Annotated in this window: 38 protein-coding genes and 2 pseudogenes (1 of these 40 running past the window's edge); 13 read left to right on the forward strand and 27 right to left on the reverse strand. The window is 57.6% G+C overall.

Annotation, left to right across the window (positions count from 1 at the left end):
- The coding region (locus tag Q1A34_RS19935) for an EAL domain-containing protein (RefSeq protein WP_300038736.1) at positions 1-556 on the forward strand (556 nt) is incomplete at its 5' end.
- A 574-nt stretch (positions 557-1130) separates the two neighbouring features.
- Here the strand turns inward: Q1A34_RS19935 and Q1A34_RS19940 are convergent.
- Both Q1A34_RS19940 and Q1A34_RS19945 read right to left on the reverse strand, forming a co-directional pair.
- Positions 1131-2144 (reverse strand): cytochrome d ubiquinol oxidase subunit II, encoded by a 1014-nt coding sequence (locus Q1A34_RS19940; RefSeq protein ID WP_300038906.1) that lies wholly within the window; start codon positions 2142-2144, stop codon positions 1131-1133.
- 18 nt (positions 2145-2162) lie between these two features.
- Entirely contained in the window at positions 2163-3548 is a 1386-nt protein-coding gene (locus Q1A34_RS19945; RefSeq protein WP_300038739.1) for a cytochrome ubiquinol oxidase subunit I, read from the reverse strand.
- Between the two features lie 390 nt (positions 3549-3938).
- On the opposite strand from Q1A34_RS19945, the pseudogene Q1A34_RS19950 reads away from it, so the two are divergent.
- From Q1A34_RS19950 to Q1A34_RS19960, 3 genes and pseudogenes are all read left to right on the forward strand, one after another.
- Positions 3939-4997, forward strand: a pseudogene (locus Q1A34_RS19950) (IS110 family transposase).
- 607 nt (positions 4998-5604) lie between these two features.
- Positions 5605-12741: an SdrD B-like domain-containing protein gene (locus Q1A34_RS19955; RefSeq protein WP_300038742.1), complete on the forward strand. Its 7137-nt coding sequence runs from the start codon at positions 5605-5607 to the stop codon at positions 12739-12741.
- An 11-nt stretch (positions 12742-12752) separates the two neighbouring features.
- Positions 12753-16370: a hypothetical protein gene (locus Q1A34_RS19960; RefSeq protein ID WP_300038744.1), complete on the forward strand. Its 3618-nt coding sequence runs from the start codon at positions 12753-12755 to the stop codon at positions 16368-16370.
- 341 nt (positions 16371-16711) lie between these two features.
- Here the strand turns inward: Q1A34_RS19960 and Q1A34_RS19965 are convergent, their stop codons facing one another.
- Positions 16712-18652 carry an EAL domain-containing protein gene (locus Q1A34_RS19965; protein ID WP_300038747.1) on the reverse strand — a complete coding sequence of 647 codons (1941 nt, stop codon included), beginning with the start codon at positions 18650-18652 and terminating at the stop codon, positions 16712-16714.
- 184 nt (positions 18653-18836) lie between these two features.
- On the opposite strand from Q1A34_RS19965, the pseudogene Q1A34_RS19970 reads away from it, so the two are divergent.
- Together Q1A34_RS19970 and Q1A34_RS22070 are read left to right on the forward strand one after the other, a co-directional pair.
- Positions 18837-19214: pseudogene (locus Q1A34_RS19970) on the forward strand (IS5 family transposase); the annotation flags it as partial.
- Positions 19154-19381 (forward strand): MlrC C-terminal domain-containing protein, encoded by a 228-nt coding sequence (locus tag Q1A34_RS22070; RefSeq protein WP_366942869.1) that lies wholly within the window; start codon positions 19154-19156, stop codon positions 19379-19381. The pseudogene Q1A34_RS19970 and the gene Q1A34_RS22070, both read left to right, overlap by 61 nt.
- Positions 19382-19426: 45 nt before the next feature.
- Here the strand turns inward: Q1A34_RS22070 and Q1A34_RS19975 are convergent, their stop codons facing one another.
- The 7 genes from Q1A34_RS19975 to Q1A34_RS20005 all read right to left on the reverse strand — a co-directional run bounded on the left by Q1A34_RS19975 (position 19427) and on the right by Q1A34_RS20005 (position 27053).
- Entirely contained in the window at positions 19427-19930 is a 504-nt protein-coding gene (locus Q1A34_RS19975; RefSeq protein ID WP_300038749.1) for a hypothetical protein, read from the reverse strand.
- Positions 19931-20768: 838 nt separating this feature from the next.
- Positions 20769-21164 carry a hypothetical protein gene (locus Q1A34_RS19980; RefSeq protein ID WP_300038751.1) on the reverse strand — a complete coding sequence of 132 codons (396 nt, stop codon included), beginning with the start codon at positions 21162-21164 and terminating at the stop codon, positions 20769-20771.
- 435 nt (positions 21165-21599) lie between these two features.
- Positions 21600-22910 (reverse strand): HlyD family type I secretion periplasmic adaptor subunit, encoded by a 1311-nt coding sequence (locus tag Q1A34_RS19985; protein WP_300038754.1) that lies wholly within the window; start codon positions 22908-22910, stop codon positions 21600-21602.
- Complete coding sequence (locus Q1A34_RS19990; RefSeq protein WP_300038757.1) at positions 22907-24640, reverse strand: type I secretion system permease/ATPase; 1734 nt, start codon at positions 24638-24640, stop codon at positions 22907-22909. The genes Q1A34_RS19985 and Q1A34_RS19990 overlap by 4 nt, the downstream gene beginning before the upstream one ends.
- Positions 24641-24737: 97 nt before the next feature.
- Positions 24738-24896, reverse strand: coding sequence for a hypothetical protein (locus Q1A34_RS19995; RefSeq protein WP_300038760.1), 159 nt, complete (start codon positions 24894-24896; stop codon positions 24738-24740).
- 766 nt (positions 24897-25662) lie between these two features.
- A complete protein-coding gene (locus tag Q1A34_RS20000; protein ID WP_300038763.1) occupies positions 25663-26499 on the reverse strand; it encodes a sterol desaturase family protein in 837 nt (278 codons plus the stop codon).
- Positions 26499-27053 carry a TetR/AcrR family transcriptional regulator gene (locus Q1A34_RS20005; protein WP_300038766.1) on the reverse strand — a complete coding sequence of 185 codons (555 nt, stop codon included), beginning with the start codon at positions 27051-27053 and terminating at the stop codon, positions 26499-26501. Before Q1A34_RS20005 ends, Q1A34_RS20000 begins: the two co-directional genes overlap by 1 nt.
- 547 nt (positions 27054-27600) lie before the next feature.
- Here Q1A34_RS20005 and Q1A34_RS20010 point away from each other — a divergent pair.
- Positions 27601-27840, forward strand: a complete 240-nt coding sequence (locus tag Q1A34_RS20010) for a hypothetical protein (RefSeq protein ID WP_300038769.1) — start codon at positions 27601-27603, stop codon at positions 27838-27840.
- 94 nt (positions 27841-27934) lie between these two features.
- Here the strand turns inward: Q1A34_RS20010 and Q1A34_RS20015 are convergent, their stop codons facing one another.
- The 6 genes from Q1A34_RS20015 to Q1A34_RS20040 all read right to left on the reverse strand — a co-directional run bounded on the left by Q1A34_RS20015 (position 27935) and on the right by Q1A34_RS20040 (position 33965).
- Positions 27935-28933: an ABC transporter ATP-binding protein gene (locus Q1A34_RS20015; protein ID WP_300038772.1), complete on the reverse strand. Its 999-nt coding sequence runs from the start codon at positions 28931-28933 to the stop codon at positions 27935-27937.
- Positions 28930-29961 (reverse strand): Gfo/Idh/MocA family oxidoreductase, encoded by a 1032-nt coding sequence (locus tag Q1A34_RS20020; protein WP_300038777.1) that lies wholly within the window; start codon positions 29959-29961, stop codon positions 28930-28932. Before Q1A34_RS20020 ends, Q1A34_RS20015 begins: the two co-directional genes overlap by 4 nt.
- Positions 29958-30797: a carbohydrate ABC transporter permease gene (locus Q1A34_RS20025; RefSeq protein WP_300038780.1), complete on the reverse strand. Its 840-nt coding sequence runs from the start codon at positions 30795-30797 to the stop codon at positions 29958-29960. The genes Q1A34_RS20020 and Q1A34_RS20025 overlap by 4 nt, the downstream gene beginning before the upstream one ends.
- Positions 30798-30807: 10 nt before the next feature.
- On the reverse strand, positions 30808-31722 hold the full coding sequence (locus tag Q1A34_RS20030) for a carbohydrate ABC transporter permease (protein ID WP_300038783.1): 915 nt from the start codon (positions 31720-31722) through the stop codon (positions 30808-30810).
- 63 nt (positions 31723-31785) lie between these two features.
- Positions 31786-33039: an ABC transporter substrate-binding protein gene (locus tag Q1A34_RS20035; RefSeq protein ID WP_300038786.1), complete on the reverse strand. Its 1254-nt coding sequence runs from the start codon at positions 33037-33039 to the stop codon at positions 31786-31788.
- 38 nt (positions 33040-33077) lie between these two features.
- Positions 33078-33965, reverse strand: coding sequence for an N-acetylmuramic acid 6-phosphate etherase (locus Q1A34_RS20040; protein WP_300038789.1), 888 nt, complete (start codon positions 33963-33965; stop codon positions 33078-33080).
- A gap of 168 nt (positions 33966-34133) precedes the next feature.
- Between Q1A34_RS20040 and Q1A34_RS20045 the strand changes: the two genes are divergently transcribed.
- Genes Q1A34_RS20045 through nagA form a run of 4 tightly spaced genes read left to right on the forward strand, consistent with a single transcriptional unit; the run spans position 34134 to position 37965 of the window.
- Positions 34134-35015 (forward strand): BadF/BadG/BcrA/BcrD ATPase family protein, encoded by an 882-nt coding sequence (locus Q1A34_RS20045; RefSeq protein WP_300038791.1) that lies wholly within the window; start codon positions 34134-34136, stop codon positions 35013-35015.
- The gene (locus Q1A34_RS20050; protein ID WP_300038794.1) at positions 35002-35757 is read left to right on the forward strand and encodes a GntR family transcriptional regulator; all 756 of its coding nucleotides are present in this window, start codon (positions 35002-35004) and stop codon (positions 35755-35757) included. Before Q1A34_RS20045 ends, Q1A34_RS20050 begins: the two co-directional genes overlap by 14 nt.
- Before the next feature lie 13 nt (positions 35758-35770).
- Positions 35771-36799 carry an SIS domain-containing protein gene (locus Q1A34_RS20055; protein ID WP_300038797.1) on the forward strand — a complete coding sequence of 343 codons (1029 nt, stop codon included), beginning with the start codon at positions 35771-35773 and terminating at the stop codon, positions 36797-36799.
- Positions 36796-37965: an N-acetylglucosamine-6-phosphate deacetylase gene (gene nagA / locus Q1A34_RS20060; RefSeq protein WP_300038800.1), complete on the forward strand. Its 1170-nt coding sequence runs from the start codon at positions 36796-36798 to the stop codon at positions 37963-37965. Before Q1A34_RS20055 ends, nagA begins: the two co-directional genes overlap by 4 nt.
- 419 nt (positions 37966-38384) lie before the next feature.
- Here nagA and Q1A34_RS20065 read toward each other — a convergent pair whose 3' ends face one another.
- From Q1A34_RS20065 to Q1A34_RS20100, 8 genes are all read right to left on the reverse strand, one after another.
- Positions 38385-43355 (reverse strand): hypothetical protein, encoded by a 4971-nt coding sequence (locus tag Q1A34_RS20065; RefSeq protein WP_300038803.1) that lies wholly within the window; start codon positions 43353-43355, stop codon positions 38385-38387.
- 216 nt (positions 43356-43571) lie between these two features.
- The gene (locus tag Q1A34_RS20070) at positions 43572-44957 is read right to left on the reverse strand and encodes an FGGY-family carbohydrate kinase (protein ID WP_300038806.1); all 1386 of its coding nucleotides are present in this window, start codon (positions 44955-44957) and stop codon (positions 43572-43574) included.
- Positions 44954-45268, reverse strand: a complete 315-nt coding sequence (gene rhaM / locus Q1A34_RS20075) for an L-rhamnose mutarotase (RefSeq protein WP_300038909.1) — start codon at positions 45266-45268, stop codon at positions 44954-44956. Before rhaM ends, Q1A34_RS20070 begins: the two co-directional genes overlap by 4 nt.
- The gene (locus tag Q1A34_RS20080) at positions 45268-46254 is read right to left on the reverse strand and encodes an ABC transporter permease (protein ID WP_300038809.1); all 987 of its coding nucleotides are present in this window, start codon (positions 46252-46254) and stop codon (positions 45268-45270) included. Before Q1A34_RS20080 ends, rhaM begins: the two co-directional genes overlap by 1 nt.
- On the reverse strand, positions 46251-47234 hold the full coding sequence (locus tag Q1A34_RS20085) for an ABC transporter permease (protein WP_300038812.1): 984 nt from the start codon (positions 47232-47234) through the stop codon (positions 46251-46253). The genes Q1A34_RS20080 and Q1A34_RS20085 overlap by 4 nt, the downstream gene beginning before the upstream one ends.
- Before the next feature lie 10 nt (positions 47235-47244).
- On the reverse strand, positions 47245-48753 hold the full coding sequence (locus tag Q1A34_RS20090) for a sugar ABC transporter ATP-binding protein (RefSeq protein WP_300038815.1): 1509 nt from the start codon (positions 48751-48753) through the stop codon (positions 47245-47247).
- Positions 48754-48848: 95 nt separating this feature from the next.
- Complete coding sequence (rhaS, locus tag Q1A34_RS20095; RefSeq protein ID WP_300038818.1) at positions 48849-49850, reverse strand: rhamnose ABC transporter substrate-binding protein; 1002 nt, start codon at positions 49848-49850, stop codon at positions 48849-48851.
- Between the two features lie 40 nt (positions 49851-49890).
- A complete protein-coding gene (locus tag Q1A34_RS20100) occupies positions 49891-50691 on the reverse strand; it encodes a DeoR/GlpR family DNA-binding transcription regulator (protein WP_300038821.1) in 801 nt (266 codons plus the stop codon).
- A 186-nt stretch (positions 50692-50877) separates the two neighbouring features.
- Between Q1A34_RS20100 and Q1A34_RS20105 the strand changes: the two genes are divergently transcribed.
- Together Q1A34_RS20105 and Q1A34_RS20110 are read left to right on the forward strand one after the other, a co-directional pair.
- Positions 50878-52980, forward strand: a complete 2103-nt coding sequence (locus Q1A34_RS20105) for a bifunctional rhamnulose-1-phosphate aldolase/short-chain dehydrogenase (RefSeq protein WP_300038824.1) — start codon at positions 50878-50880, stop codon at positions 52978-52980.
- 8 nt (positions 52981-52988) lie between these two features.
- Positions 52989-54227 carry an L-rhamnose isomerase gene (locus Q1A34_RS20110; RefSeq protein ID WP_300038826.1) on the forward strand — a complete coding sequence of 413 codons (1239 nt, stop codon included), beginning with the start codon at positions 52989-52991 and terminating at the stop codon, positions 54225-54227.
- Positions 54228-54341: 114 nt separating this feature from the next.
- Here the strand turns inward: Q1A34_RS20110 and Q1A34_RS20115 are convergent, their stop codons facing one another.
- The 3 genes in view from Q1A34_RS20115 to Q1A34_RS20125 are tightly spaced (at most 39 nt apart) and all read right to left on the reverse strand, a layout consistent with a single transcriptional unit that may run on beyond the window.
- Entirely contained in the window at positions 54342-55280 is a 939-nt protein-coding gene (locus Q1A34_RS20115; protein ID WP_300038829.1) for an acetamidase/formamidase family protein, read from the reverse strand.
- Positions 55281-55319: 39 nt separating this feature from the next.
- The gene (locus tag Q1A34_RS20120) at positions 55320-56969 is read right to left on the reverse strand and encodes an NAD(P)/FAD-dependent oxidoreductase (RefSeq protein WP_300038832.1); all 1650 of its coding nucleotides are present in this window, start codon (positions 56967-56969) and stop codon (positions 55320-55322) included.
- On the reverse strand, positions 56966-57671 hold the 3' portion of the coding sequence (locus Q1A34_RS20125; RefSeq protein ID WP_300038835.1) for a carbon-nitrogen hydrolase family protein. The gene runs 80 nt beyond the window's last position; 706 of the gene's 786 nt are visible here — the last part of the coding sequence; its start codon lies beyond the right edge, outside the window; its stop codon occupies positions 56966-56968. Before Q1A34_RS20125 ends, Q1A34_RS20120 begins: the two co-directional genes overlap by 4 nt.

Genomic DNA, 57671 nt, shown 5'->3' on the forward strand with positions numbered 1-57671 from the left:
AAGCCGGAAGTCCAATGACAGCATCATGACTTTTGCAGAAACGCTGCGCATTGCCATTACCGAACCGATCGATTTCAGTGGGTTACAATGTCAGATCGGGGCGACAATCGGCCTCGCGACATGGTCGCCAATCGATCCGGTAGGTGTGGAGCAGGCGTTGATGGATGCCGACACTGCTTTGATCGCCGGCAAGTCCATGGGACGCAATCAGACTGTCCTTTTCCAGGAAGATATGCGCGGATTGGCAGTGAAAAACGCAAGGATTGCTGCTCAGATAAAAGTTGGGCTCTCCGAAGAAGCGTTTGAGCCCTTCTACCAGCCTCAGATCGCAACTCCGCGAACACGGCTCATCGACCTTGAAGCGCTGGCTCGATGGAAGCAGCCGGATGGGACCTATGCGCCAGCGTCGTCGTTCATTGACGTGGCAAATGAAACAGGGCTGATCACTGAAATTGATCATGTGGCCTGCTGCTTCAATCGCATTATTGCCGCAGGTCGTAGACCCGTTACTTTCACCCGAAGCTCTGCCTTCTTGGACGAGGCTTTGGCACCATAAATCACTCAACGGCGCTCCGGAACTCGTTAAGCAGGATCAAACTTCGAGTTCTAGAGAAGCTATATTTGCGCTGAAAAAGCTGGGTTTGGTTACTCAAAGTTTGGTTTGTGTCAACGCGGCGACATCTGTTGAAGACAGAGAGCTATTGCTCTCCACCACTCGGTATTATGGAGATGACCTAACTTCCGACCACCTGGGATGGGATATCGGTTTATTGGTAGGCCTGGATTTAGTTGGATTGACTGAAATTGGTCGTTGGCTCATGAAGAAAATCGAATTCTAAAGGTTCTGGTTTGGTATTTTGACCATACGCTAGCTTAGAGTTTTGAAAACGAAGCCGACATTGGCGCGGCCGCAGCGAAAGCTCACTAAGTCCCGCGATGTGTGAGTTCACGGCCACTTGAAATTTGCAGTCGCAGCGAACGGCCGGTCCGACGGGCTGCAGCGCGGCGCAGCGCGCTCGCGCCACAATGTTAGGGCGCTTTGGGCCGGAAGCGCTGCCGTCCGCTGGGCTGATCCGTCGGATTGTGGTCAGCGCGCTCCAGATCAGGGAGCCGCTTCCCCACGCCACGCGCTAATCGTAGCGCAATTCTGTCGCCTTGCCGCGGAAGATGTAGTAGCTCAGCGCCGTATAGCCGAGGATCGTCGGCAAAACAAAGAGTGTTCCCACAAGGATGATGATCAGGCTTTCAGGGGCAGAGGCGGATTCGTAGATCGTCAGCTGTTCCGGCACCACATAAGGGTAGAAGCTGTATGCCATGCCGCTGAATGCCAAAGTGAACAACGCTATCACCGCCGCAAAGGGCCGCCAGGTTCCCCTCGCATCCGGGCTCGGTTTCAGCTGATTTAGGCTTCGCCAAAGCGTTACAAGCAGCATCGCGGACAGGATGGGCAGCGGTGCCAGGTACAGCATCGCAGGGAAGCTGAACCACTTTTCGAAGATGCGCGCGCTAACAAAGGGCGTTGCGAGCGAGATCGCTGCGATCCCAATCAGGACGCCCCAGATACCACCGCTGGCCCAACGGATCGCCTTGGCTTGGAGCGCTCCATCTGTCTTTCCGATCACCCAGGTGGCACCAATACAGCTGTAACCCACCGTCAGGAAGATCGCCGACAAAAGCGCGAATGCTACATGAGGCAGCGTCCAGGTCAGGCCCATTACATACATCCCCAACATGAAGCCCTGTGACAGAGACGCCATCAGCGAGCCCACAAAGAAGGCGCCGTTCCAGAACCGCTTTTGCGTGATAGGGGCCTTTGCGCGGAACTCAAAAGAGACACCTCGCAGGATCAACCCGAACAGCATCACCGTCACTGGCAGGTAGAGCGCAGTCAGGATCACCCCATGCGCTGCGGGGAAGGCTACCAGAAGGATGCCGATCGCCAGCACCAGCCAAGTCTCATTGGCGTCCCAGAACGGGCCGATTGAGGCAACAAGCCTGTCTTTCTCGGCCTCATCAGCAAGCGGCATCAAAAGGCCAACGCCAAGGTCGAACCCATCAAGCACCACATAGATCAGGATCGATAGACCCATCAACAAAGCGAAGGTATAGGGCAGCCAGATGGTTGGCTCTCCGAACAGATGCATCATCGTATAGTACTCATATTACTCTCGGGGGATCGCGGTCACGTTGGCCTCACCGCCACGCGGGAAGCTGCGGATGGACAGGGGCTCGCCCCGGCAGTTTTTCCACGCAAGATAAGTGATGGTGCCCATATAGGCGACGATCAGGGCTGCGTAGATCGCGAGATAAGCAATCAGCGTGGATAGAACCAAAGGCGCGGGCACATCGGCCACTGCCTGTTCCGTCGTCATCACGCCCTGTACCAACCAGGGCTGTCGTCCGATCTCGGTCGTGTACCAACCGGCCAACGTGGCAATCCAGCCAGAGAAAGCCATCACGGCAAAGCCCACAAGCAGCACCTTTGGCATATCGCTGGCTCCGCGGCGGCGCAGCATATAGGCCCCGGCCCAGCTGAGCGCCAACATGGCCAAGCCGGTTCCCACCATGATGCGGAACGACCAGAAGACAGCAGCGACAGGCGGATGCAGCGGCGTGCCGTCCAGTGCCACAAAGTCGTTAAGCCCTTTGACCTCTCCGTCCCATGAATGGGTCAAAATCAGTGAGGCCAGGCCGGGTATGGCGACCTCATACTTGTTCTCCCGCGCCTCCTCATTGGGCAGCGCGAAGAGCACAAGCGGCACGTTGGTGCTGGTCTCCCAATTGCCCTCCATCGCGGCGACCTTGGCGGGTTGGTGTTCTTTGGTGTTCAGCCCGTGCAGGTCTCCCATGAAAATCTGCAGCGGGATCAGCAGTGCGCCCAGCATAACCCCCGTACGCAGGGTCGATTTCACGCTTTCCGCTTTGTCGCCCCAAAGCAGACGCAGTGCCGAGATCCCCGCCACCAGGAAGGCCACGGTCAGACCCGATGCCAGCAGCATATGCACCAATCGGTAGGGCATCGACGGGTTGAAGATGATCGCCCACCAATCCGTGGCAAAGGCCACGCCATCCCGCATCTCGAACCCGGCAGGCGTGTGCATCCAGGAGTTCAAGACCAGGATCCAGAAGGCGGACATGGTGGTTCCAAAGGCAACCAGGAACGTCGCGGTGGTGTGCAGCCAGCCAGGCACCTTGCGCGCCCCGAACAGCATGATCCCAAGGAACACCGCTTCCAGAAAGAAGGCCGTCATCACCTCATAGGCCAGCAGCGGCCCCGCGATGTTGCCCACAGTTTCCATAAAGCCCGGCCAGTTGGTGCCGAACTGAAAGGACATGGTGATGCCAGAGACCACTCCCATCGCAAAAGAGAGGGCAAAGACCTTCACCCAAAACAGGTAGGCGTCCATCCATTTCTGCGCGCCGGTCGCGGTATAACGCAGCTTGAAGAACAACAGCATCCACCCGAGCGCAATGGTTATTGTCGGGAAGAGGATGTGGAACGAGATATTTGCACCGAACTGGATGCGTGACAGGATGAGTGTGTCCATAGGTATTTCCTTTCGACTTTCATATAGGACACCGGCTTGCCGCTGGTATGCGACAGAATGGACGTGCGACGGTGTGGCAAAGAAGTTTACGAAGTATGCTCCAAGGCGAGGCTTTCTGGCATAGGGCCAGCCCGAGGCGCGGTCCATTTCGACATAGGCGCTGCGTTCTTCACTAATGCCGCCGTGAGTACTGTCGCAGCGAAGTGGTGCATTTTTCTGAAGTTCAGTCGTCCGCCCAAGCTGAGATGGAGCAACCAAAGCGAACGGCAGCAATGTTGATTGCTGTTCCAGGATTCCAATACCGCACTGAATGTCAGCTAAGGGATGTACCGGCTGCTTCACCCAGCAGGTTAGGCTTGGCCTATTTCACCTGCAGATAGGTGAAGTAGCATAGCGAATAGCAAAATCGATGGACTGAAGTCGGTTGGCATCGATATCGGATAAGACACATTCCATACAGTTGCATTCACCCCTGATGGGCAGTTGGTGATGCGCAAACAGATCCAGCGTTTGGCGTTAGTGGCCACGTTTGAGAAGCTACCGAGATGCGTAGTTGGCATGGAGGCCTGTCTGAACGCTCATTTTGTGAGCCTGACGCTTCGTAAGTTGGGCTTCGAGCCCCGGATCATGCCGACAGTCTACGTGAAGCCGTTCATTAAAGGTCAGAAGTACGACCACGACGATGCGGAGGCGCTAGCTGAAGCGGCTCTGCGCCCCAATCTGCCGGTTGTCCCTGAGAAGAGCCAGGAACAACTCGACTTGCAGGCGCTGCATCGCGCTCGGTCACGGCTGGTGTCGCGACGCACAGCGACGATACAACCAGAACTGCGCCTTTCCGATCGAACAAAAGATCACGGTCCGCAAAGGTTTACGGGCTTTGAAGAACTCATTCGAGAAGATCCCGGAAGAGCGCAAGGACGAGATATCACCTGGCATGCGGTCGATCCTGATTGGTCTTTATGGCAATTCGCACTGGATGATGATCGGATCGAAACGGTCTCAAAGGAGATCGAACAGATCAGTCGCACCGAAGAAAATTGCGTGAACGTCATGACGATCCCTGGCATTGGCCCGATGATCTCAAACGCAATGAAAGCCGCAATTGGAACAGGCAAGGCCTTCGGTCGAGGGCGTGACTCTGCCGCCTGAGTTGGTTTGGTGCCACGACAATACAGCTTCGGGGGGCGAACGGTCCTCGGACGCATCACAAAGCGGGGCAGCCGTTATCTAAGAATGTTATTCGTTCAAGCTGCGAAGGTCATTCTGATGCGCACCAACAGGTGGCCAGATTTCAGTTTCGGCGATTGGCTGACCAAAGCGGCAGAACGTATGAACCGCAACAAACTGGCCGTCGCGTTGGCTGACAAACTGGCAAGAATGGCTTGGAGCATCTTGAGACACAAAACGGCGTTTGACGCGCCCAGAGACGAGGTTGCAATCGGGGTATAAGACCCGAAGACAGTCCAAAGGAGTTCGCGACTGACAGAAAGCATGGAACGGAACGACTACGCCCGCAGAGTCGGACGGCCCATCCGGTCACCCTAGACCCTGCCGCTAATCAGACCACGGCGCGTGCGTAACCCCAGCAAGGCCACGACCCGCGTGTCGATCAGTAGGCCGTATATGTACAAGCGACTTCCGAGAACATGCGAGAATTCATTTGCGAACAGCAGCCGGTAAATACAAATGGGCCGAAAGCCGCGCGGCGGTTTGTGAGCAGTTTTACATCATGCCATAAACCCGCTCTTTCAACCCGAACTCTGGCTGTGGACAGAAGTACACTTAAAACAGTTGCTGACGCTGGATTGCCGGTGCTGTTCATGTAGTCAAAATAAATATGCAGTTTGAACGCAACCATCCCCAGAATGGCTGTTGCTGATTGAATTTCTGCGCATGGGAAGTTCGATGAAATCGAGGATTTTGTGACAAAAAAATCACTGCGCTGGCTGGCAAATTCGATTTAGCAGAAAAAAAGTTAACCGGTGTTCACAGGTTTGAGACTTAGAGGATCAATTTTGCTAGCTGTCCTGGAAACACAGCTTCCGAAGAGATAGCAATGTCAACAGGCCTTACCGAGTATACCTCCCTGCGGAGGGAGTTCTTTTCGTACCTTACCAGTCTGGTTGTCTTGGCCTTTCTGGCGTTCAGCTCCGCTGCCCAGGCACAAAATGTCGACTGGCTGCTGAACCTTGACGACACGGGGTTTGATCCCACGGCCGCTGGCAGCACCGCGCAATACAACCTGACGGTCACAAACAACGGGTTTGGTCCTGCGGATGCGCCAGCCACAACGCTGGACATCGAAGTGCCGCTCACAACACGGCTGCTCAGCGCAACTGGCGGCATCTCAGGCTGTGCGCCTCTGCCCGCCAGCGGTGGCAGCACTGTAACCTGTAACGTGCCGGCAATACCCGCAAACGGTGGTACCGTAGGACTTTTGCTGGATCTGGAAGTATCCCAGCAGGGTTCCGTTGTTTTAAATGCAAGTGTTCCGGACGCCGGTGACAGCGATCCGGCAAACAATTCAGTTTCCGAAACGACCACCGTCACTCAGGGCGCTGATACACGGATTGATGTGCAGGGGCCGACAACAGCTGCATCCGGCAGCACGGTCACTTACAATCTTGTGGTGGCAAACGATGGACCAGATTCTGTGTCCGACATAATCGTTGATTTCCCTATCCCGACAGGTCTGGCCAACGTATCGCCGCCACCCGGGTGCACACTAGGGGGAAGCACATATTCCTGCACCATTCCCGGGCCCGTTGCGCCCGGTGCTACGGCGCAGCTGAGCTTTGATGGACAGATCAGCGCTGCGGCATCGTCCACTGTCACTCCGGTCGCAAGTATCACCGGGGCTTCGATCCCCGATCCTGACACGGCCAATGGTACTGACAGCCTGGACACCACAATTTCAAGTGGCAGCGATCTGGTAATGAACAAAAGCCGAAGCCCGGCCGGAACGCTCCTGGTCGGCGATACTGCCGTCTTTACCCTCGCACCAACTTATACCGGCGATAACCCGTCCGGGCTGACCGTCATCGACACTGTGCCATCGAACTATTCAATCGACAGCGTCGTGCCCGCCAGTGGGTGGAACTGTACGATCAACGGTCAGCAAGTGACCTGTTCGCTCGTTGGCGGCTCCGGGCCGGGCGCTGACGTAGCTTTACCGACGATTGCGATCAATACGACTGTCGTTTCTGTGGGCAACCCGGTGAACACGGCAGGGATCACTGCAACCGGACCTTCGGATCCTGACCCGTCGAACAATGCTGACAACGATGGTGGAGCGACAATTCAGGAGCCGACAGTTGATCTTGCTGCGATCAAGACAGGACCGACACCGTCGCTCGTGGTTGTAGGGAACCCCTATGATTTTGAAATCAGTGCACGCAATGAGGGTACAGCCGACTTTTTCGGAACAATTGTACTGACCGACAATCTGCCGGCTGGTCTGCAGCTGACCGGTTTTTCACTGAGCGGCTGGACCTGCGCGCCTGCGCCGGTTGTAAGCGGCCCTGCAACGATCACCTGTGACCGTGTATATACGGCAGGCAGTCCGCTTGCCGCAGGCGCCACAACGCCCGCCGTTACGCTTGAGACGGTTGTCACACAGACCGGTTCGATCTCAAATTCGATGACCGTGAGTTCGCCCGACGCGAACATCGCTGACCTGAACCCGGGCAACGACACGACAAGCACATCGGTGTCCGCAAGTACGCCGGGCGCGTCCGCCGATATCGCGGTTGTCAAGACATCCAGCGCCACGCCTGTTGCGGGGCAAACCCAGACTTTCACCTTTGTGATCAGCAATGCAGGCCCGCAAACGGCCACAAACGTCACCTTTACCGATACGCTGACGAACCTCGTTAACAATGTGTCCGGTGGTAATGGCAACGGCCTCGTCAGTGTTTCGGCACCCGGCGCATCCTGTGTATCGCCATCAGCTGGTGGACGCAGCATTGCACTGACCTGCTCGGGCCTGACCGTGCCGGTCTGCGCCGGCGCAGGGTGTCCCACATTTGTGGTAGAAGTCACCCCGGGTGGAGATGGTGGCGCAAGGACCAATACGGCTGAGGTCATCTCGGAGGACATCGCCGATCCCGACCTGACTGACAACGAGAGCAGCGTCGGCTTCACAGTAGATCCGCGCACCGACATGACCATCACCAAAGTCGCATCGCCCTCACCAGTGGGGGCAGGCCAGAACCTGACTTACGTGCTGACGGCTCAGAACGAGAACAACGGCCTGAGTGCTGCGGATGATGTCGAAGTGACAGATACGCTGCCGCCTGACGTCACCTTTATTTCCGCGTCGCCATCCGCGGGCGCGTGCTCGACAACTCCGACACCTGACACGACAACGCTTGCAGGCAGCAACAACCTGATCGAATGCCAGCTCGGGACGATTGCCAATGGCGCGCAGCGCACCGTCACCGTCATCGTGCGGCCAAACCTCGCGACGCGGGGCAGTTCGATTGACAATGACGCCAGCGTCAGCACCAGCACAACCGAAACAGATACCGGCAACAATGACGCGGTTGCGACGGTCCCAGTGAACGACCCCAATCTTGATCTGCTGGTGAACAAATCAGAAAGCGTGGACCCCGTCGCGGTGGGAGATGACACTGTTTATACTGTGCTTGTCCGCAACCTCGGACCCTCAGCTGCAGAGAATGTGGTAGTCACTGATCTGTTGCCAGCTACGGGTCTCAACTATCAGTCACACACGATCAGCGCGGGCGGCACCTGTCCGACGGCGCCCTCGCCCGGCGATCTGAATGGTACGCTGATATGTAACTTTGCAATTCTGCCTGCGGGCGACACGGGGACGATCACCCTCACCGCGCGCGGTGTGTCCAAAGGCACTGTGGGCAACCAGGTGTCGGTGACATCAGACGAGGTTGCCGGCGGATTTGATAACAACACAGCCAACAACACTCAGACCGAAAATACGACAGTGCGCACGCGCGCGGACGTAGAAGTGACCAGCAAGGTGGCGACACCGGCTACGGTCAATCTGCTGGATGACTTTGTTTTTGTGATCACGGTTCGCAACAATGCGGGCGCGGGTCTGGCCGAGGCCGACGATGTAATTGTGCGGGACAGCCTGCCGTCAAACATGCGCCTGACCGGTGCGCCGACCATTCTGGTCACCGCGGGCACATCGACCCTCAGCAGCTGCACCGGAGCGGCGGGCGGGAGTTCTTTCGAATGTAATCTCGGGACCTTCAGCAGTGGTGCTGAAGCGCAGATTACTGTGCCGGTCGAAGTCACATCCGTCGCATCTCTGCCAGAGGCGGTCAGCAACTCGGCGACCATCGAAACATCCTCGCTTGACGCCACTCCGGGCAACAATACAAACAGTGGCTCCGTAACGGTCAGCTCGTCGTCATTGTCCGGGAATGTCTTCCGGGACTTCGATTCAAACGCTGCGATCAACGGGATCGACAGTGGCGTCGGAGGCGTTCCGCTGACACTGACCGGGACCGACTTTGACGGCAACACTGTCACCCGTTCTGTGACCACAGCCGCCGACGGCAGCTATTCCTTTGATTTCCTGCCTGCCGGCACCTACGCGATCACCCGGGGTGCAACGGGAGAAGACTTTCTGACCGATGGCACCAGCAGCGCGGGTTCTGCCGGGGGAACCACGGCTTCACCGACACAGACAACTGGTATCAGCCTGCTCGCAGGAACCGCAGCGACAGGGTACCTGTTTCCGGTGATCCCGCAGGCACGGATCGGTATCGCCAAAGCGGTGCAGTCCGGGCCCACCGCAAATGCTGATGGTTCCTTCAGCGTGACCTTCCGGTTGCTGGTCGACAATCTCAGCCTTGAGGCGCTTAATAACATCGTCGTGACGGATCCCCTCGCAGGAGCCGCACCCCGTTTCGGGACCTTTTCGGCACTGGGATCACCTGCCACCGATCCACTTGCGCGCGGGAATTACACCATTCTGGCGGCGCCCTCCGGCACATGTAGCGGGCTTCAGGCGGGGTTCAACGGCAGTGGTGCGCAGACCGTCGCGACCGGGTTTGCCCTGGCAGCAGGCAGCACCTGTACCATCGACATCAGCCTGCGGGTTCAGCCCACTGTGCCTCAGCCGCCGGTCCTTGCGTCTGGTGGCAGCTATGAAAACCAGGCCGCAGTCACGGGCGAAGGCGCGACGTCAGGACAGACTTCGGCGACCAACCCACTTTTGAGCGACAGTTCGGACAATGGCACCAGCGCAGATGCGAATGGCAATGGTGACGCAACCGAGGCGGGCGAAAATGACCCGACCCCGGTTGCCCCTGTTTTTGCGCCCGGCATTGCGCTGATCAAAACGGCAGATACCAGCGCGCTGTCGAGCCCGCCGGTCGCCGGAGAGACGATCACCTATAACTTTGAGGTTACAAACACCGGCGATGTCACGCTTTCCAACATTACAATCGCAGATCCGTTGCCGGGTATTGTGTTGTCTGGCGGGCCGATACCGTCCCTGCTGCCGGGCGCGAATGATACCGGTACGTTCACCGCAACCTATGTTCTGACCCAGGATGATCTCGACAGGACCGAAGTGGAAAATCAGGCAACTGCGTCCGGCACCGATCCGTTCGATCAGGTGGTGTCGGACCCGTCCGGGACAAACAACGGAAATGACACGCCGCTGGTAACACCTCTGGCCTCTGATCCTGCGCTGGCCCTTGTCAAAATTGACGACGACAGCGGCATCGGCACACCAACGATGATCGGCGATGTGATCCTTTACAGCTTTGAGATAACAAACACCGGCAATGTAACGCTGAACAATATCACGCTCACAGATACCCTTCCGGGTGTTGCTCTTTCTGGCGGCCCGATCCCCAGCCTGGCGCCGGGTCTGACAGATACAACAACCTTCACCGGCAGCTACAGCGTTGTGCAGGCCGATCTGGACAACGGGCGCGTTGAAAACAGCGCTGTTGCAACAGGTACGCCGACCGCGGGGCCACCGCCCGGAACCGATATCTCCGGCACCACTGTTTCCAACGACACACCTACGGTGACGCTGATCAACCAGTCAGCGGCGATTACCCTCGTCAAGTCGGTGGATGACAGCGCATTCCTCACCACCGCCGCCGTGCCGGGTGACACTTTGACTTATAGCTTTGAGGTGACAAACACCGGTCTGGAAACACTGAACAATATCACAATCTCGGATCCGCTGCCGGGGCTGTCGATCACGCCTGGCCCCATTGTCAGCCTTGCACCCGGTGCGGTGGACAACACCACATTCGTTGGAACCTATACGATTACGCCGGCGGATATCACGGCTGGTCAGATCGACAATACAGCGACAGTCGTGGGGAACTACATTGATGGTTTCGGCGCGCCGCAGACAACAACGGATGACGACAACGCAACTGCGGTGCTTGTTCCTGTTGATGCTGTTTCAGAGGTCTTTCCTGCATTTACCGGCGACGGCGGAACAACAACGTCGATCCTGGCCTCTGACACTGTCCGCAACCAGCCGGCAACCCTTACGAACGTAAATCTCTCGGTCGTATCCGAGGACCCCGGGGTAACGCTGGATCCGGCCACAGGGCTGATCACTCTGGCGCCAGGCAATCCAGCGGGCACATATGATGTCACATACGAGATCTGTGACGCACTGAACCCACCGATCTGTGACACGGCGGTTGAGACCGTAGTCCAGGGGGTGCTTCCAGCGATCGAAACGACAAAAACACAGACCGTTCTGGACAACGGCGATGGCGTCACGGGTGTCGGGGATACCGTCAGCTATACAATTCTTGTGGAAAACACCGGCAACACCGACCTGGAAAACGTGGCGTTGGTGGACACGCTCAGCACCCTCACAGGGCGCACCGTGCCGCTTGGCACCGGTCCGACCTTTGACACTGCAAGCCTTGGTTCTGTTGAGGGGGACCTGCTCATTGGCGAGGTGGCCACCTATACGGCGACCTATTTGCTGACTGTGGCAGATGTGACCGATGGCGGCATGAGCAACACGGTAACAGCATCGGGGCTCACAGTGATCCCAACCGGTGTGCCTGGCGCACCGTCAACGATCGACGATGTCTCTGACGACGGGATAGACACCGATGGGAATACCACCGACGATCCGACACAGCTGTCGATTGCGCCGTCGCTAGCGGCGACTGGCCTGACACTGGAAAAGACCACCCCGCTGGGTGTCGTAACCCGGGGCGCTGTAGTGCCGTACACAATCACCATCCGGAACGAGAACCCGGTTGTGGGTGGTTCGTTCAACATTGTGGATGTGCTGCCACCGGGTTTGTTGTTTCTGCCGGACAGTGCCACCCTGAATGGAGCGCCCTTCACCGCCACAGTCACTGGCCGGACTGTTACCTGGATTGGCGTTCCGGTCCCCCCCTTTACAACTGTTAACCTGACGCTGCGTGGCCGCGTCACAGATGGCGCGGGGCCGGGCGAGTTGGTCAACACTGCGTCTGTGCGCAACCGTACGACCGGTGCGCTTATTCCGCCCTTTGCAACAGCCACGATCCGCATCATGCCAGAAGCTGTTTTTGACTGCGGCGACGTCATCGGCAAGGTTTTTGACGACCGCAACCGCGATGGGTACCAGAATCCGGCGGGTTCAACACCTCCGAGCAGCGATACGCTGACAGACGCGGGTCGCCTGGAGGGAGAGCCCGGGTTGCCGGACATCCGTCTGGTGGGTGTCGATGGAACGACGATCATCACGGACCAGTACGGTCGGTATCATGTGCCCTGCGCCATGTTGCCCGAGGATCGAGGCTCGAACTTTATTCTGAAACTGGACACACGGACCCTGCCGACCGGCTTCCGAATGACCACTGAAAACCCGCGCGTTGTCCGTCTGACCCCTGGCAAACTGACCGAGATGAACTTTGGGGCCGCACTCACGCGGCTGGTTCGCGTAGATCTGAACATGGCCGGTTTCGAGGTGACGGATAACGGACGCCTGGCGCTGTCGGCACCGCTGGCAAATGGCCTTGACGGTATGTTGCGGCAAATCGCGGATACACCTGTTCATCTGCGCATCGCTTTCCACCTGCCACAGTCGGCTGACCCTGTGCAGGAACGCGCAGCGCGAAACAGGATGCGGCTCGTTGAACGACATATTCGTAAAGCCTGGCGCGACATCGGGCAGGTCAAACTCACCATCGAGCGGACGCTTGTCCGTCGCAGCCAGTGAGGGGGCGTATCATGACCAGATCTCCCCTTTTGCTTTCGGTTTCGCGCGCGGCACTTTTCAGCGCCGGTATGTTGGGTATGACCATTGTGTCTGCGGCACCGGTTCATGCTCAGGACGCGCAGGACGATGACTGCTATGACGCGGTCGTTCCCCAGCCCGAAGACTGCTACCGCGCCAACGCTGGCCTCGTGGTCGCGATGCCCACAGGCGAGAATACCGAAAAGATCGACACCTCGCCCGGTGGCAGCTTTGAAGAACAGGGCTTCTCGATCTCGATTGACAACGAAACGATTGCTGGCGCGCCCGCACCCGTCGACCCGCGTCGCCCTGCGGATATCGCCAACGCGCGCAGAAACGTTGATCTGCGGTTTGACGGGCTGAACGAACAGCGCCTGCTGAATGTCAGCACCTCAGACCTGCGTGCGGCATACCGCGCCGGAGAAAAGGTTCGTTTCCGCGCCTCTGCCAACTATCCCGCCTATATCGAAAGGGCCGAAATCCGGATTGTTGATCTCAGCCAGCGCACCAGGCCGACGATTGCAAAACTGCCCGTCGCGTCAAACGGTACCGTTGGCTGGACCATGCCGCAGGATGGTTCGTCGCAGCTTGCCTATGTGTTGCGGGTCTATGACGCGGCTGGTCGCTTTGACGAGACGCAGCCGCTTGAGCTGACCCGCACCACAGCAACCTTTGAGACGCATGAGACCGTGCGCGGTGATATCGTCGCGCCGGGTGAAGGCGATGACCGGACGCGCCTGCGCAACATCCCGACCGGTGGCGGGCGGGTGACTGCGTCTGGACAGGTTGCACCCGGGGCCCGGGTGATCATCCGGGGCGAAGAAGTGCCCGTGGACCCGTCAGGCCGGTTTGTCACAACGCGCATTCTGCCCGCTGGCTTCTACGAGGTGCCGATTGAGATCATCGAGAACGGCCGCAGCGAAACGATCGTCCGCAATGTCGAAATCCCCGAACACGACTTTTTCGGGGTTGGCCTTATCGATCTGACCTTTGGCAAAAGGCTGAATGATGACCTTGCCGAAGGGGACCCGGACGACAACGACGACACTTATGCGGATGGCCGCATAGCAGGCTTCGTAAAAGGGACCACCGTCACCGGGTACCGCTATACGGCCTCGGTAGACACCGGAAACGGCCCGCTGAACGAGGCATTTGACCGCCTGGACGAAAAAGATCCGCGACGTGTTATTTCGCGTCTGGATCCTGATGATGTCTATCCCACTTACGGAGACGACAGTTCCTCCTATGATGATGCTCCCACTTCCGGCCGTTTTTACCTGCGCGTCGAACGTGACCGCACACGGTTTACGTTTGGTGATTTCAAAGCAGGGATCACTGGTACGGATCTGCTGTCATCGACGAGGACGTTGTACGGTGCAGAAATCCGTCATGAATCAATGGAAGTTACAGAGGACGGACATGCCCGCAGCAGCTTGAATGTGTATGCTGCGTCGCCAGAAACCCTGCCGCAAAGAGACATTCTGCGTGGTACAGGCGGATCGGTCTACTTTCTCAGCAGACAGGACATAAACGGCGGATCTGAAACCATTACAGTTCAGGTCACGGACCCGGTGACAGGCAGAACAGTCAGCTCCAGCACCCTGACCGAAGGGGTGGATTACGAGATTGACTATATCCAGGGCGTGGTGATCCTGGCCGAACCGCTGTCTTCCTCGGCGTCTGATGGCTCTCTCGTTTCCAGCGGCTCTTCGGGAGAATTCGATGTCGATCTGGTCGCACAGTATGAATACACACCCGTTGCAGGAACGCTGGATGGCGCGTCGACCGGTGGCCGTGTCGAATACTGGGCCACGGATGATCTGCGGGTTGGCGTCACCAGTATGCGCGAAAACACTGGTACCGCTGACCAAAAGATGGATGGTGTTGATCTGCGGTATCAACTCGGTGCGCAGAGCTACGTTGAGGCTGAGATCGCGCGGACCGAAGGCCCCGGATTCGGGCGAACGCTGTCGACCGATGGCGGACTGTCGAACACAACCGTTGGAACAGGCAGCGGGCAAAAAGCGCGCGCCTACAGCATTGACGCCTATCTCGACACGACAGAGATCGGACTTGGTGTGCCGGGAAGCATCGACTTTTACTACGAGCGCAAACAAGCAGGCTTTTCGACGTTGTCGGAGGACATCAACAGCGATCAGACCTTGTGGGGTATATCAACGGATGTCGACCTCAGCGACGCACTCAGCCTTGGCGTTGACTTAGAAGATTTCGAAAGCGACACGGGGGATGCGCGTACCGAGGCCGAAGTCAGACTGTCCTATCGCCTTGATGAAAAATGGTCGGTAGATGCGGCCCTGGCGCACCTGGACAGAAACGCGGTTTCAAGTTCCGCAGACACGGGGCGCCGGACCGATGTGGCACTGCGACTGAACTATGAGCCTGACGAAGATCAGCTCTATTTTGTGTATGGTCAGGGTACTATCGGCCGTTCCGGTCAGATTGCCAGGAACGACCGCCTCGGCGCGGGGCTCGAGCTTCAACTGAGTGAAAAACTGTCTCTTGGCACCGAAGTTTCCGGTGGTGACGGCGGTTTTGGCGCAAAAGCGCGACTGGGCTACAGCCCGACCGCCGACAACGAAATCTACCTGGGATACACCCTTGATCCAACGCGCACCGGCTTCCGGTCAGACACTTTGCTGGGGTCCGCAGAAGAAGAGTTTACAGTCGGTGCCCGGTACAGGGTTTCTGAGACTACGAAAATCTATGGCGAAAACAACTGGGATCTCTTTGGTAATCGGCGTTCACTGACACGGGCCTATGGTGTGAACTACACACCTGATGCGCGCTGGACATTTTCCGGCGCAGTTGAGAGCGGCAGAGTGCGGGATGCGATCACGGGCGATTTTGACCGGGATGCTGTTTCGTTCGGTGCGGCCTATGCATTTGAAGACAAACAGGACGCGCGCCTGCGTCTGGAGTACCGTACGGACGACGGCGTTGGGGTGGAGCAGGACCGCGACACCTGGGCGCTGTCCGGAGGGTATTCACACAAAGTGAACCGTGATTGGCGACTCCTGTTCAACATGGATGCACTGATCTCGAACTCTGACCAGTCTTCTTTCCGGGACGGCGAATACGTTGAGGCCAGCGTAGGTTATGCGTACCGGCCCGTTGATAAAGAGCGGCTGAACATGCTCTTCCGGTACACGTTTCTCAACGATCTGCCAGGTGAGGATCAGGTCACGGCAAGTGGCTCGACGGAAGGCCCCTCTCAACGCAGTCATGTGCTGTCGGTTGACGCTATCTATGACATCAGCCCGCGCCTGAGCGTGGGCGGGAAATATGGCTACCGAATGTCCGAGATCGCAGATCGCGGCACAGATACATTTGTCGACAATACTGCTCATCTTGCGATCTTGCGGTTTGACTGGCATGTCGTCCACAAGTGGGATGCACTCGCCGAAGCACGGATGCTCGCATCCGAAGACACGGACGTTGACGAAAATGGCTTTCTGCTGGGGATCTACCGCCACGTGGGCAACAACGCTAAAATCGGTGTTGGCTATGAATGGGGGCGCGTCTCTGATGATCTGACGGATCTCGACTATGACAGCAGCGGAATCTTTGTGAACCTGATCGCCAAGTTCTGAAACAGGTACAGTCAAGGTTCGCCACTTTGACACGACTTTCTCTATGTTCGTGAGGACACACCGAATTTGCTGTTTATGGGCGGTAAGCATGTCGATGGAACGGGCTTTTACTACCCTGACAACCGCCCGACTGTCGGTCTCCAACAACCTGTAATCCGCGTCGACTGTTCAGCAGAGTTCTGAATGTCGGCCTTCTTGGAGGAAGGTCGACTTCGTTCTTTAACGCGTTTTTTCGCGACAGGGAAAAGGTTTGGTCTGGATCCGGCGGCGACAACCTTTCTGTCGCAGGCTCCTCCGTCAGAATCTTCAGACGGCCGCGTTATTCCGTACAGGATGAAACTCTATACTACTTTCAAACAGTAGCGGTGTTCCTCTTTGATCCATTCGCACAGATCATCCGCGCTCATGGGATGAGCCCAAAAAAAGCCCTGTCCGATTTCGACTCCAATGGACCTCATTATCTGCATATGGCTTGCTGTTTCTATTCCCTCTGCAAACAGTCTGGCATTCAGACCTTTTGCCATAGCCGCGGTTGCATGCAGCACCTTGCTCATATTTGAACTTTCGGCCTCCGAAGTAAGCAAACGGTCAATCTTTATTGCGGAAACATTCAAATATCCCACGCGTGCAAGAGAAGAAAAACCGACGCCAAAATCATCAATTGCTACACCGAAACCAGCCTGAGACAGTTTGCGGATCGTCTCTAACGAAGGGTCATCCTCCTTCAGCAGAATGTTCTCCAGAACTTCGACAGTAACCTGTTGAGAGCCGATGTCATGCGCAGCAGCAACCTTGCTGAGAACTTCGCAGAATTCAGGGTCTCGCAACGCCATACCGCTCGCGTTGACGGAAAGCGTTCCGAGGTCAATACCATTGGACCGGCAGCGTTTGAATTCCTGAAAAGCGTTCAGAATGATCTGGCCATCCAGAGCATCGATCAACTTTACTTCTTCGGCCATTTCGATGAAGTCGGCCGGCCCAACGATCCCTTTGCCCGGGTGTTTCCAACGCGCGAGGGCTTCGACCCCCGCGACTCTGCCGGTGTTGAGATCAATCTGAGGCTGGAAGAATGCGCGGAATTCCAACCCACGTATTGCCGTCCTGAGTTCATGTTTTATGCGGTGTTCTCGCTCAATCTGACGGCGCATTTCGGGTTCGAAAAGCGTGACTATGCCCTTTCCGCCCTGCTTGGATTTGTACAGTGCGATATCGGCATTTCCCAGTGCAGCTTCGATTTCACCATTTGTCTGAGACAGCAGCGCGAAACCGATACTGACCCCAACCGAGCAATCCTGGGACTTTCTTTCGTCTGTAGTCACGGCAATGGGTTGTTCCACTGCATCGATCAATTGCTGTCCAATTCGCAGGGCAAAAGCACCTGGTCTGGTACTGTCAGTATGCAAGCTGACCAGAAACTCGTCGCCCCCCACCCTCGACACGTGAACCTCGCTAATTCCGCCCATTTCGTTAAGTTCGTCCCGCAGGGTCGAAGCGACACTCTGGAGCACAAGATCGCCGGCAGGGTGTCCCATGGTGTCGTTAATCTGTTTGAACCCATCGAGATCGAGGCCAAGTACGATTATGTTCTCAAGTTCGTCAGGATAGCGGTCAATTAGGCTTTTGGTCCGTTCGACAAACTCTGCACGGTTGATCAATCCGGTCAGCTGATCGTGCCACGCCTGATGACGCAACCTGTTTATCATACCGGTCATCGTGCGATGAGCCGGATAAAAAATCAAAAGCACTTCCAGAGCAATAATCACTAATGTAGCTGCAACGACTGCGATTTGAATATGCTCCAAAGTAGAAGCTCGTTTGTTTGCTGCGGCTTCAAATAAAGCTACTGCTGTATTCAGCTCACTAAGCAAATTTACAAGTGCGATTTCTTCGAGTTTTGCAGCTGCACTTAGAGCCAACGCAGAGCCAGGTTCAAAAGAGCGTAGTTCATTTGCCAGTTTTGTGAATTCCAGAGATCGCTGGTCGAGGTTCGCACCCGTGGTACTGAAATAGTGCGAATGGACTGCAGTGCCCGGGACTACTGCATTGCTCGTGATCCAGTCATGACTACTGGTAAAAATTTCAACACTTTCGGAAAGCAAGGCTTCATACCGGGCATCTGAGTCATCGTTATATTTGTGAGCCAGCAACAAAATCCTCTGCGAAAGCATGCGCTGGCGTCCGCTGACGTTTAAAACCTCCTCATCCAAAGCGCCTTGTTTTCCGGTAATGATATGCAGGCCGTGACCACCCATCACAAAAAGGACAAGCAGGGCGAGCCCCAAAACGTACCGGATTGCAAGCTTCGCAGGATCGATTCGATGGTGTCTTCGCATGGTGCCTCGGCTGTGCACAAGGGAGTGGAGGACGATTGTTAAAAGGGGCTGGTTAAGAGTTAATAATTTTCTCCGTGTCTGATTGCCGGGCAATTAAATAAAAAGCCTCAAAGCAGCCGCGTGTATACCGGCGCTTCATGTCCGCACGGACGCTCCTGGTCGGCCTTTGCGAATGTTTCTGACCGCCGGTCAGCGCAGCGATTACATCGGTGCGAGGGCTTTGCTGAGCGACTTGCCTGAGGCCAAACACATGCTCGCGGATCGTGGCTATGATGCGGATTGGTATTGCGAAGCCCTTGCATACAATGGGATCACGCCATGCGTCCCGTCGCGCAAAAGCCGCAAAGTCCCAATCCGGCACGACGAAACCCGTTGCAAAAAGCGACACAAAATCGAGAACGGCTTTACCCGCCTCAAGGACTGGCGGCGTGTGGCCACACGCTACGACAGATGCCCGAAAGTCTTCCTCTCAGCCTGTGCATTGGCCGCCGTCGTCATGTTCTGGTTGTGAAATCGACTAACCACTTCCACGGGGCCTTTGCTCCGGTAGCATCCGAAATACTCTACGCAGCTGTCGACGGCCCCTACCCCAACAAACCAATCAAAAATAACTACAAGACGTTGAAGAGAGATATCTGGCCCATCGTCGAGAACCCCCACAGCACGGAGGCCGCATGAACGATTTTTGAAAAGGCCGGGCAACCAATCTGACCGAGCCCTTTTCTAGCAATCTACCAAGGCGTTGTTTTTGAAGTCTTGACCCACAGCGCGGTCAGCTTCGAAAGCCAAATGGGACGCAAAACACCTAAGCGGCGGATAACCAGCATCTCTAAGAGAATAAAAGATGAACCTGATTGAATGCCCTGAGGAAAACGTGGCCCACGCACTATAGCTTACCGCCGTTTCATCCAGTTTTTCCAATCCAGAAAAAATCTGCGGAAATTCATTTGCACCAGGGGCGTCGGAGGCTGCATCCCAGTTGTCGAGCATGTATACGATTAAATCCGTTTCTTCTGAACTCTGCGGTCGCTTTGAGGAAACAATCCTTGGGTTTTTCTCCTCAATTAGCGAATAAAACGCTTCTGATTGCGCTTCAGTCATACCTGAGATAACAAACACTCTGGTGCTGGTATCTGCAGCTCCCATTGCGTGGCCCTTTTGAACAAAAACGAACAAGAAAATCAGTAGCCACTGCCTCATAAAAAGTCCTATTCCTCCATCCACCATCAGACTGCGTACCTGTGACCGGTGACCTCGCTCTGCAAGAACAGCCTGCAAACCACCACCCTCAGCATACTTTCGCACGGTTGTACCGAACGCAACTCGATGGCTAGCAAACGGTGAATGACAGCCCGGCCCGACTGTCTCTTCTGAGGCCTGAACGTGCATTTCGGCGCAACACCGCCAAAGTCGCAGCTTAGCGCGCGCATATCAAAACTCACCACAAAAAATCCCCAAATACCCCGCGCCGCGCGCACCGAGATCAACGAGCCCGCCGGTAGGTACATCCAACAAATTTCCCCTATGGCGAGAGGGTAATCAGGCCTCAACCTGACGCAAGAACAGAGTTAAAAAGGCGTAGTTAAAGTTAAATCATGGTTAGCGCGCGGCCGGTACGTGCCCCCATCATCCAGCGAAAAGATATCCTGAACCAGGCAATCCACACCCGAAATAATCGATCTGAATACTCAGGCACCATCGCTGAATTTACCCGATCATATCGTTTTTATTATTTAATAATTCAGGAGAATTGGCCGCGAGATCAACAAGTCCCAAAAAACGCACCCACAGGAAAAAAATTCTCTGAATGAGGGGAGACGGGTCTGGGCTTCCGATGACCTGTCAGCTTTTGACTCCTCGCCCCATTACCTGTTGCCTTCATCCTGCGAGGGCAGTGGCGGACAGTTTCTGACCGGCCATGGCCATATATAAATACTGCACAGATTTTGAGCCCGGGATTGTGCCCAAAACGGATGAAAGCGTCCTGATCAGCAAGACGCTTTCATGCAAAAAGGTTCTTACTGGCACAGGCCGTGTGGCGGTATTTTTGTGTTTTGTGCGGGGATCAGTCAGACTTTCCGCACCAGCTCCAAAATTTCCTGGTTGCCGGCAAACCATCGGATGTTTTCTCTTCGGTCAGACGCCACTGCGAAGCCGAACCGCTTCCATTCACACCCAGACACGGTCCCGTCGCCAGTTCAATCAAGCCCCGTTCAAGAAGTTCGTTAAACCACGCCCCGACGGTGTTTCTGTGAGCATTGAGCAGAACTGCCGCCTGCCTGTGGCTCAGAACGATTTCGCCATTGTTCCTGCCATTGTAGCGACGTTTGATTTCGACAGAGAGAGCACGCGGGCCGGACTTCATGGATTTCCAGGCCTCGGAGCACATGAGCCATTCGTGCAACTGAACGAAACGACCCCCGCTCTTCTTATTACGTTCGTACTTCCTCAGTCCGGGCATCCGTCAGGTCTCCCGTCTGTCAGAAACCCAATTGCGAATTCACCTTGGGCGGGAAGAACCCATACGCTGCGCCTGCAAACAAAAGAGCGGAAATGCAGGGAGGCTGTTAAGAACCGCAACAATCGAATGTCCGGACACAGCCGTCCGGAACCGCACAGTTTGCCGACCAAGATCTGTTGCAGCGTTTGCTTCTCCGTTTGCTCTGAACCCGCTTCGCCCGGATGTTGCATCCTGCACCAACGGCAGCCACATGCAGAGCTCCGACATCCGACACGGTCAGGCCTCCATCCGGTCGGAACAGCAGAGCACCCACCCGCCAGTTAAATGGCTATGGCAGGAATGCCCGCTCTTAGGTGATCAGCGCAGATCGCAGCTGGTATTGCCCGCCTGCCAGAACCGCTCTGTTGCAGCACAAAAAGTCCAGGACTTTACGCCTCACCCTTCGCGGAAAGCGCGCGCAAAGTAATCCGTCAGAGGTTTGGCCAGATAGCTGAGGGGAGACCGGTCGGCGGTGCGGATAAAGGCTTCCACCGGCATACCCGGCAGCAGCGTCTGGCCGTTCAGTTTGTCCAGATCAGCGGCGACGGGCACAAGTTCCGCCTCGTAATAGGACAGCCCCGTGCTCTGATCCGTGACCACATCCGCAGACAACCCTGTGACCTGTCCCCCGATCTCTGGCGTCAGCCGCTGATCCAGCGCCGCGAACCGCAGTGTCGCCTCCTGCCCGATGTGCACCTGATCAATGTGAATGGGGTCTATCCTTGCTGAAATCACCAGCGGTTGATCCTGCGGGACGACGTACATCACCGGCTCGGCCGGTGAAACGACAGACTGCAGCGCAAAGACCGTCGAGCCGTAGATGATGCCGCTCACGGGTGTTTTCAGCTCCATGCGGGACAGGGTATCAACTGTGCTCAGGCGGCGCTGGATCAGCTCCACCTCCTGGACCCGCAGGTCCCGCAGCTGCGCAATCGCTTCTTCGCGCAGTCCGGTCGTCAGCCCGAGGCGTTCTATGTTCAGAGCGGCGATCTGTCCGCGCAGCTGTGCAATGCTCGCAGTGACGCTGCCGATCTCCCCCAGCAGGCGCGCCTGTTCGCGTTGCAGAGACGAGACGCGCGACGCCTGGGTCAGACCCTTTTCCAGAAGCGAGCGGCTGTCGGTCAGCTCCGTGTCGATCAGTTCACGCTGTGTCTCAAGTGCGGCCAGCTGTGCTGAGGCACCCTCGATCTGGTTCTCTGCCTGAGCGATCTGCTCGCCGATCTGACCCGCATTCTGTTCCAGTGATACATTTCGTGCCCGGAACAGCCGCTCCTGGCCATCCAGAAGCTCCTGCACCTCAGGTGCGTCTGCAGCGAGGCTGGCCAGGTCCCCTGTGATTGTCAGATCCGACAGCCCGTCCCGTTCCGCGACAAGGCGCGCCATCCTGGCCTGAACCTCAAAAAGCTGCCCTTCGACAACCGCAAGCTCAGAGCGCAGCTGGGTATCGTCAAACCGCAACACCACATCACCGGCACGCACCGCATCACCGTTGCGCACCAGCAACTCGCCGACAACCCCGCCCTGCGGGTGCTGCAGCACCTGTCTGTTGCTCTGCACCTCAATCATGCCCGAGGCGATCACGGCGCCCGAGATACGGGCCTGAACGCTCCATGCACCGATCACCCCGACCAGGATCACCAGCGCCAGGACACCGATGGTCAGCGGACCGCGGGCGCGCAGGGCACGGGCTTTTGCATCTGAGCTCATCCGGACTTCTCCCTGGTGATCTTTTGCCGGATATCCTCCACATTGCCGACCATGGATTTCAGCACCTCGTCGCGGGACCCATCTGCTCTCACACGCCCCCCCTGGAGCACCAGCAGCCTGTCACATTCCGAGATCGCCGTAGGTCTGTGTGTGGTAATCACCACGGCCTTACCTTCGGCTTTGAAAGCCTTCACGGCCCTGTTCAGCGCTTCTGAACCCTCGCTGTCGAGGGCAGAGTTGGGTTCATCCAGGATCAGCAGAACCGGATCTCCGTAGAATGCACGCGCGAGTGCGATGCGCTGACGCTGGCCGCCGGAGAGATACCCGTCAACGCCATGCACTACGGTTTTGTAGCCTTTGGGCAGGGACAGGATCATCTCATGCGCATTGGCCCGTCTGGCGGCCTCCACAACCTTTTCATCATCTGGCGCGACCGACATCCGGGCAATGTTTTCAGCGACAGTTCCCGTGAACAGCACAACATCCTGCGGCAGATAGCCGATATAAGACCCCAGCGTGTCCGGATCATACTGGTCAATCGTCGCCCCGCCGATCCGGACCTCGCCCACGGCCACCGGGGTCAGTCCCAGCAGCGTTTTGGCCAGGGTGGTTTTGCCCGATCCGCTCTTTCCGATAACGCCCAGCGCCTCGCCCTCGCCCAGATAAAAGGACACGCCATGCAGAACAGGCGGTTTGGCAGGGGCCGATGCGACTGTAACACCGGCAAAGGAAATATTGGCATGCGGTCTGGGCAAAGCGATTGTTTCGGGCTCTGCCGGTGTTTTGCTCAGCAGCTCTCCCAGCGCGCTCCAGGCCGCACGGGCCTGCAGAACCATGCTCCACTGCCCCAGCGCCTGCTGGACCGGCGACAGCGCACGCCCTAGCATGATCGAGCCTGCAATCATTGCCCCCGCGGTGACCTCCGCCTGCAAAACAAGATAGGCTCCAAGTGCCAGCATGGCACTTTGCAGAAAAAGTGTTGCGGACTTGCTGATCGCGGTGAAAAACCCGGACCGGTCGCTGGCACCCAGAGAGGTCAGCATGGCCTCATCGCGCATGCCGCCCCAGCGGGTCGAAACAGAAGAGCGCATGCCCTGGGCGCGTATCAGTTCTGCGGCGCGCCGCGCCTGATCCGCAAAGTTCTGAGCCTCAGATGAGGCGCCCTGGGCCTGAAGCGTCCGCGCTCGGGTCAGCCAGTTGTTCAGCAGCGTGACCGTGACCAGCAACGCAGCACCGCCCGTGGCGAGCCAGCCCAGCCAGGGGTGGAAGACAAAGATGGCCGCCAGAAACAACGGCGTCCAGGGGATATCAAACAGGGCAATTGCCACCGGAGACGTGAAAAGAGTTCTCAGGGTTTCAAGATCCCGCAACCCTCTGGCAGGTGCTGCACGTTCCTGCGGCGAGACAGCACGCTTCAGAACAGCGTCGAAAACGCGTTGATCCAGAGCCGCCTGAAACCGCCCGCCGAAACGCGCAAGCACGCGGCCCCGCGCATAATCGAGCAACATCATCAGACCATAAAGTGCCGCGACCAGCAGAAAGAGTGCCGCGAGCGTTTCCTCAGACCGAGACCCAAGAACCCGGTCGTACACCTGCAGCATAAAGAGCGGCCCCGTCAGCATCAGCAGATTGACGAAAACGCTGAACACAAACACCGCCCCAAGCAGTGTCATACCAGCGTTACGGGCGCGCCTGAGTTCGGGCAGGCCTTCGGATTTCGTCTCAGCCATCAGACAGTGTTCCCAACAGGGCCCGCTGCACCGGGTGCGTGCGGATGGGTAAAAAAAATGTGCTCACAAAGGTCTTTCATAAAACAGAATGGCTCAATCAGTTAAAGGCGTGCACGTCGTCCGGCGCGCCCTGGTTTGCCTGTACGACGGTGAAGGTGTCGGATGCAAACCCCACGCCCGTGCCCGGGCGTCGGCTTATGTCCACAGCTTTCGCACGATCGGCAACAGTGACGTTACCATCTCTGGTTGTGAACAAAAAGGTGTCAGTGCCGCGTCGGTGACAAAGATCGTCTGCTCCGGTTCCATCAATCAACAGTTCTTTATCTTCGTTGCGCGCAACCTATCGTTCCCGGTATGCCCATACAAGTTACCCCACAGCTGTAGCTGCCGGTAAGCGTGTCGTTGCCAGGACCAGGGAAGATCACATCGTCATCTTCCATGCCGTCGGTCCCGTCGCGAACGCGAGACTGCAGATCGCACACCGAAAGCTCCGGCCATTCAGCTTGCGGTCCCCGACCGTCCCGGCGCCGGTGATTTCAGTATCTGTGCGTCCAGCCCGTCAAAGCTCACGACATCCGGTAACCTGATGGCCGCGACGTCGTACCCGCAACCGCGCGCCTGCGCCAGACGGGCAAGCAGGCGGACATTTGTACCATGTATCCGGCTGGCGCCTGGATTGAGCGGTGTGCCAGGACTGTGATCTGACCTGATGCGCGCACCGATACGGGTGCACATCCCAGAGGGTCAGCACATTCCCTGCCGCGCCAGGGCGTCGGCAGCGGCAAGACCGTTCATACCAGCGCCCATAATCCCGACCCTGGCAGCCATTGCCTCTGCGGCGATCAAACCGTTTTCACAGGCGGCATGGAGCGTACTGTTGCAGGACGGATGCCTTGCCTCTCCTGCAAACAACAACCGTTTGCCGACAGGGTGCCCCGACGCCACATGATCGTGTCGCAATGATCCTTTGGCCAGGCAGGAACGGGAGCCACGGCTGCCCGGATCGCGGCGCCGGTTTGTCGTTATTTCTCAGGCGACCCGCCTGGCGGCCGCAAGAGAATGGCCAGGGCTTCACCGACGCTTTTCGACCGGCCGATGTCCCGCACAAGGTCCGGCCACTCCGAGAACCACACCCTGATCGGGTTCTGGCTGTTGAAGTCCCGCTTCAGCCCGTAGCGCGGCGTTTCTTCCTCGACCTGAAACGTCCCCCAGATCCGGTCCCAGATGATCAGGATGCCGCCATAGTTTCTGTCCAGGTATTTGTCATCACAGCCATGGTGGACCCGGTGGTGAGACGGCGTGTTCAGAATCTGCTCCAGCGGCCCCAGCTTTCCGATCAGTTCCGTGTGCAGCCAGGTCTGATAGGCCAGCACCACAATCACCCCAAAGACAATGGCTTCGGGCGCAAAGCCCATGAGCGCCAGCGGGATATGAGCGATGAGTGACCATATGCCTTCCAGCGGGCCAAACCGGACGCCCGTTACAATATTCATGTCGCGCGACGAATGATGCACGGCGTGCTGGGTCCAGAGCAGGCGTACCTCATGCGCAATCCGGTGTTCCCAGTAATATATGATGTCGGCGAGCAGAACGACCAGGATCAGCGACCACCAGGTGACCGGGATTGCCCAGGGCATCCCCAGAGCAATGACCCAGTAGATCCCGTATGCGCCTGTCAGGATGAATGTCTCGACCAGCAGGTAAGGTATCTGGGTCGAGGCGCTGGTGAGCATTTCCGCGAATGTCTTTGCTTTGAAATCGCCCCTGAAGATCACTTCGACAATTTCGATCAGCAGGATCGCAACACCGATCAGAAAGAACGCCTCGTCGATCTGTACGGCCATATTCTCCACGTTCATCAGGTTTGCCCTTTCAATCCCTGTGACAGCGTCCGCCAGGCCAGCTCTGCCGCCTGCTTTGGTGTCGCCTCTCCTGACCGGACGAGAGACCAGGCGGCATAGACAAGATTTTCGTAGGCCTGGACGATCCAGTCGGTCGGCACGCCTGCGTCAAAGGCACCTTCCTTTTTTGCCGCCTCAACATCGCGGCGCAGGTCATCAAGGCTTGCTTTATAAGCGGCTGCAATCTCCGGATCGGCTTCCAGCCCTTCGTTGGCCAGAAACCACTGGCGGTTGGCCAGCGGCACAATCGCGAACAGGGAAAGACGAAAACCCTCCTCATAGCTGTGTGCGCCGGCTGTCGCCGTTTCGACGGCCGCATCCAGTTCATCCATGGCAATCCTGGCAAGGGCACGCATCAACTCGGGGCGGCCCGGGAAATGCCTGTGGAGCGTCGCCCGGCCGACACCGGCACGCTGTGCCACATCGCCAAGCGAGGCCGCCTGGTTTTCCGAAAAAACGTCGAACGCGGCTTCGATGACAGCGTCCCGGGTTGTGGGTCGGATTTTACTCATGAGACATAGATGTCTCATTTGGTACACACATTCAAGTGGCCGCTCGAAACTTTCTGAGCACCGCTGGCAGAAACATGACGGGAGAGTGGAACCGCACTGGCCCAGCGTATAATTACCACGCCGCACAGCCCTTGAGCTTTGCAGCTGCGGTGAATGGGTTCAGCCGGGCAACCCACAGCAACGCCTTGTTTCAGACGGCTGCACTGCCGAGGTCTTGTTGAACCAGCTCCCTGTTCCGGACAGCCTCGCTGAATGAACGCTGCGCAGGGTCCTGAACCTGCAAGAAGCAGGCCTTGGCGGCACCCTCAAAAGTCTGGCAATCCCAGTCTCCTTATAGAATGCATTCGTTTGGCCGGGTCGAAACGTCCCGCCTCGCGCCCTTAACCCTTCCTCAACAAACCCGCCCGTGCGCTCTGTTAACCGCGCCCGGACCGACGCGGGCACCGACGAAATACCGACGTTTTACCGACGTGATACCGACGTCGCTTTTCCCTGTGTCCCCGGGCCTTTACCCGCATTTGTGCGATTCGGCGCACAGAGCGCGCTTATGCGTTGCGCGCGCGATGCGTTAAGGGCATGTCAGGGGGATGCTCAGCTGCCAGAAATGTATCACGCGGGCAATCTCGCGGACGTGCACAGGCACGGGCTTCTGGCCAGAGTGATCCGTGCGCACCAACCGCTCGACTTTATTGAAATTGACGCGATCCGGGCGATCCGTGATCAGAGCAAAGAGGCCGCGACCCACACCCGTCATCCGATGCCGACACAATGCGCTACCCCGGACTGAGGCATCGGTTTCACTGCCCTGCTGACCGCCGATACAGTGTCACCACCGATGCGCTGGATCGTTGCAGTCCCAACGGATGCAGGCGCCTTTTCTTTCAGCCGCTTATCCGTCCGCCATCAGCATCAAAGTAGAAACAACGGTCCGGCGCCACACCCAGACTGACCGTTTCACCCTGAGAGATCGCATTCTGTCCGAACAGCCGGGCGGTCACCCGCGTATCCTGCACGCGCGCGATGACATTCGTGTCGCCGCCCAGATGTTCAACGTGCTGCACGACAGCGGACAAAGCCCCTGTCTTTTCCAGCCGCAGGTCTTCGGGGCGCACCCCCAGGATGCGCGGGTCGCCCTCGGCGACATAGCTGGCGGGCATGAAATTCATCGCAGGCGAGCCCAGGAAACCTGCCACGAACTGATTGACCGGATTGTTATAAAGCTCCATAGGGCTGCCGATCTGTTCCACCCGCCCGTCCCGCAGAACGACGATCTTGTCGGCCAGCGTCATGGCTTCGGTCTGGTCGTGGGTCACATAGATCATCGAGGCGGCCAGCGTGTCATGCAGATTGGCGATCTCCAGGCGCGTGTTCATCCGAAGCGCTGCGTCAAGGTTCGAGAGCGGCTCGTCAAAGAGAAAGAGCTTCGGCTCCCGAACGATGGCCCGGCCAATGGCCACGCGCTGGCGCTGCCCGCCTGACAGCTCGGAGGGGTATCGGTCAAGGTAGTCCTGAAGGTTCAGCATCGTGCTGGCCTTCATGACACGCTCCTCGATCACCGCCTTGCTCTGTTTTTCCTGTTTCAGAGCCAGTGACATATTTTTGCGCACGTTCAGGTGCGGGTAAAGCGCATAGGACTGGAACACCATAGCGATCCCGCGCTTTGAAGGGGGCGTGGTGTTGACCACCTCACCGCCGATACAGACCTCGCCTGAAGTGGCGTCCTCCAGCCCTGCGATGACCCGCAGCAGCGTGGACTTGCCACAGCCCGACGGCCCGACAAAGACGACAAATTCGCCGTCCTCAACTTCGATATTGATGTCTTTGAGCACGTGAACATCGCCAAAGGACTTGTTCACATTGGTCAGGGTCAAAGCAGTCATTGGATTGGCTCCTTGAGAGATACGGGACGACCCGTGCGGATGCTTTCGTCAGCGGCAAGACAAATCGCCAGAGACTGCACAGCGTCGTTCATGTGGCGGGTCAGGTCGATGTTTTCCCCGATGGCGCGGAGCATATAGGCCTGCTCGGCATCGCACAGTTCCTGGTGACCGGGTTCGTCAGGCATTTCAATGGTTTCGTCGCCACCCGGGCGATGTACAAGGATGCCGCCGACCTTTGTGTGGCCGTCAATATCTGCTGATGCGCCCTTGTTGCCATCGGTGATCGAGACCGAGCCGTTGGGCGATATGATGTCTTTCACAAAAAACGCGGTCTCGGACATCATCGGGCCCCACCCTGCCTCGTACCAGCCGATGGACCCATCCTCGAAAACAACCTGAAACTGGCCGTAATTGTACATGTCATCCGCAATCTCATCCGACAGGCGCAGCCCCATCCCATGCACGCGCACAGGATCGGCGTCGGTGATCTGGCACATCACGTCGACGTAATGCACACCGCAATCGACAATCGGGCTGGTGGTCCGCATCAGCGCCTTGTGGGTTTCCCACTCGGCACCGGACGATTGCTGGTTGAGGTTCAGGCGGAATACATAGGGCCCGCCGAGGCCGCGCGCCTCGTCGATCAGGCGCATCCAGGAAGGGTGATGGCGCAGGATGTAACCGACAACCAGTTTGCGGTTCAGCCTTTGGGCCGTCTCCACCACGCGGCGGGCATCCGCGACGGTGGTAGCAAGTGGCTTTTCCACAAAGACATGCGCGCCCGCTTCCATCGCAGCACAGGCAAAATCCGCATGGCTGTCGGAATAGGTTGCGATGACAACCAGATCCGGTGCAGCTTTCATGCCCTCTTCGAAACTTGAAAAGCGCGGGTAGCCGGCCAGGGCACCAGGCAGGTCAACCTCTGACCGGTTCACCAGCCCGACGATTTCCGAGGACGGATGGTGGTGATGGGCCAGAGCATGGGAGAGCCCCATATTGCCGAGACCTGCAATCAGAACACTGGTCATTTGACGGCTCCGGATGTGAGGCCACGGATCAGTTGCCGCGAAAAGATCACATAGAGCACCAGCACCGGCAGGATCGCCATGGAGAGTGCCGAGAGCACCGCGTTCCAGTCGGTGACGAACTGACCGATAAAGACCTGAGACCCCAGCGTGAGCGTCTTGGACTCCTCGGCCGGGGCCAGGATCAGCGGGAACCACAGGTCGTTCCAGATCGGGATCATATTGAACACCGCAACGGTCGCCATGGCAGGCCGCACCAGCGGCAGAACAAGCTGAAAAAAGATCGCATATTCGCTGAGACCGTCGACACGGGCGGCGTTTTTGAGATCATCAGACACCTGCCGCATAAATTCGCTGAGAATAAAGACCGCGAGCGGCAAGCCCTGTGCCGTGTAAACCAGGATCAGCGCCCAGAGCGTGTTCACCAGACCACCCGCCACCATCATTTCCAGAATGGCCACCGTGCCGATACGGATCGGGATCATAATGCCAAGCGCCAGATAGAGCCCCATCAGGGTGTTCCCTTTGAAACGGTATTCCGCCAGCGCAAAGGCCGCCATGGCCCCGAAAAGCAGCACAAAGAACAAGGAAGCGACCGTCACGATCATCGAGTTCTGGAAGTAGAGGAAGAAATCGCCCTGCTTCATCACGGTCTGATAACCGATCAGTGAAAAACTCTCGGCATCGGGCAACGCCAGCGGTTCGCGAAAGATCGCCTTGCGGGTCTTGAAGCTGTTAATCAGGATCACAAAGACCGGGAAAAGCGCTATCAGCGTATAGAGGATCAGAGCGCCATGCATGGCCCAGGTATTGAACGGGTTTGTGCGGGCATTGTTCATCTCATCATCCTCACATCTGATACCGGCGCATCCGGGTCTGGATGCCAAAGAGGTAAACACAGACACCGATCAGGATGATCGCGAACATGCCGCTGGCAATCGCCGATCCCATGTGCGGATCGCCCAGCTGCAACTGAAATCCGAAAAAGGTGCGGTACATGAAGGTGCCAAGGATATCGGTCGAGAAATCCGGGCCGGCAAGCGCGCCCTGGGAGGCATAGATCAGGTCAAAGGCGTTGAAATTGCCCACAAATGTCAGGATTGAGATGATCCCGACAGAGGGCAGGATCAGCGGCAGTTTGATCTTCCAGAAAGCCGAGATGCCGGTAATGCCATCCACTTCGCCCGCCTCAATGATTTCCTCGGGGATCGACAAAAGGGCGGCATAGATCAGCATCATCGGGATGCCGACAAACTGCCAGACAGAGATCAGCGCCAGCGTTGTCAGCGCGTATTCTTCCCTGCCCAGCCAGGGCGCAAAGAGCGATTTGAGACCGACGAAATCCAGCATCGAGGGCGCGATGCCCCATATCGGCGACAGGATCAGTTTCCACGCGAACCCCACGATCACAAAGGACAGGATCGTCGGGATAAAAATGGCCGAGCGATAGAGTGCTGCAAAGCGCAGCCGCGGGTGGCTCAGGATGGCGGCGAGTGCCACGCCGATCGGGTTCTGCACCAGCATGTGCACGATGAAAAACCAGAAATTGTTTCCAAGTGCATTCCAGAACTGCTCAGACCAGATCGGATCAAAGAACAGCGTGCGGAAATTGTCGAGACCGACATAGATCCGTTCCTGATCCACTTTGCTGTAAAGCGCCAGTCGCAGCGTGTTGAACAGCGGAAAGATCATGATGGCGGTGTAGACCAGCACGGCGGGTGCCAGGAACACAGCGATGTGCCAGCGTGTACGAGCGCGTTGCATTTGGGAATCTCCTGAAAAGTCCGGGCGGAAAAGGCCGCCCGGACAAGGCAGTAACGGGAGGGGTTACTGCTGTGGTTCGTACCAGCTTGCGAGGCCCTGTTGCAGGTCAGCGCCCAGTTCCTCGGGCGAAGATGTGCCCTTGATGGCCGCAACGGATGCGCCCCAGGTCTCGTTTTCGAGGTTGGGTGTTCCGCGCGACAGGATCTGGTAGGTGGAGCGGATTGTGCTTTCGCACTCACCCCGCCAGCCAACGATTTCTTTGGCCAGAGGATCGGACAGTTCTACCGGTTCTTTGGACAGCGGAAAGAAGCCGGGCAGAGCATTGCCGAAGATCGATGCAAACTCGGGGCTGCCGACCCATGCAAGGAAGGTCCTGGCCGCCTCCGGATTGTCGGTCGCGGCATTCATGCCGATGCCGATGTCCGTGTGGTCAGAAATGTAGCAGGTGTCACCTGCATTCTGCACCGGCGGTTTGAAGGCACCCATTTCGAAATCGGCCTGGGCGTTGAAGCCCGAAATTTCCCAGGAGCCTGCCGGATAGATCGCGGCGCGACCGAGCGTGAACAGGTTCTGGCTGTCAGGGTAGGTCTGCGCTTCATAGCCGTCGCCCAGATATGCGCCCCACTTCGCCAGCGTCGCATAGGGTGCGGTCCAGGCTTCATCTGTCAGTTTCTGCTCGCCCGCGATCAGCGCACGGCGTCCTTCTTCGCCCTTCCAGTAGTTCGGGCCGATGTTGTTGTACCCCATCGTGGCCGCTTCCCACTGGTCATTGGTGCCCATGGCCATGGGGATGTAGTTGCCGTCTTCTTTGAAGGCTTCGAGCACAGCAAAGAATTCGTCCTCGGTGTTTGGCACCTCGACACCGACTTCGGCAAAGGCGTCTTTATTATAAATAAAGCCGTGAATAACCGAAGCCATCGGCACACAGAATGTGGCGCCGCCGTCATCTGTCTGCCAGGCCGATTTGGCAACATCCGAGAAGTTGCCCATCGCGTCCATGTCGTCGAGGTCCGCAAGGTGCCCGGCCTCGAACAGCGCCAGCGAGGCGTCAAACGGACGGCAGGTGATGATGTCACCGGCAGAGCCCGCATCCAGTTTGGAGTTCAGAACCGCGTTGTATTCAGCCGGTGCCGATGGAGTGAAGTTGATCTTGATGCCCGGATTCTCGGCCTCAAATGCCGGAATGATCTTGTCCTGCCAAAGCACCAGATCGTCGTTGCGCCAGCTTTCAATTGTCAGCGTGACGTCCTGCGCCATGGCGCTTGTGGCGGTGAGCGCAGTGCTCAGCAGAGCCAGTTTCAGCGTGTTGCGGGTCATTTTTTGTATCCTCCCAGATTGCAACGAAATTGTTGTTTTTAAGCCGTGCGCTCCAAAGCGGGGCGCAGATGTCCTTGTGTTTGCGTAAGCCGTTCACGGGCGGCTTCACGTGCCAGTCCGCTGGCCGCCATCAGAACCGCCGTTTTGACGTCGCCATCGGCCGCATCGAGCGCTTGTTGCGCGGCAGCTTCCGGCACGCGCGCGATCCGCGCGACAATCCCGCAGGCACGCGCGCGCAGTTTCATATTGTCGGCATGTACATTGACCATCATGCCGTCATGCACGTGGCCGAGGTGCACGGCCATCAGCGTGGACAGCATGTTGAGCGCTATTTTCTGCGCTGTGCCCGCCCCCATCCGGGTCGATCCGGACAGAACCTCGGGCGGCGTTTCCAGCAGAACGGCGTGATCCGCCAGGTTCAGCAACTCAGAGCCCGCATTGTTCGCGATCCCGATCACTGTCGCGCCCTTCGACCTGGCGATTTGCGCTGCGGTCACGGTGTAAGCCGTCGATCCGCTGGCAGACACCGCGATCACACTGTCCTTTTCAGTCAGCTCCGACAAAGCAGCCTCAAGTCCGTTTGTGTCATCCTCTGTACCGCCCGGCATCTCAACGCCCGACGGCAGGCCACCTGCCATGTGAATGCGCAGCTGTGCGGCAGGGATTGAAAAGGTTCCACCCAGCTCCTGCGCGTCGGCCGCAGCCATAAGCCCGGAGGAGCCGGCGGCGGCGTAATGCAGACACCCGCCCGCAGCTATTGTGCGCGCCATCGTTTCGGCGCCGGCGCAGATTGCGTGAATTGCGTGCGGAACAGTTGCCGCGGCAGAGATCTGCCCCGCCGCAAGAAGGGATGCAATCTCGGCTGGAGGACGTCTGTCCAGCCCGGCAGCACCTTCATTCAGCAGTTCGGTCGTTTTCGCTGGCACACGATTCTCCCTCAGGTTCAGATCAACATACCTTTTAAATACCATTTGTCTACCATTTATTTTTTCGCCCCAGTTTCGCCACAATTCATGCAGTTTTCCGGTGTAATTCAGATATTTGGTATTAATTAGGGCTTTGAATTATGTCAAAGGTATTATAAGGGTATCTACATGACAGATTCGATTAAGACCCCGGTCCTTGCCATCGATGGCGGCGGAACACGTTGCCGCTTTGCACTCAAGAGTGCGGACCGGTGTGTCGTCGCCGAAGCAGGCCCGGCCAACGCATCAACGGATTTCAGCAATGCTGTTCGGTGTCTTCGGAATGGAATCGACACGCTGGCACGGATGGCGGATACGACGGCTGACGCACTCTATGGCCTGCCGGCCTTTGTCGGACTTGCGGGAGTGACCGGCGCAGATGTGGCTGACCGGCTGGCCGCCGCCCTGCCCCTGCGCAACGCGCGCTTTGCCGATGACCGGCTCGCTGCGCTGCGGGGCGCTTTGGGACGCGGTGACGGATTTCTTGCGCATTGCGGGACAGGATCGTTCTTTGCGGCGCAGATCAATGGCGCGGAACGCTTTGCCGGGGGCTGGGGCGCGACCCTGGGCGATGAAGCCTCGGCTCAATGGGTCGGACGCAATGCGCTGACACAGCTTTTGCGGCAGGTTGACGGATTTGCGCCGGCATCTCCATTGTTGACCGATTTGTTGGACCAGTTCCGCGATACTGAAAGCGTGGTTGAATTCGCCCGGAGTGCGGGACCGTCCGCCTTTGGCGCTCTTGCACCCGGCGTTACGTCCCATGCCACTAACGGCGATACGGTTGCTCAGGCGATCTTGCAAGCGGGCGCAGACCACATCGCGTCTGATCTCAGACAGATGGGATGGAAGCCGGGCATGACCGTTTGCCTGGCTGGCGGGATCGGTCCGCATTATGCGCCCTGTCTGCCGGATGAAATGAACACGGACCTCATCAAACCGCAGGGGGAGCCGCTGGATGGTGCAATTGCCCTGGCGCAGGAGAAGGACATGACACATGGACATTGCTGAGTTCCTGCGCCCCGAAGGATGGCTGAGCCGGTCCGCCGGTCCGCGGTACGTACAGTTGCGCAGGCGGCTTGAGGCAGGGATAGAGGACGGCATCCTGACGCCAAACTCCTCACTGCCCCCGGAACGCGAGATTGCCGAAATCACTGATCTGTCCCGCGTCACCGTGCGCAAGGCCATTCAGGAACTGGTGCGCGAAGGAACTGTGGAGCAACGCCAGGGATCAGGCTCCTTTGTGCGCGAACCGGTCGCGCGTGTGGAACAATCGCTGTCGCAACTGACCTCTTTCACCGAGGACATGCAGCAACGCGGCCTGCAGACCACGTCAAAATGGCTTGAACGGGGTATTTTTATGCCCTCTCCGGATGAAGTGCTGACCCTGGATCTTGCCCCGGGTGACCAGGTGTCGCGCATTTACCGTCTGCGTGAGGCCGGTGGGCGGCCAATGGCGCTGGAACGTGCCGCCCTGCCGCTTGATATCCTGCCGAACCCGACTGCGGTAACGACTTCGCTCTATGAATTGCTCGCGCAGTCGGGTGTGCGCCCGGTCCGTGCCGTTCAGAAAATTTCCGCCATCAATCTGGAAGCGACAGAAGCGGACCTGCTGAACGTCGCCGAAGGCACAGCGGGCCTGCGCATCCAGCGCACCTCTTATCTGCAAAACGGGCGCGTCGCCGAACTGACCCGATCCATTTATCGCGGCGATGCCTACGATTTCGTGGCCGAACTGCGCCTCTCTCATTGAAAAGGCAGCTCAGATGACCTCTGACACCACCCTCATGCGCCAGGAAATCCTGGAGATCCCCGATGCCGTCGACCGTCTTCTGTCCCACGGGGGCGATGACATCCGCGCAGCGGCCACGGCTGCCCGCCAGTTGGATCCGGACTTTCTGCTGTCGGTCGCGCGCGGCTCGTCCGATCACGCCTGCACCTACCTGAAATATGCCAGCGAACTGGTACTGCGGCGTCCTATGGCTTCGGTCGGGCCGTCCGTGAAATCCATCTACGATGTCGACCTGCATGCAAAGGGCGCGCTGTGCCTGTCCGTCTCGCAATCGGGGATGAGCCCCGACATTGTCCGCATGACGAAATCCGTTACCGAAGGCGGCGGCATGACCGTGGCAATCACAAATGATCCGGCCTCTGATCTCGCGCATGTGGCCTCGAACACGCTGGCAATCCACGCGGGCCCCGAACTCAGCGTTGCCGCGACAAAAACCTTTGTCACCTCGCTTGTGGCCGGGCTGTGGCTCATCGCCGAGATCAGGCAGGATGCCGGTCTGATCGCCGCAATCCAGGCCCTGCCCGCCCATCTGGCAACCGCCACCGCCTGCGACTGGTCTGAGGCCGCTGCGGCAATGGACGGACGCTCTCTGTTCACGCTGGGCCGTGGCCCCTCCTGGGCCATTGCAAATGAAGCAGCGCTCAAGTTCAAGGAAACATGTCTGATCCACGCCGAAAGCTATTCTTCGGCCGAAGTGCTGCACGGTCCGGTCTCCATCGTCGAGCAGGGGTTTCCGGTTATTGCCTTTGCGGCTGGTGACGCCGCCGAAAGCAACCTGGCCGAGGTCGCAGACGCGCTGACCGACAAAGGAGCGAAGGTTTTTGCGACGTCGACAAAAACCAATAAAGCAACTTCGCTGCCCCATACGCGAACCGATCACTGGCTCACCGACCCGATTGCGGCCATTGTGTCGTTCTATGGCATGGTTGAAACGGTGGCCTGTGCCCGGGGTATCAACCCTGACACGCCGCGCCACCTCAGGAAAGTGACCGAAACCGTATGACACCTGCGACGATCACATTCACAGGCGGACGCATTTTTGACGGTAAACACCTGAACGACGCGACAGCCGCGCGGTTTCGGGATGATGTGTTTGTGGGAATGGTGCCGGACGCAGAGATTGCCGCAGATGACAGGGTCATTGATCTGGACGGCGACATCCTGTCACCCGGTTATGTCGACCTTCAGGTCAACGGCGGCGGCGGAGTCATGTTCAACGATGACCCATGCATTGAGACTCTGGCGCAGATCGCCAGCGCGCACCGGTCGCTTGGTTCAACCGCGATCCTGCCCACACTGATCACGGATCGCCCGGAAAAAACCTCTGCCGCTATTGAGACTGTGCGGTCAGCCCTTCGCAAGCGTGTTCCGGGCATCGCGGGGCTGCATCTCGAAGGGCCGCATCTGTCGCTGGCCCGCAAAGGTGCGCATGACCCGGCCCTGATCCGGCCCATGAATGACGCAGATCTTGATCAGTTGCTTGCCGCCCGTGCCGGCATTCCCGCTCTGAAGGTCACGATTGCACCCGAGAGTGTTACCCCCGCTCAGGTCAGGAAACTGACCCAGGCGGGCATCATCATTTCGCTCGGCCATTCGGATGCGGATTTCAACACATGCTGCGCCTACGCGAATGCCGGCGCGACCTGCGTGACACATCTGTTCAACGCGATGAGCCAGATGGGCAACCGTGAGCCGGGTCTTGTCGGCGCGGCACTGGAACTGGGTGCGCTCTCTGCCGGGCTGATCGCGGATGGCATTCACGTGCACCAGGCAACAATGCGTGCCGCCTGGAAAAGCAAAACCGGACCGGGCAAAATCTTTCTTGTCAGCGATGCGATGGCCGTGGCGGGAACGGAGCATACGCGTTTTTCCCTCAATGACAGGGAGATTTCCCGCACCGATGGCCGGCTGACCCTGGCAGACGGTACACTCGCCGGAGCAGATCTGGACATGACCAACGCGCTGCGCGTACTTGTCACCAGCATGGGCGTCGATCCCGAGGCAGCGCTGCGGGCCGCCACATCCGTTCCAGCGGCCATAATTGGCCTGCAGTGCGGGTTGGTACCCGGAGAAACCACCCTTGCCGACATCAACCGGATATCCGGCGCCCTGACGGGGTTGCGACCGCTTGATACCATGTCAGACCCGCTGCAATCGACCTCCCCGTAGCGGGGCGTGACTGCCCGACCCCCAAGAAGGTGCGGCATGGATCGCACAGACCGCATGTATACACTTGCTACCTCATACAAATGCGACATTCAAAGAACATGTCAAAGTTCACTCCCGCGCATTTTTACCACCAGGGAGAGGTAATGAGACAGAATCCCGGAACCAGTCAGAACAAAGAAGAGTGTGTCGTCAAAACATCCATGAAGCGACACACACAAGCAGTTTATGACTAAGGAGAAGGTCCGGATCGTGCTGATCGACCTGAAGGTCGAAAACATCATCTCGAACGCCACAAACCGATTGTGATCTTTCGGTGCAGCTACGTGACTCTCTGCCACCATCAGCACACAGGAAATCGACCTGCGCAATGCAGGGTAATGCTTGTCTGAGTCGCCACGCGCAATGGTATTTTGAGGGGTTCAGCCCTCCGTGAATGGTTTGCAGTGCAGGACATCTGCACGGCGCGAAAAGGCGTTGCGCAACAGCAGGCCATCAGCGCTGTATGGCAGACGTGCTTCTTCCCCCCGCCCGATGGCTGAAACCCGGCTGAACGGGCCGATAACACTGAGCATCTCCGCTTCAATGCTGTCGGCGCGCTCCTGGGCGAAACGTGCATTTACATGCCGCGGGCCGGTACTGTCGGCGTAGCCGACGACGACCAGCTGATCGCTGTTGCCTGTATTTTTGTCTCTGAGCCCGTCAAACCTGTCTGCGACCAGGTCGCTGACCTTTGCCAATACGGCATCCGGCGTCAGATCATCAGGAAGAAACAGAGACTTTTCATTCAGATCAGGAAGCCCTGCGATACCCTCGATGAAATCAGAGCAACCCGACAGCTGGCTGCGTGCAAGGCCGGTTCCAAAACCACTGTCATACTGAGGCTGAGCATCCCAGACGTAGTCAGCACAAACGATATCGCCTGGTCTGCGCGCGCCCTGGTCGAAAAAGAAACTCGCCACCGGTGCGCACTGAGGCAGCCCCCGACGGACAAGACCGCTGTCCGGTGACTGTTCCGGATCAAACTGCTGTACGGGAATTTCAGGCATCTCCAGACCGTCCAGTGCCTCCTGAACCCGCGCGACAAATTCATCGAGGCCAGGATTTGTCTGTAACGTAACAGGAACGGAAACCTCGTCTGGCAGTTCTAGGTCAACTGTCGCCGTCACACTCAGCGGGCCGGTTTCATCCAGGCGTTGCTGCAAGTCGCCCGCATCAGGTACCAGCGTCACCGTGAGGTCATCGATACTGCCTTCCTCACCAAGCGCGGCGACGGCATCACTGATCCGCGTTGTATCGAAAGCCAGATTGGCCGTCAGCGTGTTTTCTTCTTTCTGAAGTTCCGTCTGAAGTGTTCCAATGGCTTGCCGTAAAGCGATGAAGTCAGGATCATCGGGCTGCAATCCGACCGGCACATTGAGTTTGCCCGCCCCTGCTGTGACCTGTGAAAGCATAAATTCAGAAAGATCAGAGCCATCCGGTGCCAGCACACCTTGCAACAGCACATCGACGGGCACACGGCCATTCTCATCCGCAATCTGTGCGAGCAGATAGGCCAGTGCGTTGGACCCGTCCGGTGTTTTGACCTGTGATAGTACCACATCCAGCGGAACGCCAGACGCCGGGCCGACAATCCCCTTTCTGACGTGTTCCTCCGCAGAAACATCCCCTGGTGCAAGGACCTTAGTTACTTCTACATCCACAGGAATGCTGCCATCCGGTCCGGCAATCTGTTGCAGGACGTATTCCTCCAACGATTGGCCATCCGTTGCGTTGCGGCCTTTGACAACGTTCCCGACTTCGACATCGACCTTCAAGGCTCCACCTTCCACGCCATTTATTGTGGACAGAATACGACTGAGCTTTGCGTCCAGCTCTTTTCTTGCATTCTGCGCATTGAGAGCAAGTTCCGTCGCCAGACGGCTCACCTCTGCCCGCTGGCACCAGGCCATCAGCGCCTGCAGGTAAGCCAGTTCCATCTGGGATGCGCTGACCCTTTTCTTTTTCTCCTGTCCGATCCCTTCCGACTCAGCTGTCCAGTACGCGGTGTCTTTTGGCGTTGTGCATTCCTCAATGCCAAACAGCCCCACATCGCCGGGCACCGCTGTTTCAGACACAAGAAGCGGATAGCTGCTGCCGAGGCTCGCAACACGGGCAGGATCTGCCAGACGGGCTGTCTGTACCCCGTTCTGCCCGTTGATCCCGCCGATCAGATGACGCAGCACGGCATGCCGTGCTTCCAGATCGGCTGATCCCGCCTCGTCAGGTTTCAGCGATTTGACCGGACCAAGCCCGCCCAGAAAGGTGATCACGGCAACAGTGACGGCAGAACTGCGCACAAACCCGCGACGGCGCTGTGCCACAAGGCCTTCAACACGCGCTTCTGCCCGGTTGAGCGCTTCTTCCGCCTTTTTGAAATCTGGCAGCCGCGCGAGCATCTGTTGAAAAGCTCTCGCAGTCTGGTTTGGATTTGCGATCTTTCCACCAAACACATGGCGGAGTTGCGCGTTATAGGTATCCGCACTTTCGCGCACCCACTTCAGGCGCCCCAGCGCTACCCGTTCACCCGTTTCTTCTTTGAGTTCCGTTACCGTAGCGTAAATGTTTGTGATTGCCTGAGCCAGAAGACCAGCCCCGATTGCAGGCAATGCCCAGACGGTCGAGGACATGACGCCCTTGAAGGTGACATGCTCGGTCGTCGAGGCCCCTGGGATTCCGGAAAAATCGAGCCAGTTTTCAAACAGGCAAACCCCCGCGACAATGGACAGAGCGATCACATCCACAAAGGTGGTCCACCTGTTGAAAAAGAACAAACCGGCGTATCTGCGCCCGAGTGAACGGAAAACAGATTGCCTGACTTCGACGGCCTGATTTGCGATCCGGCCGATGCCATACGCGGCGTACATTCGCAAAAGACACGCTGCAAAGAACAGAACAGCCATCAGGCTGAATTCATTCGTTGTCAGCGTGAAGGCGTCCGTCTTTACAAAAGTAGCCACAATACAGAAGAGCAAAAAGACACAGCCCAGCGTGATGGACGATGTTCGGAAAAACCGGGTGATTGCCTGATAGACATCCGGCGGTGCCGGGCGAACCAGCTTCTTGCCGAGCCTGAAATCTTCTTTTGTGAACTCTCTCTGTGACGCCGCATCTGCGGGCGAAAGACCCAAGAGCCTCAGCAGACTGTGCCATGCGTTGGCAGTTGCGCCATAGAGGCCATCTCTGTCCTTATTGCCCTTACCACCTTCACCCTCCGCCCCGGACTGTCCACCAGCAAGAATAAGATGCGGCAGGCTTCGGTCCAGCACCCGGCCAAACCTGGACGACAGCGCAACCAGAGCTTTGTCAGCCTCAAAAAACGCGTTCTTGACGGTCACGAGGCCCGCCTCTGACCCTTCATCCACCATGGCGGTACTCAGCGAACCGGTGGTCAGCATTTCCCTGCTTTGCGACACGATTCCTGCTTTGGACCCAGGGCCATCACGCCGGATCGCAACAGGCCACAGCACGGCGCTGTGCAAATCATATGCTTCCTCCCCCGGGGTTGCTTTGTCGCTCTGATCAGCCCGCGCAACCAGATCGGCACCAGGACCACCATCGCCCACAGCATCGCGATCAACTGCGAACTTCATGATATGTGCGACGCTGAGCGCCAGCGCATCTGCCACATCCCTGGAAAGAAGATCACTGCTGGCCAGCCCATCAGGGACAGAAATACAGATCGAAATGAACCCACTTTGATCAATACTCGCTGCCAGTCCGAATTTGGCACGATCAAACAGCGCGCCGGCCTCTGCCGCTCTTTCAGCATCGCTCATCCTGCTGGCAAGGCGCTCCAGCCAGCCTGCAATAATATCGAACCCTGGCAGTTCCAGAATGTCGCGGTAGAGGACCGTCTGAAGAGCTTTCAGACGACCGAATGTTTCGGCGTCATCTTCTTTGACATCGACGCTCTTGCCGCTGACTTCTGCGGCGAACCGGATCAGCTCGCCTTCGAGCTGATGGGTGTTCCCAACGGAAAAATCCAGCGTTTGTGCATCAGGTTCTTCTTCCGTTTCCGTGCCGAAGTCCCGGGGCGGATTGACGGCACGGTGTGGGAGCGGTGTCCAGTCCAGGTACCGGTACTCGGGTGTCAGGGGGCCCTCATGCCCGTCAGAGGGGCCTGTAAAACGCGTCAGGCCTTCGCTCGAAACCCCGCGTTCACGGTTCGTCGCCCAACGATTGAAAGGCGCGCGGGGCGTGTTCTCACCTGCGCGCGCCTGGCGGACATAAGACACACCGTCTGAGTTCAGAACCACGCGGTACCAACCGCTGATCACCTGCGGCCAGACAGCAGAATCAAACTGAACATTCGTCAGATCCGCCTTTTTGACAGGGTACCCGGAGTTCAGGCGATCCCAAATCCATTCCAGCCTGGTCTGCTCTTCCTGCTCTTCCAGAAATGCCTGGAAATAGTATTTCCTGAAAACATGCCATGCTGTGCGCAGTGTTGCCTCGATGCAGGTCTGCACCTCTTTGTCGACATCCGCGTCCGGCAGAAGCGTTTCGGGTGCATCGACATAGTCGTCCAGACGAATGGATTTTTCTGCCTTCGCTGAGTTCTCTCCATCCAATCCGGACGCAATTTCACGATCCGGCTTGTCGATTGTCGCAAGCCTCTCGGACACGCGCTCGATCAATGCGGGCTGAATTTGCGGATCAATCTTCTTGGACAAAACACCAGCCGCTGTGGACAGCGCCTCGATCAGATTGTTTCCCTGTGACGTTTCATTACCGCTTGCCTCTGGTGATTTCGGTCCGAAAGCGAGTTCGCTCAGTCTTGATATGGCTGAGTCGCGCTTCTGAACAGCTTTCTTCAGACGGTCTTCTGCATCTTGTCTTTTTTGCAGCCACAGATCATTGATTGCCGACTGGGCGTGACTTGCTGCGGCTAAAAATTCCTCTGACCTGTCCTGAAAGCCAGGCAGGCGCCATTGGAATTCAGGGGTGCGCGGGGATGTTTCACCAAAGGACGGCATCGACCTGGGCCACGGATCCTCACTGACGGTCTGACTTGGCCGGCGCGTATGTTCCTTGATCAGGTATTGATAGAATGCATGCCAATAGAGACCGGTTTCCGCTTTTGCAGAAAAGTTTTCGGCGACCGACCGGTCAATGGCATCGAATTGCTCAACCGGTTCCAACTGGTTGGCTGTTATCAGCTTTTCACTGAAGTCAGCACGCAAATGCTGTGCTGCATCGGCAAGCTCGGCCTGAATGGATTTGCGCCTCAGTTCAAAGGCGGCGTTCGGCCCGTCAACAATGAAATCAGCGAATTTGACTGCTGCAGCCTTACGCGCAGCCTCGGTATTGAAAACGGTGTTAAATGTATGCAGGACACTATTCAAAAACATGTCGGATTCCTCAAAAAAGGACGAAGAAAATACTGAAAATAAATCTGGCCGTCTAAAAATTCGTGCAACATCTAATGGTTGAGGCACGACCTTGAGTTTCGCCCGAAAATAGTTTGTCCGTCAAGACTTGAGAAAAGATGAGAATTTCGGGAGGCCTTGGGCGGTCCAGACACGCAGCGCCTGAACGACTTTTTGATCGGCCGCTGCGAAAGACAGCTACCGAAGTGATCGCCCCAACACAGTCTGTTGCCACAGGGATGCGTAGGCATGGAACTGCGTGGCGAGTTCCGGGCGGATGATCGTCTGTGTATTCTGCACCAGCATTGACGACTGGCTGCCGACCAGCATCGCAGCGCCCGCGCTTGTACCCGTCGTGCCTGAGGCAGCGAAAACGGGTGAACCGGTCGCGATGGCCAGCATTTCGAGATAAAGTTGATTGCCCGCAAAGGGACCCTCAACAATAGCTTTCCCATCGTGGCCGATATTGGAAAGGCATTCAGCAGTTACCAGAGCCAGGTAAAGTGCAACAGCTGCTGCGCGTCCGCCTGTTCCAGCCTCTGGCTCGGGCCCGACCCAACCGGATATGTGCCCCTTGAACGGGCCGCTCTCTGCAGTGACCGCGGGCATCAGCATAATCCCTTTTGTGAGAACATGCTGCACATCCTGCAGGCTGGGTTCATTGCTGATGCCACAGGTTGCAATGTCGTGTTCACGACCGCCCATAAACCGTGCGGATGGTGCGGGATGCCCCCGGGCCGTTACGTTGATCAGTGTGTCAAGATTTGGATCAAGCGATACGTTTTTGCCACCAACAGACATCGCAATCACCCACGTACCGGTTGACACAACGCTGAAAGGGGGCTCCTGGCAAAGTACGTATGGGAGGAGCGACGCATTGGAATCGTGAATACCACAACAGACGGGCGTCTCAGGCGGCAAGCCAGTCTGTATTGCCACATCTGGCAGAATAGTCCCGATGATTTCAGATGGTCCGAGCACCGGAGCGAGCTTTCTTGCTATCCCAAGCCTTTCGACCAGACAGGAGAAATCCGCCTGGTGCGGGTTCCACAGATCGGTGTGGCACCCCAGCGACGTAACATCCATCCCTGTTTGCCCTGTAAGCTGAACGCCCCAGAACTGCGGATAGGTGACAATGCGATCTGTCCTGTTCTTCAGGCCGGGATCAGCCTGGAACTGCCAGAACAACTGTGCGCCCACATTCAGCCCACCAGCGAGCCGCGGTGACCCTGTTTCGGAAAACGGTGGTCTGATTGCATCGTAGGCCTCTGACAACTCGTCCGGCCCGTTGTGTTCATAATCCAGGATAGGTGCTGCCAGTTGCCCGTCACGCTGCAAAAGGGCAACACAGGCGCCATGCGTGGTGACCGATATCGCATCAATCCCGTGTGCGGCGTGAAATTCCCGCAACCCATCCAGCAGAAAGGCCCAGTGTCCCTGCACATCGAAGTGCGGCCAGGGCGGGCCGGGCAGAACGGTATTTGCACGGGTTACCACGGCGATTTCCGTCAGGCTGTCCCGGTCGACCAGTACAAGTTTTACGTTGGTCTTCCCGATATCTATGACGGCAACGTGCTGCGTCATGGCATGTGGAAAACGGGTTCAAGCGGTGTGGCAACCGGCTCATTGTCCGGATGTGTATCCATGATATCTGCCATATGCGCCCACCATCTCTGCATCACCGGGTGCTCTGGCAGCGCATCCATACCGTGCCCGTCGACGCGCCACAGGACGCCAAACAGAATATTTGTCTCTGCGTCCAGATGGATGGAATAGTCCGAAACTCCGGCATCCTTCAGCAAAGTAACAAGCTCTGGCCAGATCTCGTCATGGCGTCTGATGTAGTCTTCCCGGCGTCCGGGCAACAATTTCATTTTAAACGCATACTTTTCCATCATCCGGCCCGCCACATCGCCCACAGTCGTGGCAGCGCAATCACACCGATCAGCAGCGCACCGATCACGATGGACATCACGATACCCGGTACGTTCAGAAGACCGAGGCCGAAGGTCACAAGCCCCATCACAAAAGCCGCGATGACCACACCGACGATCGTGCCTGATCCACCCAGAATGCTGACACCTCCCAGAACGACCATGGTGACAATCTCAAGCTCCCAGCCGGTCGCAATGGACGGGCGGGTAGACCCCAGCCGGGCCGTCAGGCAGATCGCCGCGACGCCGGACATGAGGCCTGTCAGCAGAAAGAGGATGAACCTGACCCGCTGCACACGGATGCCCGAAAACATCGCTCCCGTCGCATTGTTGCCAATCGCATAAACGGCGCGACCAAAGTTCGTCTTGTGCAGAAGGACAGCGTAGATCAGCGCGATGACTGCAAAGAGCACGAATTCGAACGAGATCACCCACCAGACATACCCCTGCCCGAACCATGAAAAGCTGGCCGGATACCCGCGAAACGCCTGATCGCCCAGCACGATGTAACTGATGCCGCGAAACAGGCTCATGGTGCCGATGGTCACCACGATCGACGGCAGTCCCAGACGGGTGACAAGCACCCCGTTGAACGCCCCACAGATCAGACCAACACCAAGACCGGTCAGAACCAGCCCCGGCGTACCGACGCCCATCTGCACCGCTGCACCCATGGCGGTCGAGGCCAGCGCAATGATTGACGCGACGGAGAGGTCGATCTCCCCGGAGATGATCAGCAGCGCCATGGCAAAGGCGATCATCGCCTTTTCAGTGAAGTTGAAGGTGGCATCGCTGAGGTTCCAGGCATTCAGAAAGTAAGGCGATGCAAAGCTGTTTGCGACAAAGATGCCGATGGCTACAAACAGGAGCAGCGTTTCCCAGCTTTTCAGCCTTTGCTCGAAAGGGGATCGCAGCCGGTCGGGGATAACACGGTCTGTGGTGCTCATGATGCCTGCTCCGCGCGTTTGAGAATGATACGGCCTTTTTCCCGGTTGGCCTGGGCGTTCAGTGCAACCGCAACAATGATCGCACCACCCGAGATCGCCAGTTGCCAGAACGGTGAAATATCCACCACCGGCAGAGCATTCTTGATGATGCCGAGGAAAAGCGCACCCAAAAGTGCGCCCGCGACCGTGCCGATGCCCCCCATAATGGACACGCCGCCGATCACGCAGGCCGCTACAACGTCGAGCTCAAATCCACCTGCGATATCGACATAGGAGACCGCAAAACGCGACACCCAGAGATATCCCGTCAGCCCGGCCAGCGCACCCGAAATGGTAAAGGCCCAGAACTGTGTTTTGCCGACGTTTATGCCTGCATAGGTCGCTGCATGCGGGTTGCCACCGGCGGCATAGAATGCGCGCCCCAGCGTCGTGCGGGTCATCACGACCGAAAAAATGATCACTGCCAGAATGGCGATCCAGCCCAGGACAGGGAGCCCAAGTATGTCGGCGCGGGGGAAAGCCTTGAAGGCCGGGCTCATCTCGTGACTGTTAACCCATTTTCCGTCCGAAATGACAAAGATAATGCCTCTGAAAATGGTCATCGTGCCCAGGGTCACTACGATGGGCGGGATGGCCAGTTTCCACACCAGAATACCGTTGATCATGCCCAGTAGCGTACCAAGCCCGATGGCAATGACGAGTATGAACACAATCGGCAGGCCGGGAGCCGCCACATTGACCATGGATACAACCATCCCCGTGAGAGCCAGATTGGCTGCCACGCTCAGATCGATGCATTTGGTCAGGATAACAATCATCTGACCGATCGCCAGCAGGATCAGGGGCGACGTGTCGTTGAACACATTCGCAAGGTTGGCCGGGGCAATAAAGCCCGGAAACCGCGATGAAATGAGCATCAGGAGCAGGACAATCGCCCCGACCAGAAGTATCTCGCGCGAAGTGACAAGTCTTTTCAGCATGCTGTTTCCTTCAGATCCCGGCAGCGTGGCGGACAAGCGTTTCAGGTTGCAGATCGTCCCCTGCCAGCTCGGCGACCATGCGCCCCTCGCGCATGACGATTACCCGGTCGGACATGCCCAGAACTTCGGGGATCTCAGAGCTGACCATGATCACCGCAAGGCCCTGGGCTGCGAGTTCAGCAGTGAATTCATGCACTGCTGCCTTCGATCCGATGTCCACGCCCTTGGTCGGTTCATCAAGAATGATGACTTTGGGCCGGGTCGCGAGCCACTTTGCGATCACGACCTTTTGCTGGTTGCCTCCTGACAGATTGCCGACGTGCGTGTCGAGGGATGCAGCCCGCAGATCAAGCCGTTCGGTGTATTCCCGTGCCAGCCTGAATTCTTCTGCCAGTTTCAGAAATCCCTTGCCGGAAATACGTCCCAGCGACGGCAGGGTGACGTTCTGGAAAATCGGCAGATCAAGTATCGCGCCCTGCCTGCCACGATCTTCGGGAACATAGACGATGCCATTGCCGACCGCGTCTGCTGCGGATCTGATCTGCACAGGTGTCCCGGCGACTTCCACGGTTCCGGCGGATGGACGGGTGATGCCAAAGAGCGCCTGCATGAATTCAGAACGTCCGGCCCCGACCAGACCGTAAAACCCCAGAATCTCGCCCCGGCGCAGGGTGAACCCGATGTCCTCAAACTCTGTAGGATGGCTGTAGCCCGCCACCTTGAGCACTTCATCGCCAGGATCCGGTGTGCGCTTGGGGAAAATCTGGCTGACATCACGTCCGACCATCATCTTCACGAGGTCCGCCTCGGTTACATCCGAGACAGCGCCATCACCGATGAGCTGGCCGTCGCGAAAGACGGTGTAGTTGTCAGCAATGCGAAATATCTCATCAAACTTGTGACTGATGAACAGGATCGCTTTTCCCTGCGCCCTGAGGCTCTCCACCAGTTCATAGAGCTCTTCGATTTCCTTGTGCGAGAGCGCCGCCGTGGGTTCGTCCATGATGACCACACGCGCATCAATTGACAGCGCGCGGGCGATGGCGACCAGGTGTTTGTTGGCAATACCAAGGTCCCTGAGCTTGTGGCCGGGATCAATTCCCGCCCCGATACCATCAAGGATTTCGCCCGCTTTTCGTGTCATGGCTTTTCGGTCAATCAGCCCGAAAGCCCCCCTGGGCGCATGCCCCAGAAAGATGTTTTCCGCAACCGACAGCTCATCAAACAGGACTGTTTCCTGATGGATCGCGGTCACGCCGTTGTCGGCGGCCGCCTGTGGCACGGGAAATGCGGTGGGCACGCCGTTTACCAGTATGTCGCCACCGTCTGGCTGATAAATCCCGGTCAGGATCTTTACCACCGTCGACTTACCGGCGCCGTTCTCTCCGATCAGCGCTGTCACTTTTCCCGGGATCAGGTTCAGCGATACTTCGGACAGAGCTTTGACCCCGGGAAAGGTCTTTGTGATCCCGCTGAGTGCAAGAACCGCTGGTTCTGCGGTCGCTCTTTCAGACGGCATGATGGTGTCTGATTGTTTCAGCATTGCAGGTCTCAGCTTTAAAAGGAGAGTGCTGACGCGGCCAGCGAGGCCGCGTCACAGGTCAGTTCAGAGGATCAGAAGATCGACTTGAACTGATCGATATTGGACGCGTCGTAGACGAACGGGTCCGCCATGGCGGCTGAATTGGATTCATCCAGCGTGATGGTCCCCACACGCCCGATTGAGATTTCTGCACCAGGTTCAGCAGTCGCCGCGCCAGAGGCAAGCGCATGGGCGATCATGGCTGCCGAGTACCCCAGATCAATCGGGTTCCAGATTGCAAAAGACTGCGACGCGCCGCTTTCGATGGCGCCCGCCATTTCAGATGGCAGCCCAAGTCCGGTCACATTGACCTCACCGACTTTTCCCGCATCCACGACAGCCTGGGCTGCCGCAACGATGCCGACAGATGTCGGTGCAATGATCGCATCCAGATCAGGGTACGACTGCATGAGGCCTGTAGCTTCACGGTAGGATTTGTCGGCCAGATCATCCCCGTAAACGGTCGAGACAACATTGATACCGGGATAGTTGCCCATAACCTTGGTCATCTCTTCGATCCAGATGTTCTGGTTTGTCGAGGTGGTTGTTGCCGACAGAACCGCAACATCACCACCATCCGGCAGATGATCAGCGGCCAGTTTGATGATCATGTTACCGATCAGCGCATTGGAGGACGGGTTGAGGTGCATCTGGCGGCCCTCTTCGGCTACGCCAGAGTCCCATGAGATGACGGTGATACCGCGCTGCATGGCCTTTTTCAGGGTTGGCACCAGCGCATCGGTGTCGTTTGCCGATACCGCGATCGCATCTACACCCTGCGCGATCAGCGAGTTGATCACTTCGATCTGACCCTCGGCGGTTGTGTCCGTGGGACCGGTATAGATGATCTCCACACCGCCGAGTTCCTCGGCTGCTGCCTGAGCGCCCTCAGCAGCTGCTTCAAAAAAGCCGATGCCCAGAGCTTTGACAACCAGCGCGATACGCATGTCGTCCTGCGCCATAGCTGTTGTGCCAAACAGGCCCGCTGCAAGGCTCAACCCTGCGGTGAGCGTGGTAAAAGTGCGACGTTTCATTGGAATCCTCCCTAAAGTACGTTCGCTTATCAAGCCTCTCTCAGGAGGCCACGTTTTTCTGAGCGCTCCCTGACTGGGTTACGATCAGCGTCACTTCGGCAGCGTCGAGCATGGCCGCTGCTTTGTCTGTTATCCGGTCATCTGTAATGACGGTTGTGATCCGGTTCAGCGGACACAGGACGAGGCTGGAACGCTGCTGAAATTTTGTGCTGTCGGCGAGAACAACCAGTTCGTCGGCCTGCCCGATCAGTTTCTGTTCTGCCTGGATCAGCAGCGGATCCGCTTCCATCAGTCCAAGCGGTCCCAGACCCTGCGCGCCCATAAACATACGACGGGCGCAGAAATTGCGGGTCACGTCGTTGTCAAAGGGTGACAGGATGATGTTCTGTTCGCGGTAGATCGTGCCACCGGACAGCATGATCGTATTCTTGGAATGCTTCAGCAGATGCTCGGCAATGGGGAACGAGTTGGTAAACACCTGCAGCCGGCGGCTTGCCAGTGGGTGCACCATCTGAAAAGTCGTCGTGCCCCCGTTGATAATGATTGCATCCCCGTCCTCGCACAGATCGACAGCAGCGGCAGCAATGGCTTGCTTTTCCTCGATATGCATGGTTTCATTCACCGAAAAAGGCCGGCCGGCCAGCCCCACGAACTGCGGCGGGCTCAATGCCTCGGCACCGCCACGCACCCGGCGAAGCAGCTTGTCCTGGTCCAGCGTAGCAATATCGCGCCGTATGGTTGCCTCTGACGCGCCGGTCAGGTTGCAAAGCTCGATCACTGTGACAACGGGCCGTTCTTCGACCGCTGACAGAATGATCGTATGGCGTTCTTTTTCGTGCATTTCTGGCCTCCCTGATCCTGCAGACTGTCGGGATTCGCGCTATCTGTCAATCAGTTTCGATCATTACCAATCATTTTTTTGTATTAATGATTGATTTTGATTGTTAATGATTGACAAACCGACGCACTCCTATCAGCCTGATGACGAACATCAACGACGGGCGCGCGGCGTCGACCGGGAGGAAACATGTTGAAAACAGTGAAAACTCAGCTTCTTGAAAGCCGCTGGGACGACGACGCGGCGCGTGGAAAAAACGAATCAGAGTTGCTGCTGTATCGCTCCAACATCCTCGGGTCTGACAAGCGTGTGACCAACTATGGCGGCGGCAATACCTCGGCCAAGGTCATGGAAACCGACCCGCTGACCGGCAAAGAGGTAGAAGTGTTGTGGGTCAAAGGATCAGGCGGTGACATTGGCTCGATCCGGATGGATGGTTTTGCCACTCTTTACATGGACAAACTGCAGGCACTGAAACAGCTTTATCGTGGTGTGGAGTTTGAGGATGAAATGGTGGGCTACCTGCCCCACTGCACTTTCAGACTGAACCCGCGGGCAGCCTCCATCGACACTCCGCTTCATGCCTATGTACCGCGCAAACATGTCGATCACGTCCATGCCGACGCGATCATAGCAATTGCTGCCTCGAAAAACTCAAAAGAGCTTACGCAAGAGATTTTCGGCAACCGCATCGGCTGGCTGCCCTGGAAAAAGCCCGGGTACGAACTGGGCCTGTGGCTCGAAACCTTCTGTCTTGAGAACCCTGATGCCGATGGCGTGGTGCTTGAAAGCCATGGTCTGTTTACATGGGCTGACACAGCCAGAGAGTGCTATGATCAGACCATAGACGTCATCAACGTCGCAACCGGGTGGCTGGCGGACAGCAGCAGTGGTGTGGCGCCTTTTGGCGGAGCCGTTCATGACAGCCTGCCACCGCAGCAACGGCGTGCGGTTGCTGCGCGGCTGATGCCCGCCATCCGCGGTTTTGTCTCCGGGAACCAGCACATGGTCGGCCATTTCAACGACAGCGAAGAGGTTCTTGAATTTGTGAATGCACGGGACATGGAGCCGCTGGCCGCTTTGGGCACATCCTGTCCTGACCACTTTCTGCGGACCAAGATCCGCCCGCTGGTGGTACCATTTGACCCCGCAACAGGGGATATTGATACCGTTATCGACGGGCTGCCTGATCAGGTAGACGCCTACCGCAAGGATTACGCCGCCTACTACGAACGCTGCAAACATGCCGACAGCCCGGCACTGCGTGACCCGAATGCTGTTGTTTATCTTGTACCCGGTGTGGGCATGATCACCTTTGCGAAGGACAAAGCCACCGCGCGGATCTCAGGCGAATTTTATGTCAACGCGATCAATGTGATGCGTGGTGCGTCTGCGGTCAGCGAATATCAGGGGCTGCCAGAACAGGAAGCCTTTGACATCGAATACTGGCTGCTGGAAGAAGCAAAGCTGCAGCGTATGCCAAAGCCCCGATCACTGGCCGGTCGGGTCGCACTCGTCACAGGTGGCGCGGGTGGCATCGGTGCAGCTACTGCCCGACGCTATCTGGCAGAAGGTGCCTGTGTGGTGCTGGCAGACATCAACGAGGACGCACTGGCTTTTGCGCAGGAAAACCTGGCCGGCAGCTATGGCGCTGATGTTGTGCGCCGAGTTCACATGGATGTCACCAGCGAAGACGCCGTTGCCCGGGCTTTTGCAGAGGCAGCTGTCGAATTCGGTGGGGTCGATATTCTTGTGTCCAATGCAGGGATCGCCTCTTCGGCGCCTGTCGAAGAGACCTCTCTCGCGCTCTGGAACAAGAATATGGACATCCTGTCTACGGGGTACTTTCTGGTCAGTCGCGAAGCCTTCAGACTGATGCGGGTACAGAATATGGGCGGTGCTGTCGTCTTTGTCGCGTCCAAAAACGGGCTCGCGGCCTCGCCCAATGCGGCCGCCTACTGCACGGCCAAAGCGTCTGAAATTCATCTTGCGCGCTGTCTGGCACTGGAAGGCGCGGGAGCGGGCATACGGGTCAACGTCGTCAACCCGGATGCTGTCCTGCGCGGCTCAAAAATCTGGGAGGGCGACTGGCTTGAACAGCGTGCCGGCACCTATGGCACTGACAAAGACGGTCTTGAGGAAATGTATCGCCAGCGGTCCATGCTCAAACGTTCCGTCCTGCCCGAGGACATCGCGGAGGCCTGCTATTTCTTTGCGGCTGATACCTCCTCCAAATCGACTGGCAACATCATCAATGTCGATGCCGGCAACGTTCAGGCCTTCACGCGATAGGACAGACAATGAGCTATGAAACAGCCAGGGCAGCTTTTGCCGATTGGGGCGTCGACACCGAAGCGGCCCTGGAACGCCTTAAGACCATTCCAATATCCATGCACTGCTGGCAGGGCGACGATGTGGTCGGTTTTGAGCAGAAGTCCGGTTCCTCCGGCGGCGGCATCCAGGCAACCGGCAACCATCCCGGTCGCGCACGAACGCCCGATGAATTACGCGCGGATCTGGAATTTGCCTATTCGATGATTCCGGGCAACCACCGGCTGAACCTGCATGCAATGTATCTCGACACGGATAAGACCCCGGACCGGGACGAAATAGAATACAGTCATTTCGCGCCCTGGGTGGACTGGGCGCGAGATCAGAACATCGGCCTGGATTTTAATCCGACCTTCTTTGCGCATGCGAAGGCCGACGACAACCTCACGCTCAGTCATCCGGACGAGGGCATACGTGACTTCTGGATTGAACACGGCAAACGGAGCCGGGAGATCGCCGCACAAATGGGCGCAGCACTGGAATCGCCCTGTGTCAACAATATCTGGGTGCCTGACGGCTACAAGGACACGCCTGTTGATCGCATGTCGGCACGTGCCCGGCTGGAGGCGTCACTGGACGCGATGCTGGCACCACCGCAGGACAAAACGCGGATGCTGGATGCCGTTGAAAGCAAGCTTTTCGGGATCGGTGTGGAGGCCTGCACAGTGGGCAGCCACGAGTTCTACATGGGCTATGCCATCCGCAAGGGAACCTTGTTGTGTCTGGATATGGGGCACTTCCACCCGACCGAAAACATTGCAGACAAACTCAGTGCGGTTGCCCTGTCACTGGACGAAATTCTGCTGCATGTCTCGCGTCCGATGCGATGGGACAGCGACCATGTGATCCTGCTCAGCGACGATATCCTGCAGATGGCGCAGGAACTGGTCAGCGCGGATCTACTGGGACGCACACACATCGGGCTCGACTTTTTCGACGCCACGATCAGTCGGACAGCCGCCTGGGTGATTGGCACACGCAACATGCAAAAGGCCCTGCTGCGCGCATTGCTGACGCCGCTGGAGGTCCTGAAATCCGCTGAAACAAGGCTCGACTTCACAACCCGTCTGACCATCACCGAGGAGTTCAAGGACTTGCCCTTCGGGGCTGTTTGGGAGGAATTTTCCGCGCGGGAGAGTGTCCCGAACGGTCAAAAACTGATCGGTGAGCTTGAACGGTATCAAAGCAGTGTGTCGGATCGGACCTGACCTGTTGCGCAGTCATGCATGCAGATATCAGGTTTGGCCGCTGGTCTCAGAACTCAGGACCGCAGTTGCGCGCAGTTTTTACCCGAACAGAACATCAGGAACAGCGCGCGGGCCTCATCCCAGCACTGATTTCGGAAAATAGAAACTCACGACCCAGTTCGGCATATCGACGATCTCGGATATCCGCAGATCGCCCGCAACGCTGCACAGCATATAGGCCTCGACCGGTGACACCTTTGCAGTAGCACAGATCCAGTCGATCATCTGTCGCACCGCATCGCGCGCAGATTGCATCAGGTCAGGACCGACCCCGGTTGTCACCCGGTACCCCTGCTGGTCAATATGGTTCGTGACCGGCCCGGAGGTTTCCAGACGCGGAAACGCGAACCGGGCGTTTTTGATCAGGTCGACCTTTATTTCGACTTCCATCGGACTTTCGATGGCAGTGCCGCAGATCTCTCCGTCACCCTGAGCGGCATGGGTATCCCCAAGCGACAGCAGACCACCGGCCACCTCAACGGGCAGGTACAGGGTGGTGCCCTGGCAGTTATCGCGGATGTCGAGGTTGCCGCCCACCCGGCGGGGCGGCACCACGCTGTGATGACCCGGCTCTGAGAGGGCAAGCCCGATTGTGCCGACGAATGGTTTCAGCGCGACCTGACCAAAGGGCGAGAAAACCGCAGGTTTTGCCAGCCCGGTATCATAGTTCCAGACGTGCAGTGCAGCGTCCGGGAAATCATCTGCCAGCAGGCCAAACCCGGGGATGTTGGCCGTCCAGCCCCAGCCCGAGGCGTGGAATTCGTTGAACGTGATCGCAACAGCATCACCCGGCTCCGCGCCATCAACCCAGATGGGTCCGGTGACCGGGTTCACATTGTCAAAATCAAGAGACTTGAGATCATCAAGTGTTGCCATGGCGTGCAGCTGACCCCCGGAGGCATCGATTGTCTCAACTGCAATGGTCTCGCCTGGTGTGACGCTGAGAACCGGTTCAATCGAATTGTCCCAGCCCAGGTGATGATTGTGTTTGTGGATCGTATGATTGCAGCTCATGGGTAGTCTCCGTTTGTTGGGCGTCAGTCCGGATGGAGTTCAGGCACTTAGTCGTATTGGCCCCCGTGTGGAATATGCATCTGTTGGTGAGGGATTGTCCGACGCAGGAGTACCTCCGAAATGCGCAATGATCCCGGCAACGGCGTTCAGCGAAGTCTGGACCGCGCCCTCGACCCAGGCAGGTGTCCAGCTGACCCCATCGCCGGCGATAAAAATCCCCCGTTCCGCAGGCGGCATTTCACTTTGCATAAAATGCCCGAACATGCGGTGATTGTAACGGTAATGCCCCGGCAGTGCACCCTTGAACGCGCCAAGGAAATTCTGGTCCGCTTCCCAGCTCACGGTTATCGGATCCCCCAGAATGTGGCTGCGGATGTCGACCTTTGGATAGATCTTGGCAAGTGCAGACAATGCCAGTTCCACGCGCTGTTCGACAGGCAAAGGCAGGACTTTGAGCGCATCCGTCATCCAGGAATAACTGAGGCAGATGACCGACGGTTTGTCCGGGCCGTTGTCAAACAGGTAGGTCCCCCGCGTCATCCGGTCTGTCAGCGTCATCGACATTGTATCGCGCCCCGTAACCGGGTCTTTGTCTTTCCAGAAAGGCCGGTCAACCATCACAAAGGTTTTGGCCGATTGCATGTAACGCGTCCGGTCCAGTGCCATCCACATTTCCTGTGAAAACAACGTTTCCTGTGTCTCGATCTGCGTTGTCAGAAGATGTGTCTGACAGGTCACGAGAACGGCGCTGAAGGTATCGTTTCTGCCCCAGCTGTCGGTGACCTCAATCGCGTCAGGGGATACGCGCCTGATCCGCTTTGCACCTGCGCGTGTCGCGCCACTGTTGAGACTGCGCAGCGTCGTTCCCGCAGGCCAGTGAGTAATTTTGTCCGGGGCATGCTGCCACAAACCACGTGGCACCTGCTCGACACCGCCGACAACATAGCGCTGGTGATCGTCGCATTCGGTTGCGTTCACCCGCAGTATTTCCAGCATGGAATTTGGGAAATCGCTGTCCCAGCCACCGGTGCCGAAACCAACTTGTCCAAAGACTTCCCGATGGTGAAAAGACAGTTTCCGAAAGGCCTCTGAGGACACCACAAAGTCATAGAACGTGCGTTCATCCCAGCATGAAACAAGCGGGTTCCAAATCTCTTTGATGCGGGGGACATCCCGGTCGCGGATTGCCTGCTTCAGCGCTGTGAAACTGGCACCCTCTTCCAGCGCTGCATCATAGGCACGCGCCACTTCCTGAAACAGAGGTGGCAGATCCTCAAGTGTCTGCGCATAGTGGCTTTCTCCCAGAAGATCGATAACCGTCGACCCGGCAGCTGGTGTCAGAGGGTTGGGGAAAGGCGCAGTCTCCAGCCCCAGCAGGTTGACATAGTGATAAAAGCCGGTGCCGGAGACAGGAAACCGCATCCCGCCCAGCTCGGCGATCACACCGTCCGCGCCCTCAAAAGGTTGCGAGCGCAGACGCCCGCCGAACTGGCCGGATTCGAACAGGATCGGACGCAGTCCAAGTTTCATCAGTTCATAGCCCGCAATCACGCCTGCGGCACCCGCACCAATGATGGCAACCCTGGATCCGTGCGCGGCATCTGGCAGCGTGCCCAGCCCGTCGGGGTGACTGATCCAGTCGTCATAAGCAAAAGGGAAATCAGGGCCAAAGACTGTGACCGGCTTCATGTCAGATCTCCGTAAATGTCCGGGCGGCGGTCCGCCAGGTGCGTCTGTCTTTGTCGCGCATGTTTCAGCACGCTCTGATCGAGTTCGGCCCAAAGCATTGTTTCTGCGCCCGCGCCGCGGACGATGTCCTCGCCGTCCGGACCGCACACGCAGGACAAACCATTGTAGGTAAAAGCATCCTCTGATCCTGTGTAATTGCAATAGGCCAGATAGACCGCATTCTCCTCCGCCCGCGCGGGCACAAGGCGCGCCGCGACACTGTCAAAAGGCACCATATTCGCTGTCGGGCAGACAATAAGGTCGGCCCCATGCAAGGCATGAGCGCGCACGAGTTCCGGAAACTCCACATCATAGCAAATCGCCAGCGCGGCCTTCCATCCATTCAGGTCAAACACGGGTGGAATACTCTGACCAGCGGTGAACTGTGCACGGTCAACCTCGCCAAAAAGATGCGTCTTGTGACAGCGCGCGATCTCCTGTCCCGCGCCATCGATGGCGACGCAGGCATTGTACGGACGCGGATGTCCCGGAAGCGCAAGCCCCGCGACTATGGCAATGCCATGCTCTCTGGCAATCGACTGTATTCCGTCCAGCACCTGCCCGGATTGCCTGGCATGGGTGGCGATCTGCTCCGCGCCGATGTTGTAGCCGCCCAGATACATTTCAGGCGTAACCAGCATGTCGGCGCCCTGCCCCGCAACC

Origin of the sequence: uncultured Roseobacter sp. (assembly GCF_947491795.1) — a bacterium.
GTDB lineage: Bacteria > Pseudomonadota > Alphaproteobacteria > Rhodobacterales > Rhodobacteraceae > Roseobacter.

Coding starts and splice junctions, on each gene's coding strand:
- Q1A34_RS19955 (WP_300038742.1), top strand. CDS start 5,605: ATGTCAACAGGCCTTACCGAGTATACCTCCCTGCGGAGGGAGTTCTTT.
- Q1A34_RS20080 (WP_300038809.1), bottom strand. CDS start 46,254: ATGAGCACCACAGACCGTGTTATCCCCGACCGGCTGCGATCCCCTTTC.
- Q1A34_RS20015 (WP_300038772.1), bottom strand. CDS start 28,933: ATGACTGCTTTGACCCTGACCAATGTGAACAAGTCCTTTGGCGATGTT.
- nagA (WP_300038800.1), top strand. CDS start 36,796: ATGACACCTGCGACGATCACATTCACAGGCGGACGCATTTTTGACGGT.
- Q1A34_RS20110 (WP_300038826.1), top strand. CDS start 52,989: ATGAGCTATGAAACAGCCAGGGCAGCTTTTGCCGATTGGGGCGTCGAC.
- Q1A34_RS19940 (WP_300038906.1), bottom strand. CDS start 2,144: ATGCATCTGTTCGGAGAGCCAACCATCTGGCTGCCCTATACCTTCGCT.
- Q1A34_RS20065 (WP_300038803.1), bottom strand. CDS start 43,355: ATGTTTTTGAATAGTGTCCTGCATACATTTAACACCGTTTTCAATACC.
- Q1A34_RS20100 (WP_300038821.1), bottom strand. CDS start 50,691: ATGCACGAAAAAGAACGCCATACGATCATTCTGTCAGCGGTCGAAGAA.
- Q1A34_RS20070 (WP_300038806.1), bottom strand. CDS start 44,957: ATGACGCAGCACGTTGCCGTCATAGATATCGGGAAGACCAACGTAAAA.
- Q1A34_RS20085 (WP_300038812.1), bottom strand. CDS start 47,234: ATGCTGAAAAGACTTGTCACTTCGCGCGAGATACTTCTGGTCGGGGCG.
- rhaS (WP_300038818.1), bottom strand. CDS start 49,850: ATGAAACGTCGCACTTTTACCACGCTCACCGCAGGGTTGAGCCTTGCA.
- Q1A34_RS20120 (WP_300038832.1), bottom strand. CDS start 56,969: ATGAAGCCGGTCACAGTCTTTGGCCCTGATTTCCCTTTTGCTTATGAC.
- Q1A34_RS19945 (WP_300038739.1), bottom strand. CDS start 3,548: ATGGACACACTCATCCTGTCACGCATCCAGTTCGGTGCAAATATCTCG.
- Q1A34_RS20035 (WP_300038786.1), bottom strand. CDS start 33,039: ATGACCCGCAACACGCTGAAACTGGCTCTGCTGAGCACTGCGCTCACC.
- Q1A34_RS20005 (WP_300038766.1), bottom strand. CDS start 27,053: ATGAGTAAAATCCGACCCACAACCCGGGACGCTGTCATCGAAGCCGCG.
- Q1A34_RS20115 (WP_300038829.1), bottom strand. CDS start 55,280: ATGAGCTGCAATCATACGATCCACAAACACAATCATCACCTGGGCTGG.
- Q1A34_RS19980 (WP_300038751.1), bottom strand. CDS start 21,164: ATGCCCGGACTGAGGAAGTACGAACGTAATAAGAAGAGCGGGGGTCGT.
- Q1A34_RS20055 (WP_300038797.1), top strand. CDS start 35,771: ATGACCTCTGACACCACCCTCATGCGCCAGGAAATCCTGGAGATCCCC.
- Q1A34_RS20105 (WP_300038824.1), top strand. CDS start 50,878: ATGTTGAAAACAGTGAAAACTCAGCTTCTTGAAAGCCGCTGGGACGAC.
- Q1A34_RS20000 (WP_300038763.1), bottom strand. CDS start 26,499: ATGAACGTGGAGAATATGGCCGTACAGATCGACGAGGCGTTCTTTCTG.
- Q1A34_RS19985 (WP_300038754.1), bottom strand. CDS start 22,910: ATGAGCTCAGATGCAAAAGCCCGTGCCCTGCGCGCCCGCGGTCCGCTG.
- Q1A34_RS20025 (WP_300038780.1), bottom strand. CDS start 30,797: ATGAACAATGCCCGCACAAACCCGTTCAATACCTGGGCCATGCATGGC.
- Q1A34_RS20090 (WP_300038815.1), bottom strand. CDS start 48,753: ATGCCGTCTGAAAGAGCGACCGCAGAACCAGCGGTTCTTGCACTCAGC.
- Q1A34_RS20020 (WP_300038777.1), bottom strand. CDS start 29,961: ATGACCAGTGTTCTGATTGCAGGTCTCGGCAATATGGGGCTCTCCCAT.
- Q1A34_RS20045 (WP_300038791.1), top strand. CDS start 34,134: ATGACAGATTCGATTAAGACCCCGGTCCTTGCCATCGATGGCGGCGGA.
- Q1A34_RS19975 (WP_300038749.1), bottom strand. CDS start 19,930: ATGGTGGATGGAGGAATAGGACTTTTTATGAGGCAGTGGCTACTGATT.
- Q1A34_RS20030 (WP_300038783.1), bottom strand. CDS start 31,722: ATGCAACGCGCTCGTACACGCTGGCACATCGCTGTGTTCCTGGCACCC.
- Q1A34_RS22070 (WP_366942869.1), top strand. CDS start 19,154: ATGCCCGAAAGTCTTCCTCTCAGCCTGTGCATTGGCCGCCGTCGTCAT.
- rhaM (WP_300038909.1), bottom strand. CDS start 45,268: ATGGAAAAGTATGCGTTTAAAATGAAATTGTTGCCCGGACGCCGGGAA.
- Q1A34_RS20010 (WP_300038769.1), top strand. CDS start 27,601: ATGCGTTGCGCGCGCGATGCGTTAAGGGCATGTCAGGGGGATGCTCAG.
- Q1A34_RS20050 (WP_300038794.1), top strand. CDS start 35,002: ATGGACATTGCTGAGTTCCTGCGCCCCGAAGGATGGCTGAGCCGGTCC.
- Q1A34_RS19990 (WP_300038757.1), bottom strand. CDS start 24,640: ATGGCTGAGACGAAATCCGAAGGCCTGCCCGAACTCAGGCGCGCCCGT.
- Q1A34_RS19960 (WP_300038744.1), top strand. CDS start 12,753: ATGACCAGATCTCCCCTTTTGCTTTCGGTTTCGCGCGCGGCACTTTTC.